Consider the following 57,671-nt stretch of genomic DNA (forward strand, 5'->3'; position numbering starts at 1 on the left):
TCGGTGACATCACGCCTTCTCGATCTTTGATAGGAGCCGCTGACTGTACTATACTAATACCCGCTAGGGAACCATTTTCATATGTCATGGTGCGAAAAATTAGCATGAACGTCTATGTTAAAGGTGGCGGTTAATGTTCATAAGAGAGTAATTGAACAGTAAAGAAGGATTGTAGAATACTCATATTCTAGATTGCCGTGTTTGGGAAGCTTCTCGCTTACCTGTAAAGACCTGTGGGTTCTCGCCTATCTCCTTCTCCCACCTCTCACATCAATCAAGTCGTTGGTTTGAATTAGAGTCGGTTTTAGTTGAGGAAGCTCACCGTACGCCCTTGGAAAGCGATTGATTTCCCGGACCTTCCACCTCTATTCCAAGTAATGGAAACTCCCTGAATGTATCGAAACTAAGTCTTGAAGAATACGGAGTTTATATATGAAAACATAAGAATCAACTTTCGCACTTCTTTCCAAACAAACATTTTCATTGACATGATATAAAGGTTTCGATATCATTTTGATAATGATAATCCTTATCATTTAAAAGTTGGCTTTGATTTTAATATACATATTGTAACGATCTGAAGTTGACTTAATCTAATACAGAAGGGTCGAGAGTTTAATGAAAAAGCTTTTGATGTTACTTTTAATTTTATCCATAATGATTTTAGCTGCGTGCAGCGGTGATAATGAGGAAGAAACGGAAAATGAAACATCTTCAGATGACGAAACTAGATCAGTGACAGTGGAGGACGCAACGGGGGAAAAAACAATTGAAGGTACACCAGAAAATGTTGTTGTACTAGAGTGGTCCTATGCAGAAGAACTGCAAGCTTTAGGCATGGAGCCCACCGGGGTAGCCGATCTTGATTCATATGGAGACTGGGTTGATGTGGGCATTCCTTTCAGCGATTCAGTTGAAGATGTAGGTACTAGACAGGAGCCTAACCTCGAAGCCATTTCCCGTCTTGAGCCGGATTTGATTATCGGAGTTGATTTCCGTCATGAGGAAATTGCTGAAGATTTAGAGGAGATTGCACCAACCCTTATGTTTGCTCCTTATTCTGAGGAGAGTGCCCAGAACCAATTTGATGCTATGCTTGAAGAGTTCAATACTGTAGCAACTGCCGTTGATAAAGAAGACGAGGCTGAGCAAGCTGTAAGTGAAATGGAGCAATCCTTTGAAGAGCAGAGAGCCCGTCTTGAAGAAGCTGGCCAGGATGATATGAATTACGTCATCAGCCAAGCCTTTACTGCGCAAAACACTCCAACACTTCGTCTATTTACAGACAATTCTATGGTAGCTAACGTGATGGGTGAGCTTGGAATGACAAACGACTATGAATCTGAAGAACTGGAAATTTACGGATATACTGAAACTACGGTAGAGACATTGCAAAACTATCAAGATTCTAATTTCTTCTACATCGTTCAAGACGAAGACAATATTTTTGATGAACAATTAGCTGGGAACCCCGTATGGGAAGAATTGGATTTCGTTAAAAACGACCGGCTGTATCAAATGCCGGGAAGTACATGGACATTTGGCGGCCCATTGTCTGCGGAAGTATTAGCTGAGCAAGTGGTCGATTCCGTATTAGAAAAAGAAGGAGAAAGTGAGTAAGCCACAGACATTTACTCCTGTTCGACTAAAATCCGTACCACGAACAAGTGATGACTTATACTGATAAAATATGGGCAGGAGATATTATTCTTCCTGCCCATTACTGCAAGTAAAAGGTAGTGATTGAAGATGAATCAATTATATAAAAAAGTAGTAGTAGGAGCTCTCACCTTTGGAGGTGGGAGCATCTTATTATGCTTATTGACTTTTATACATATTAATCAGGGCAATGTTTCCCTGCCCTTATCTACGGTAGTTCAAGCTATCGTGGATCCAGCTAATCTGATTGAACACCATACCGTCCGTGTCCTTAGACTCCCTCGTGCTGTCATTGGTATTCTTGCAGGTGGAGCTCTCGCCATTTCAGGTGTGGTTCTACAAACGGTTACGAAAAACCCTCTGGCCTCCGCCAGTACTTTGGGGATTCATTCGGGTACATACTTTGCTGTAATCGTGACAACTATTTATATGCCATTTGCATTGGCCGCCAATGGAATTATCACGGCTTTTATAGGGGGTATTCTCACATTCGGCTTTGTATATATACTTTCTGGCGGGAATGACGCTACTCCTGTTCGTATGGTATTAGCTGGTATGATCGTGACCTTTCTGTTCTCTTCTCTCACTTCTATGCTTCAGATTTTTTATGAAAACGAAACTCAAGGTCTATTTTTATGGGGATCTGGAACTTTAGTACAGAACGATTGGAACGGCGTTCAATTTTCCTTGCCTTTTGTGGCAGGTGCTTTTCTGTTATTGCTTTTCTATGCACCAAAGTTGGATACTTTAGCATTAGGTGATGATGTAGCTACGGCTCTTGGTCAAAATATACGTTCTGTAAAGCTCGTTTCCATTTTAGCAGCTGTGCTCCTTACTTCGGTAACTGTAAGTGTTGTTGGGCCTATCGGTTTTGTAGGACTTGTGGCGCCTCATTTGATTAAATTAATAGGATACCGTACGCATTTTCCATTAATGATCGGTTCTTTCCTCTGGGGAGCTAATGTCCTGTTATTAGCAGATGTTGCAGCGAGAATCATCGACCCATCCTTTTCTGAGCTGCCGGTCGGTGCAATTACTGCTCTCGTTGGTTCCCCATGGCTCATCTGGCTGGTCCTCAGGATGAAACAGGCTTCAAACACAAAAGAGACGGGATCAATTCTCGCAGGGAAAGTCGCAGTCAACCTGCCATTGAAGAAAATCATTCCGATTCTATCTGTGATAATTCTTGCTACGGTCGCTGTAAGCATGTCTTCAGGGAACTACGGTTTTGAACCTCTTGTAGCGTATGATGCATTGTTCGGTGGAACGAATGAATTTATGAGGGGTTTCATAATAGATTCCAGGTTGCCCCGCTCGCTTGTAGCTTTATTAAGCGGTGCTGTCCTTGCTGTAAGCGGGCTCATTTTTCAAGGAGTCTTAAGGAACCCTTTAGCAGACCCGTCAGTCATTGGGATAACATCTGGTGCAGGGGTTGGTGCACTTGCAACGATGTACTTCTTCAGTGTTTCGGCTTTTTGGGTTCCTATTGGGGCTATGACAGGGGCTTTTGTTTTTTTCTTGATTGTGATGGCTCTGGGTGCTAAAGCTGAATTTCATCCTACGACATTAGCTTTGTTAGGTATAGGGATTTCAGCCTTTGGTTCAGCATTAATACAAATCATGGTCGTACAATCCGAATTAGGAGTAGCCTCAGCATTAACTTGGTTATCAGGCACGACGTATGCTAGAGGATGGAGTGAAATATTGCAGTTTCTGCTTTGGCCGATTTTGATATTTATTCCACTACTAGCTTTTTATATTAAAAACTTGGATGTCCTTTCATTAGGGGATGAAGCTGCTAGAGGACTCGGGCTTCATGTAGTTTATGTGCGTTTTCAATTAGCTTTATTAGCAACTTTACTTGCAGCATGCAGTGTGGCTGCTGTGGGTTCAATTGGATTTGTTGGGCTGATCGCACCTCACTTTTCAAGATTACTTGTTGGCAGTGCGAATCAAAAGCTGCTTCCCGTGACGATGCTCATCGGAGGATTCCTTCTTGTTGTAGCTGATTTGTTCAGCCGCACACTTCTTGCACCTAATGAGATCCCCTCGGGGATTTTGGTAGCTTTAATAGGAGCTCCTTATTTCTTATGGCTCATGAAGCGACGGTCTGTATAATGCAGTAAAATATGCTATGATAATGATAAAAAAGGTAGAGGGAGTATAAGAATGATTAATTTTATTAAGTGTCATGGATCAGGAAATGATTTTATTTTGATTGATGAAGTTACAAATAGCTACACATTCTCTGAAGAAGAGCGAAGACAGCTTTCCGTATTGCTATGCGACAGAAAGAACGGGGTAGGCTCAGACGGAATCCTGTTTGTAATGAAAAGTGATGTTGCCGAAGCGAGAATGCGCATGTTTAATTCAGACGGTACCGAGGCTGAAATGTGTGGAAATGGTTTACGCTGTGTGGCGCGTCATATTATCCAGCGTGACGGCCGTGCGTCTATTCATATAGAAACTGAGAAGGCCGTGCTTGCTGTGGAGCAAGTAGAACCTATATATAAAGGAATAGACACTTTCTCTGTAGACATAGAACCGGTATCATTTGAAGTAGAAACGTTACCGATGAATTACGAGAAGGCAGAGGCGATGGATGTAGAAATTCCCGGCCTTTCACACGATTTCACTTTCACAGCGTTAAGTGTACCTAATCCGCATATCGTCACGATTGTGGATGAGGTTGTTCAACAGGACCTTATCGATATCGGCGAGAAAGCTAACAACTCTCCTTCTGTATTTCCTAAAGGAGTCAATGTAAGTTTCGTTCAAATCCTTGGGAAAAATAAGATCTTTGTACAAACCTTTGAACGAGGAGTCGGCTTGACGAACGCTTGTGGCACAGCGATGTCAGCTTCTACTCTAGTATCGACGATTCTTGGGCCTAACGATTTAGAAACACCGATAGTCGTTATAAACAAAGGTGGTCTTGTAAACTGTGTCGTTGAAAAAGCGGATAGACGTTACAAAATCCAATTAAGAGGGAATGCAACAAACGTGTACAGTGCGTCTATAGACGTGAATCTCTCAACTAGTGAATGGAATTGGATTGAAACCGAAACGCATCACTCCGAAATCGACAAGTATGAGAAACTTAAAGAATACGCTTCATCTCAAATTTAATGAGAGAAAGGTGATATTGTGTTAAAAACTTTTCCAGTTAAAACAGACCACCATGACCAGATGATTGATATAACAGGCAAAATTTCTGATTGGGTGCGCGAGCAAGGTGTAAAGGAAGGGACGGTCATAGTTTCTTCAGCGCATACAACCGCTGGAATTACAATTAATGAAAATGCCGACCCTGATGTAAAAACAGATATGCTGAGAAGATTCCGTGAAGTATACCCATGGGAGCAAGCGGAAGATAAGCATATGGAAGGCAATACGGCTGCGCACATGAAAACGAGTACAGTAGGCCATGCACAAACCATTATCATCACAGATGGAGAGCTTCTGCTCGGCACATGGCAGGGAATTTATTTCTGTGAGTTTGATGGTCCTAGATCACGAAAGGTCCATGTGAAAATAACATCATGAACGGGTGATGGCGGCAGGTATTGATTACCTGTCGTTTTTATCTTTGTCTATATTGAAGGTGGTTGTAGACTTTGGTAAGTGAGTTGTTCAACAATATGGAAGGTTAGTGGAAGACTTGATTTCGAGAGATTGGGTGAGTGGATCAGGGCGGTGAATGGCTCGCTTTCCGTGGGAGCGCGGTGAGCTTCGCACAGGAGTCTCACCATTCCCCGCCGCCCTTTACTATAGATGAGTTTCTCGTAATTCACATAATATGAAAATTCTTAGCTATTCTATTCCATGCTCAACTCGCAAATATCAACCGAGGAGACTTCCTCCACTTTTTTTGTTCGATAAGGAAATATCGAAATTCTTCGTTCTTCGTGTTTCCTATATCTCGAACAGCTCAGTCCGATCCATACGCCGCTGGTCAGAGCAATTATGCTTTTTAATAAGAATCTTACCGTTTTCTTCCGCTGCTTGAGTTATACATTTTCTTGAAATGGATCACAATTAAGCTTATCCGGGAAAACAAAAAGCGAAAAAGCGCTTGTCTATTAACACTAAACATGTAGCCATGAATAGAACAATTTGTTGTAATGGGGTATTGGAATTGGGGCGATTTTTCGTTGCCACTCAAAATAGCTGTACTTCTATCAAAGCACTGTCTCAGGTGTTTCCGTGAACCTAACAAGCGCAAGAAGGGCCGGGAAATTGCGAGACTCCTATGGGATGAAAGTACAGGGTGAGATCCCGGAGGGCGCTTAGCCCGAGGAAGCTCACCGTACGCCCATGGAAAGCGAGTGATTTCCCGGACCTTCAAGCACTATTAATAGTCACGGAAACAGTCCAAATTCCTCGAAACTGAGTCTCCACTAAAAGGAGCTTATTTACATATCAACACGGAGCTTTAACATAACATTATCTTTATATAATGGTAAAAAATAATCAGGATTTTGAAAAAAATAAAAATAAAGATTAACCTATAATTAAATAGGGAAAAGATTTATACGAATACATAAAGGAAGGTGACATTAATGGCTTCAAGCAAAAGAGATTGGAAAGTAGTGTTTCTTCTCATAAGCGGCCGAGTTGTAACTCATGACTTGGACTTAAGCGAAGAGATGACTGAGAGAGAAACGATGGAATTTATTTCGAAGCAGCTGGACAGAGGTGAGTGGTGGTTCCTGGAAGATGGAGTATCGATTCATACGTCCAGTGTTGAAAGTTATTATTTGAGTGAGTACACACAACGTACGAGTTTTTCAAAAGAATAATAAAAAGGCAGCTCTTAGTTACTAAGAGCTGCCTTTTTATTATTTAGGAAGATAAAACTTCCACTTCTATTTGCTGACGTCCATAATCCTTTGCTTCACTATTCTCTTCCATGAACAAATCTACACGGTTACCTTTAATCGCTCCGCCTGTATCACCCGCAATGGCTTCACCATAGCCAGGAACATGGACTTTAGAACCTAAAGGAATGACGTCAGGGTCTACAGCAATGACTTTTTGATCAGGATTATCTCTCAAGTCTATTCCCGTTCTCGTAACGCCGCTGCATCCTTCACAAAAAGCTGTATAGGCAGTAGCCTCAACATTCACAGTTTTTATAACTTCTTTTTCGTTTTCATTATCATCATTTATAAATCTCTGGTGTTTTTCTGATTTCTCAGAGAGGACTGTTTCTTTCATTTCTGCTTTTTCATCTGCTTGGATATGAGAAGGGTCAGGATTAAAGCCTAGTATTCCTAAAGTATAAAAGGACATAAAAGAAAACAATATAATGGCAAACTTCATGACTTTTTACCCCTTTCTCTTTGACACTCATTGAATTATATCAAGGTGATAGATTTATAACAAATACAAAAGCACTACAAAAACATTACGTTTTAATGACAAAGCTGTATATCAAAAGTAACCTCAAAAAGGTAAGCGCTTTTATTATTTTTTTGACTATTAAAGGCTATTCAAAGTAATTTTTCCCTTCACAAAATAGAATATGTACGTTAATGTGGATGAAGAAAAAAACTCTGCACTACTTTAATTGACTAAATTTTTTGAAAAGAGAGGGAAAATGTGATGAAGAAAGTACCATTACTTGCAAGAATTATTATTGCTATCATTCTAGGTATTGTTATTGGGTTAGTAGTGCCAGAAGGGGCGATTGAACTCTTTGCCACGTTTACAGGTCTGTTCGATAATTTTCTAGGATTTGTCATTCCGCTCATTATCATAGGCTTCATCGCTCCAGGCATAGCTTCTATAGGAAAAGGTGCTGGGAAAATGCTTGGCCTTACCGCAGGACTGGCTTACCTTTCTACTGTACTAGCAGGTGTGGCAGCTTATCTTGCTGCTTCCAACCTTTATCCAGCTATTTTGAACACCCAGGATTCGAGTGAAATGTCTAATCCAGAGGAATCATTGGTAGAAGCTTCCTTCACGGTGGAAATGACTCCTATGATCGATGTCATGGCTGCTTTAATATTCTCTTTTATCATAGGTGTCGGAATGACAGCAGTTAAAGGGAACACTCTTTATAAAACAATGGATGAATTCCGTTCCATCATATATAAAGTGATTGAGAAAATTATCATCCCATTATTGCCTTTCCATATATTCGGGATTTTTGCTAACATGAGTTATGCTGGTCAGGTAGCGACTATTTTAAGTGTGTTTGCTAAAGTGTTCGTCATGATCATTATTCTGCATCTTATTTATTTAGTCTCTGTATACGGGGTTGCTGGTGCTATGCATAGAGCTAATCCTTTCTATCTTCTTAAAAAAATGACGCCGGCATATTTTACAGCATTAGGGACTCAGTCTTCTGCCGCAACTATTCCGGTGACGTTGAAGCATACGAAACAAATTGGTGTAAGAGAAAGAGTAGCAGACTTTGCCGTACCTTTATTAGCAAATGTGCACTTGGCCGGCAGTACAGTAACAATTACGAGCTGTGCCATGGCTGTGATGTATATGCAAGGACAAGCTACTAGTTTTATGGATGTATTCCCCTTTATTCTTATGCTAGGGGTTACCATGGTAGCTGCACCAGGAGTTCCGGGTGGAGCCGTAATGGCTGCTGTAGGATTGCTGGAAAGTATGTTAGGTTTCAGTTCAGTAATGGTTTCCTTGATGATCGCTCTTTATTTAGCTCAGGACAGCTTTGGGACAGCAACAAATGTGACTGGCGACGGAGCGCTTACTACGATTGCGAATCGTTTAGCTGGTAAAAAAGCGAATTTGGATACAGTCCAGAAAAAGAAGTTCGGATAAACTAGAAGAAACTATATATTTCGGGTAAAGTCGAGTATGAAATCTCAATGATTTTATACTCGACTTTTTATATTGATTGGTGTGCTTTTTCTGTACTCACTCTACATTTAATATGTTTAATAGCTCGCCAATATCAATTCTCAGGAACAAAGCTGAGTCATCCGATAATATAGCTTTCATTGAATAAACATTATATGTTAAAAAGCTCGGAGCCTTAGATGACTTCCGAGCTTTTTTCCGTGTTGGCAGTGAAATTAGCATTCAGATCTGATGGTAATTCGTTTGTAATTTTAGGCTATCCTGAATATCTGAGCTATTTAGAATAATTTTGCTTTTTTTATCATTTTGTTCCTTTTCGCTTTTTTCCACAGCAGCTCTTCCTTGTTCTCGGTGAATCTTGGGCATCTTTTTTGTTTGGACGACCACTCATGATCAACACTCCTCTCAGGTGGTTTGATTATTTTATGCAGTAAGCCAAAAGGTGGTCGTGCGTTTACAACAGTATTAGAATGAAAAACTGAATTTTTACGATCTTAATGCAAAAGAGTCTTGAAAAGACGAACTATGGAGGTTTTCTCGGGGTTTAATTAAACATATTTTTAGAGTGTTGCTGCTGCCCCAATTGGGGTAAGGTTGGTGTAAGTGTAATTCTAACCATTAAGGCAGCGGTTGATGGTAAAGTGGAAAATCACTGTATATAAGTATGAATTAGTTAATGAAAGTGCTCAATTGATACTTCTTTACCGGATGGTCAAGAAGTCGGTGAATAAAGGGAGATTTTATATTGAAGAAATTCAAAATGAGGTCTTTTTTTAGTGTCAAAACTTACCCGCCTACATAAAATATACCTATAACTAAAAAAGTTGCACTAAGGAAAGTTTTGTACTAAACTAAATTTAGATAAACAGATATGGAGAAGGAGAGGTATTTTATGGAAAATGTGCTGCTCGCTTTTGGTTTTACATTAATGGCCGGATTGGCTACAGGTATCGGAAGTATTCTAGCTTTCTTTACTTCAACCACTAATACGAGGTTTTTATCTCTTGCTTTAGGATTTTCGGCTGGAGTCATGATTTATGTTTCATTTGTAGAAATTTTCTTCAAAGCTCAGGAATCACTTGTGAATGCACTTGGAGAAGTAACTGGAAACTGGGTGAATGTGGCCAGCTTCTTTGGAGGAATGCTAGTTATCGCACTCATTGATAAAGCAATTCCTAAGCAGGGTAATCCGCATGAAGTTAAGAAAGTAGAGGATATGTCTAAGTCGCCTGAGGAGATAAAAAATAAGCAGCTTCTAAAAATGGGAACATTTACTGCTCTGGCAATAGCTATTCATAACTTCCCTGAGGGTATTGCAACTTTCACTTCGACTCTCCAGGATCCGTCACTAGGGTTTGCGATTGCTGTAGCCATTGCTATTCATAACATTCCAGAAGGTATCGCTGTCTCAGTCCCTGTATACTTTGCTACAGGAGACAAGAAAAAAGCATTTAAGTTATCGTTTTTATCAGGCCTTGCTGAACCAGTAGGCGCACTTGCAGCTTATTTGTTATTAATGCCGTTTCTTAATGATTTGATGTTTGGTATTTTGTTTGCTGGTGTAGCTGGGATCATGGTCTTTATTTCTTTGGATGAATTGCTGCCTGCTTCCCGTAAATATGGAGAGGCACATCTTTCCATTTATGGTGTTGTGGCGGGAATGATGGTTATGTCATTAAGTTTATTATTATTCATTTAGCTAAGTTAAACGTAGCTGTTGGTTTTTATAATTGAATTATTTGAATGATACGGATGGAAGGTTGAAGGCTAGATTCCTAGAGATTAGAAAGTTTCTTGGCGGGGGGAATGGCTCTCTTTCCTTGAGAGCGTGGAGAGCCTTCTGTGGGATGAATACGGTGAGTAAGAGCCCGGAAGGCGAATTATGATAAATACTCACCACATGTCCACTAAAGCCGCTATTACTGCCATAGGAAAATCTCCAAAAGGAGCACTCAAGAAAAACGAGCTTATATGAAAATCAACACGGAAATTTAACAGAGTCACTCATTAAAAAAGTGTAGAGCTTCAGCTCTACACTTTTTTAGTAGGTTTTTTCTTGTTTTAAATCTTCAATGACTTTTGAAATCTCCTGTTTGGAACGTTTGACCAAGCGCCAATTTAAGTAGATGGCTGAATCTGTTTTTACGCCTAAGCGGTATAGATCGTTTTCCATGACTGCGCCTTTATGAAGCTGTGGAAATTTTTCTTCAGCTTTTTTCTGTAACCAATTTTCCATTAGCTGGGTGAAATTTTGTTCTCGGTTATTTTTTGAAAGTGAATGAGGACACGTAAATTTAAATTTACCTTTATGAAAAGTGAAACCAGGTTCTTTACTAGTCGTTTCCTCTATGTTCAATCTGTATTTTCTGCCTAAGTATGCGATTTTAGCATTCTCTTTCAGTTTATTCTCTGTATAAAGATCGAGGTGGAGCTTTTTCCACTTCTCATCAAGCCAATTTTTCTTTTTTCTCAGGAAGGCCTTGACATCTTCTTCTGATTTATCAGTATGAGCTGTAACCCTTACTCCATTGAGATTATCCAAATATATCTTTACAAATGATACATCGTCTTTCTTGTAATAAGAAAAATTGATTGTGTCTTCTTCAATTTTTAAAACGGGCATGGGAATCCCCTCTCTCTTTGCGTTAGTTTCAATTGTAATAAAAGGGGAGATCAGCGTCAAAACTTAAAACAAGGAACTAGATACCTTGTAAAAGAGGTGCCTCAGTAATTAATAGGAAACAATACTACTCTGATGGCGACGTCTCCCCCGTGATGCCGACCAGGGTAAATATCCAAATCTAAAATTGCTCACATAGCCCGACTTCAGTTTTCCCAATCGCTAATCTATAAATTTTAAAAAAAGGACAATCTTTAAAAGTGGATTATCTTTACAAAACGGATTTACATGAGAGCGAAAAAGGGTAAGAGATGATAGAACAGAAGATTTACCGAACGGAGGGTTAAGATGCAGCCTACGGTTCTGATTACTGGGGCAACGAGCGGTTTTGGATATCATACAGCGGTAAAATGTGCGGAAAGAGGAATGAAAGTAATCGCTACGATACGTAATCCTGAGAAACTGGATGTTTTCAAGAAATCTCAGCTTACTGATGAGGTTCTTGAAAATATCACGGTATGGAAATTAGATGTAACCGATGATTCCTCATTACAGCATTTTGGCTATCTTGTTGGAAAATTGGAGCGCATAGACGTATTGGTCAACAATGCAGGGTTTGCTTTAGGCGGCTTTCTAGAACAGGTTCCAATTGAAGATTACAGGCGTCAATTCGAAACAAATGTATTCGGAGTCATTCGAGTCACTAAAGCCGTACTTCCTAAAATGAGAAGTCAAGGATACGGTAAAATATTGAATATCAGTAGTATTAGTGGTCTGATCGGCTTTCCTGGTCTCTCAGCTTATGTGAGTTCAAAGCATGCGCTTGAAGGGGTGTCTGAGAGCCTGCGCTTTGAATTGAAACCCTTCGGCATAGATGTGGCGCTTATAGAACCAGGTTCTTACGAAACGAATATCTGGTCATCAGGTTTAGAACTGCCCCCGGCGGTTTATCATCCTGATTCTCCTTATTATCAGTATACTAAAGGGTTATGGAAAGCGTTGAATAGTGAAACCCATGAAGACCCCCGTAAGGTAGCCGTTCTCTTAACACAGTTGGCTGAGAAAAACACCTTGAAAAAACTCCGCTATCCTATCGGTCCGGGTGTTCGAATGAACATTCTGTTAAAAAGGTGTTTGCCATGGTCTTTTCTTGAAAAGACTGTGCTCAATAAAATACTCTATAAAAAGGAGAGGGATAAATGACAGTACATCAAGTTCAAAAAGGTGCAGAGGAAGTTTTTTACGAAGGAAACGAAATAGGTATATTAGTCTGTCATGGATTTACAGGAACAACCCAAAGTATGAAACCATTAGTAGAAGCATATGCAAGAGAAGGGTACAGCATTGCTGCTCCTCGCTTGAAAGGGCACGGGACGTCTCCCGAAGAAATGGAAGAAACTACTTACCATGATTGGATACATTCGGTCGAGGATGCTTTTCAGTGGCTTGAAAAGAGGTGTTCTAAAGTATTTGCTGTAGGCTTATCAATGGGTGGGACTCTGGCTCTAAGTATGGCTGCTCGTTATGATAAAATTGCCGGGGTAGTTCCCATTAACGCAGCAATCGACATACCAGCTATGGAAAACATAGTAGAACAGACAGATGATCGATATATTGCTGCCATTGGTTCGGATATAAAAAAAGAAGGAGTTGAAGAGCTCGCTTATCAAAGAACGCCTGTCCGTTCTATTCAAAACTTGCTGACTTTGATGACGGAAGTGCACGATCAATTAGCGAAAATTCACTGCCCGATTTTTATATTTGTATCGGAAGAAGATCATGTTGTGCCTCCTGAGAATTCAGAAATGGTATTTGAAACGGTCTTATCAGAACATAAGGAGCTGATTCACTTAGATAACAGCTACCATGTGGCTACATTGGATAACGATCAGGACATCATCATTGAAAGAAGCCTGGAATTTTTCGTGATGTATTCTAACGCAAAATAATTACGAGCTGATTACGTATTTCAGCTCTTTTGAGAATTCTTGGATGCCATGGCTCATTCTCACCATTTCAAGTATAATAGAAGTAAGGAGGGGGTAGAAATGAAAAAAATTCTGCTTGTACCTTTTGATGCTTCACCTAGTTCAGAGCGTGCATTGAGATATGCGGTGGATACAGCTAAGGAAGATGGCAGTAAACTGATCATTCTGAATGTCCAATTCGATTATAATACGAGAAATGTAAGACGCTTTGCAACGCAAGATCAAATTAAGTCTTACTTGGATGACGCTGCACGAGAGTCTTTTGATAGAGCAGAAGAGTTTTTGAAAGACAGTAATGTTGATTATACACTGCGAAAAAGAATGGGGATCCCTGATCAGGTGATTCTTGAAGAAGCAAGTGACTCAGACGCAGATATTATTGTAATGGGCACAAGAGGAGTCGGGCGCGTGAAAGGGGCCATTCTCGGCAGTGTCAGTTACGGTGTGCTGCAGTCAACCACAATTCCCGTTACGATCGTACCTTAGCTAACATTTGTCACAGTTATTCTCATCATATATAATATAATTATAGCAAGAAAAGCAAACGAAATATGAGCCTTCAGGGGGAGCCTTTGCGCTGAGAGTGAACGTGTAGTTCAGACCCTTCGAACCTGTCAGTTAGTACTGACGCAGGGATGGTGGCTTTTTTGATGGCGATGCACGGGATTCCTCCATCAGGAAGCTTTCCCCTTTGGCATTGCTTTTTTTGTGTCTTTAAAAAGGGGAGATACAAAATGAGGAACAAAAGAGTCTTGTTTCTAGTAGAAGTGGCAATTTTTTCTGCACTTGCTATTCTACTAGACGTTATACCATTTCTATCATTCAAACTATGGGCACAAGGAGGATCAGTTTCTTTTGCCATGGTTCCGGTATTTATTATGGCCTTCAGGTGGGGGCTCAGCGGTGGAGTTTTAACCGGTGTACTATTAGGTATTTATCAAATTCTATTTGGTGCTATAATGGTCACTCCTCTCCAGACCCTATTAGACTATATTGTAGCTTTCGGAGTGATAGGACTGGCTGGAGTATTTGCTAAGCCAGTATGGGATGCAGCGGCAGCTCATCGTAAAAAGAAATTGATGACATGGGTGATAGCCGGAGCCTTCATAGGTAGTCTATTCCGTTTTCTTGGTCATTTTGTGGCTGGAATTGTATTCTATGGTGAATTTGCTCCTGAAGGACAGCCAGTGTGGTTATACTCATTAATCTATAATGGAGGATATATGCTCCCGGCATTTATAGTAAGTACGATCGTTCTTGGTTTACTATTCCTAAAACGTCCTTCCATCTTAACCCAAAGTGCATAATTGATCATAAGCCTGTCTGATTACCGTATAATAATCAGACAGGCCCTTTTATTTCCACATATACTTTTATATGAAGGAGTGTTACCTTTAATTTAAGGATAGCTTGTACATAATGGAGTTAAGGATTGGGGCGGCTGGAGTTGAAAAAAATAAAGAATATTCATAAGAAAAAATGGTTTTGGATAATTGTTGGAATTATCCTTTTATTATCTGTAGTTACTGCGTACCATGTCTCGTGGAAAAGTTTACCTGAAGGGACGTCTTATGAAGGCGAATTCAGGAACATTGAAGACATAGAATTTTATAAAGACTTGACTTATGAGGACGAAAATGGTGAAGTCGTGCACGAACTCGAGATATTTGAAGAAATCAATCAAGTCATTTCAGAAGCTGAAGACTTTATTGTCATTGATATGTTCTTATTTAACAGCTATAGCGATGATGGCGAGAAATTCCCTAATATCGCTGGAAATCTAACAGACCATATTATAGAACAAAAGGAAAAACATCCAGATATGAAAGTGGTATTTATAACAGATGAAATTAATACGGTGTATGGATCCTACGAGTCAACAGAAATTGATCGTCTTAGAGACCATGAAGTAGATGTAGTATTGACAGATTTAAATAGGTTAAGGGATTCAAATCCTGTATATTCAAGTATTTGGAGAGTCTTTTTCAGCTGGATGGGTACGGGCGGCGATGGATGGATTGCTAATCCATTTTCAAAAGAGGCACCGGACGTAACCCTCAGATCCTACTTAAAACTTTTAAACGTAAAGGCGAACCACAGAAAAGTACTAGTAACAGAAGATGCTGCCATGGTGTCTACGGCGAATCCTCATGATGAGAGTGGACTTCATGAAAATGTCGCTTTTAAAATGACTGGACCTATTATTGGAGATATTCTCGAAGCAGAAGAGGCAGTCGTCAATTTTTCAGGAGAAGCTGATTATCCTGAGTATGAAAACCGAGACTTTGGAGAAGAAGCGGGTAATTTAGAGGCACAGTATATTACTGAAAGGAAAATATTAGACGCTGTAGTTGAGGAGCTGTCCAAAGCGGAATCAGGTGATACGGTATGGCTTGGCATGTATTACTTAGCTGAAAGAAATATTATCGATCAACTCGATAAAGCAGCTGACCGTGGTGCCGAAGTGAACATTGTCATGGACCCGAACAAGCAATCATTCGGACATGAAAAATCCGGGCTTCCGAATTTACCGGTAGCAGCTGAAATGAAGGAGCTTGGAAACGATAACATTAACCTTAAGTGGTACGACGTGAACATGGAGCAATATCATACAAAAATGCTATATATAAACAGGGATGCTGAAAGTGTGATTATCGCTGGTTCAGGTAACTATACAAGAAGAAATTTATCTAACTTGAATCTTGAAGCAGATGTAAGGATTAAAGGGCCTTCAGAGGAAGAGGTATTCCAACAAGTTGATGAATACTTTACGCGTATCTGGTCCAATGAAGACGGAAATTACACGGCTGACTATGAAGAATATCAAGATAATATGACGATAGGAAGATATATTACGTACTACCTTCAGAAGTGGACGTGGTTTACCACCTATTAAATAATCAGAGCTGTCGATAAATTTATCGACAGCTTTTTTACTGCTCTTACAAGTTTTTTCTGAGTCTTCTTTAAATATAATGAAGACTCAAATTCAAGGGTTTCATGATCCCTTTTTTAAGGATGGAGCTTGGAGGTCCGGGAAATTACTCGCTTTCCATGGGCATACGGTGATCTTCCTCGGGCTAACGCGTCGGGATCTCACGATTATATAAGGAAAAGAAATATCCTTGTCTTCATTCGCTAAGCTAACACGGTCTTTTTTTGAAGGTATTCTAATATGAAAGTCGAATAAATGTAGAAAAGGGGAGTGATTGTTTGAGGCATATTATTGCTACATATTCTATTGTCGCAGCAGATCCGAGTACAGGAGAGGTGGGTGTAGCCGTTCAATCAAAATTTCTTGGCGTAGGTGCTGTAGTACCTTATGCAAAAGCTGGTGTAGGCGCAGTAGCTACTCAGGCTTTTGCCAATCCTGCTTATGGACCGGATGGCTTGGAGCACTTAAGCTCAGGCTTGAATGCTGAACAGACCATTGATCAATTGATCAAATCTGATCCAGGAGCGAGTGAACGGCAAATTGGAGTAGTGGATTTTCAGGGAAATGCAGCTACTTACACAGGAGAAGACTGTTATGACTGGGCTGGCGGGATCACTGGCAAACATTTTGCTGCCCAGGGAAACATTTTAGTGAATGAGGAAACTGTAACTGAAATGGGGAAAGCTTTTGAAAATGCTAAAGGTAATTTAAGCGAAAGGTTGCTTGCAGCATTACAATCTGCACAAAAAGCTGGAGGAGATCGTCGAGGTAAACAATCTGCGGCTCTTTACGTTGTAAAGGAAAAAGGTGGATATGGCGGGTTAAGTGATGTTTTAGTAGATCTAAGAGTAGATGATCATCAAGAACCTATCAAAGAATTAGAAAGGATTTTTCTCCTTCATCAATTATATTTTTCAGAGTCTAAACCTGAACAAATCCAACAGCTTAAGGGGGGAGTGAAGGAAGAGGTTGGTTATCACTTGTATCGTGTCGGTTATTTAAAGGATTCTAATCCGAACGACAAGGATTTATATAAAGGGTTGACCACTTTCCTTCATACAGAAAATTTCGAAGAGAGAGAACAGAAGCAAGGATGGATTGATAGGGAAGTTGTGCATTTCTTAAAACAGATGGACGAATAAAGCTGCTTAAATAAGCAGCTTTTTTTATTGCGTAAAAAATCGAATTAGATTATCATTTAATTAGATATAAATCTAATTAGAGGGGAGATATGCTATGCAGCTGGATAAAATGATTTCTTTCTATAAAGCAATTGGTGACCCAACCAGGATCAGAATCGTTTCTCTTTTAAAGAATGGACCACTTCACGGCCAGGCCATCGCCCATAAATTGGGGTTAAGACCTCCTACTATCACTCATCATTTAAAGAAATTGAGAGACACAGGGGTACTTTATTCAAGAAGAGATAAGAACACGATTTATTTTTATTTAGATGCTAAACGCCTCGAGTTCATGGCTACAGCAATTCTAAGGTTAGGAGATGATCCATTGAAACAAGAAGAGATGTATATGTCAGAAACCGATCAGCTCAAGGTAATGAGAAGTTTCATTAGCAAGGAAGGGAAATTGACGAGAATTCCCAGTCAACTTAAGAAAAAGCTCGTTGTTCTTTCTTATTACGTTCAAGGTTTCGAGCACGGGAAGTTATATACTGAGCAAGAAGTGAATGAATACGTTTTGACATTCCATGAGGATTACGCAGCTATTAGAAGAGAATGGGTTATGCATCAATTCATGTACCGGGAACAGGGTAAATATGAATTGAACCCTAAAGAAATGTGGCCGCTCGTCGTGAAGCGCTGAAAAGTCAAAAATGAAATGGGTTTTTAAAAAAAGTTCTGACATAGGTCGGAACTTTTATTTCAGGAAACTAATTAGATGAATATCTAATTTGGGTGGGGTTATTATGTTTCATTTACAAAAAGTCATCAATATAAGTATTTATTTCAAGCTGGGGTTGTTAATGGGATTGGGGATCGCTTCAGTCAAGTGGCCGTGTTAGCACTAGTCTTGAATTTGACGGGATCAGGGTTGATGGTAGGTCTCGTGATGGGAGCACGCATCATACCGTATATCATTTTATCTCCATTAGGCGGCAGGTTAGCAGATCGATATGACCGACGAACACTCATGATACTAACGGATAGTATCCGTTTTCCTTTCGCTCTGTTATTTTTGTTCGTGGAAACTCAGGAAGACTTATGGGTTGTGTACACTGCAGTAATCGTGCTTGCTTGTGGAGAGGCCTTTTATCAGCCCATTAGAAAATCCACGATTAGTTCATTAGTTGAAAAGGAATCGCTTCTTAAAGTGAACGCATTGGAACAAGTCATGATAGGAGTCGTACTCATATTAGGGTCAGTGACAGGTGGTATTGTAGCATTTTTTCTCAGTCCAAAAGTGTCTTTTATCATTAACTCTCTAACATTTCTGGTTGCTGCTTTATGGATTAAGAAATTACCTGAATTGAAATCAAATAAAAAACAAATGGAAAAGACTAAGGGAGAATCAGATTGGTACCGTAACTTGAAACCGGTTATTTGGTTTGTCCTTTTCGTCCAATTCTTGGTGCCGATTACGGATGGGATATTTAACGTTTTAATTACTTATTACGGCGGCAGCACGTTTGGAACGGAGGCTCTAGGGATCGGCCTGTTGTATGGATCTCTTGGTATTGGTCTTGTCATCAGCTTTTATATTTCAGCACGTTTTAATAATAGGAAGTTCCTGAAAGCCAGTCTCTTTTTCATTATTGTAGAAGGGGTGATGCAAATGTTAGCCAGTCAGTCTGCCTCTATCGTTTCTATGTGTTTCTTTTTTATCATGATATCAGCAGCTGGCGGAGTGACAGCAGCCTGCTTAGACAGCTTAGTGATGGAAAAAACAGATCCTGGTCACTTGGGAAAAGTGTTTGGAGTTATAGAAGCTGTATCAAATATACAAATCGGTATATTTATGGTTGCAGGCGGAATATTAATCGACAGTTTCGAAGCCAGATTACTTGGCTTATATGGAGGGGCGTTGAATATAGCGCTGGCCGTACTATTTATGCTCATTCTTGTTGGCTCTAACGTTTTTTGCAAAAGGATCAGATAAGGTAATTAAAACAACAACGGAAGAGTTAATAATCTCTTGTACCATAATCTGATAATAATAGAACTGTATAGTATTACAAAAAGTAAGCAAATAAGAACGGTGATGCTAAACATGGAATTATTTTTTAAAATGCAGGAAATGATTTTAAACATTATTTGCGAAAAGTATACAGTGGGTAATTAACTAAGTCACATCTCTATAAAAATAATAAAGTAACAGCAGTGGTTTATGAAGGTGAGAATTTATTAAAACAGCGAATTTAAAGAAACTAGAAAAACTCTCTGATACTAAGTCTGCAGTTAATTAAAGTGCAGGTCTGATTAATATTGCAATATAAAAATTACGTTTAATCAAAGATAAAAAAGGTTAAATGTATATAACTGTCGATTTGAGGTGGGGACCAATGAAAAGAGAGACTCGTCATATTTCCATGATAAAATACGAAGATGGAAAAATTACACATACAGACGATGAAATTGCCGAAGAGTATCCTCTAACCATTATGGTGAATGATGAGGAGTTCGCTACTATGGTATGCACACCAGATCACCTCGAAGAATTAGTCATAGGATTTCTCGCTTCGGAAGGGGTAATAAGACACGTAGACGATATCCTATCTATGCATATCGATAAAGGTCGGGGCTATGCTTACATAACGACCCATAAACAGGTCAATTCCACATCTTCCAATAAACGGTGGATCGGGTCTTGCTGCGGAATGAGCAGAGCTTTTTATTTTCAAACAGATGCAAAACAGGCTAAAACAGTGATGGATGATTTTAAAGTTAAACCTGAAGATTGTCTTAATTTGATGAAAGCGTTTCAGGAGAGAGCCTCTATGTTTAAAAAGACAGGCGCAGTCCATCAGGCAGCCATTGCATCAAGAGAAGGTATTGAGTTGATTTTTCACGATATCGGCAGACATAATGCGCTGGATAAATTGAATGGCTTTATGATCAAAAATAAAATATCTAGAAAAGAAAAAATGGTAATCTTCAGTGGGAGGATTTCTTCAGAGATTTTAATAAAAGTATCAAAAATGAGATTGGGTTTCCTACTATCTAAATCAGCTCCAACAGATCTTGCTATTGAGCTTGCTGACGACCTGAATATTACGGCGATAGGTTTTGCCAGGGGAAACCGAATGAATATATATACACACTCCAATCGATTACTCATTGAAGAATCAACAGAGCTGGACTTAAATTAGGAGGGGTTAATTTGTTAGAAAGAGATCACACGGTGATAACGCTTAACGGGAAAGAGTACTTAGCAGATCCAGGGCAGAACTTGTTAGATTTTATTAATACGACAGAAGAGCAAGTGCCGCAAATTTGTTATAACGAATCGTTGGGACCAATTGAAACATGCGACACTTGCCTCGTCCAAATCAATGGGAAACTTCAACGTGCCTGCGGTATGAAAGTCGAAGCAGGTATGAAGGTACAGACACAGCTGCCACATGTTCACAAAGCACAAAAAGAATCCCTGGATCGGATATTAGAAAACCATGAGCTGTATTGCACAGTATGTGACTATAATAATGGCGATTGTGAAATACATAATACAATGGCCGAGTTCGGTTTAGAACACCAGTCGAGACCATTTGAAGAAAAGCCATATAATAGAGATGATTCCGGTCCTTTTTACCGATATGATCCTGATCAGTGCATTTTGTGCGGCAGGTGCGTGGAAGTCTGCCAGGATGTTCAAGTCAACGAAACATTGACCATCGATTGGGAAAGGCAGCAGCCGCGGGTCATATGGGACAACGATGTTCCCATGGATCAATCATCATGTGTAAACTGCGGACAGTGTTCTACAGTTTGTCCATGTAATGCAATGATGGAAAAAGGGATGGAGAGAGAGGCTGGTTTTCTTACTGATCAGGAGCCGGGCATTTTAAAGTCGATGATTGAAATGACTAAAAAAGTGGAAACAGGCTATGGTCCATTGTTTGCTGTTTCTGATAGTGAAGCAGCTATGCGAGAAGAGCGAATTAAGAAAACGAAAACGGTATGTACCTACTGTGGAGTTGGTTGTTCTTTTGATGTATGGACGAAGGACCGTAAGATCTTAAAAGTAGAGCCTAATGCTGAGTCGCCTGCCAATGGGATTTCCACTTGTATAAAAGGAAAATTCGGGTGGGACTATGTAAATAGCGAGGAGCGACTGACTAAACCGTTAATAAGACGCGGAGATGCTTTTGAAGAAGTTGAATGGGATGAAGCGATTTCATATGTAGCCAGCAGATTCAAAGAAATTAAAGAAAAACGTGGAGCCGATGATATCGGATTCATCTCCTCTTCAAAGGCTACCAATGAAGAGTCGTATTTGATGCAGAAGCTGTCTCGTCAAATTATCGGGACAAATAATGTCGATAACTGCTCCCGATATTGCCAGACCCCGGCAACTAAAGGTTTATTCCGCACTGTGGGTCATGGAGGAGATTCCGGATCCATTGAAGATATAGCTAAAGCTGACTTAGTAATTACTATAGGTTCAAACACAGCAGAGTCTCATCCAGTATTGGCTTCCCGCATCAAGCGATCGCAAAAATTGTTCGGGCAGAAGCTGTTTGTATTTGATATTAGAAAACATGAGATGGCTACGAGAGCTGATCGTTTTTATCAACCGAAATCAGGTACGGACCTCGTGTGGATTTCCGCAGTATCCAAGTATATCTTAGATCACGGTTTGGAGGATAGAACGTTCATCGACGAGTGGGTGAATGGGTTTGAAGAGTACCGCCAGAGCTTAGAACAATTTACGATGGAGTATGCTTCCAATTTGACTGGAATTCCTGAGGGTGAACTTATAGATGTTGCGGAAGAGATAGCCCGCTCAGGTAAGGTATCCGTATGCTGGGCTATGGGCGTCACTCAGCATATGCGCGGCAGTGATACGAGTACTGCAATTTCTAATTTACTGATCCTTACAGGAAACTACCGGAAGGAAGGCTGTGGAGCGTATCCATTGCGTGGCCATAATAATGTTCAGGGCTGCAGCGATTTTGGCAGTATTCCTAACTTTTTCCCAGGATATGAGGAAACCACTGATGATGAAGTTCGCAGCCGCTATGAGGAAGCCTGGAATTGTGAAATACCTAAAGAAGCAGGGAAAGATAACCATCAGATGATAGAAGCAATACATGACGGCAATTTAAGTTCGATGTTTGTCATCGGAGAAGATACAGGTATTGTCGACGCAAATATCAATTACGTTACTGCTGCTTTTGAAAAGTTGGATTTCTTCGTTGTTCAGGATCTATTTTTCACTAAAACTGCTGAATATGCAGACGTAGTCCTTCCAGCTTCTCCAAGTCTTGAGAAGGAAGGAACATTTACTAATACAGAACGGCGAATCCAGCGATTATATAAAGTTCTGGACCCTCTCCCTGGCTCTAAGCCCGATTGGGAAATTCTCCAGCTTATTGCTCAAGAACTGGGTGGTGACTGGAACTATGATCATCCTTCTGAGATTATGGACGAAGCCGCAAGCTTAGCACCACTATTTGCAGGTGTATCTTACGAACGTTTGGAAGGGTATGATTCTCTTCAGTGGCCAGTGGCTGCAGACGGCACGGATGAACCATTACTGTTCTTAGATGGCTTTCCTTTCGAAGACCGTAAAGCTAAATTTTTCCCGCTGGACTTTGAACTGGAGTACGATACTTCAGAGGAATATGACCTTCATGTAAATAATGGACGACTTCTTGAACATTTCCATGAAGGAAACATGACCTATAAAGTGGAAGGTATTGTTAAGAAAACACCTAACCCATTTATAGAAGTATCTGAAGAGTTAGCAAGAGAGCGGAAAATTCATGAAGGCGCTGAAATCAAACTGATTTCTGAAGCTGGAGAAGCTACGGGTGTGGTCACTGTCACCGACCGTGTTAGAGGAAATGAATTGTTCATTCCTATGAGTGCAAATGGGAAATCCGCCGTAAACTTCTTGACAGATAACCGTGTAGATAAGGATACGAACACTCCGGCCTATAAAGAAATAGCGGTTCGCATGGAAGTTGTTAAGAAAAAAGGGAAATCACCAATTCCGACGAATAATCACAGAAGAGGCCAACCCGTTCCGCAAGTTGGAGTTAAGGTGGAAGAGAAATGGGAAAGAGAAGATTATATATTCCCAGGAGATCAGGTGAATAAAGATGGCTAAATCTATAACTAATATTAAGAGGTTGGAAGTTCCTAAAGAGAAGCAGGTTGAAAGAGATCTAGATGAAGTCAGGGAAGCAGTCTCCGAAAATAAAGAAGCAATTTTAAAAGGTATTAAATTGTTAAAATCGCTTGATGAAGTAGGAACCCTGGATACGGCCAACGCTTTTTCTCATTCAAAGAAAAAAGCTTTGGAGCATCTTGTGAATGAAGTCAGTAAAGACCAATATACGCAGCTATTTGAGAATCTGCCTGAGCTTGTCTTCCTAATGGGTGATCTTGATATGAAAGCAATCAGAGAAACGACAGGACGGGTGAACCAAGGCATAAAAGAAATGAATGAACTTGAGCCTGAGCAAAAAACGACCATTTTCGATTTAGCTAAAGCTTTAAAGGACCCTGAAATCAATAAAAGCATCACAATGCTTATGCAACTCTTAAAAGGTATGGGTAGAGATTAAAAACAACGGCAGTGCCTATTCTCAGGCACTGCCGTTGTTTTTTAAATCCATACCTCTACAAAAAACCATATGATCATTATCAATTGAATGATGACCTTAGCAAAGCTTCCACTGAGAAAACCGAATAACGATCCAATGCCGGCCTTGAACGCTTCATCTGCTGATCTTTTTTGAGCCAATTCGACTACGAGCACAAGTAGGAATGGAACAACGATGATGCCAAAAGGAGGAACAATAAAGGAACCCGCAATTACCCCGATAGCGGCAGACCTTTCTCCCCATTTACTTCCCCCGTATTTTTTTACAAAGTAACTGTTGGCGATGATATCCGATACTATAAGTACAACAGTCAGCAGAATCATCGCTATCCAGAATAGGATACTTAATTCTCCGCCGTCTATAAAAAAATGAAAAGCAAGAAATCCGAGCCATAAGACGAGCGGTCCCGGAATGATTGGGAAAATTAAACTGGCAAAACTAGCCAGGAATAATAAACCTATAATTATCCATATTACAATATCCACTGCAGTGACCTCCTGTATGATTGCAAGTGATTATATCTTAAATGATCGACGATAAAAAATCGAGCTCAATTTTTTGAGCTCGATTTACCTTTTGATTTAAAGAACGTAATACTAAACTTCTTGTCTTGTAGGAGGAGCCATAAATTCTGGACCTACTGGGTCTTTGATATTTCTATTTAAGATCTCATCAATATCTTTCATGCTTTCATCATCAATTGAAAAATCGTTGACACCATCAACTGGGTCCAGCTGATCGGGGCGGCGGCCTCCCATCAAGGCAATTCCAGAGCCTGGCTGCTGAAGTACCCAGCGAATAGCGAGGTGGATGACGTCTTTGTCAAAACGTTCCTTGGCTAATTCGTCAAGTTCTTGTACTGCACTTAAATACTGGTTGAAACGAGGCTGTTGGAACTTGGGGTCGTTATTCCTTAAATCATCTCCATCAAATGAACGGTCTGCAGACATTTTCCCGGAAAGTAAACCGCGGCAAAGCGAGCCGTAGGTTATTGTGGTGATGTCGTGCTTTTGAGTGTAAGGTAAAATGTCTCCCTCAATATCTCTTTCAAACAAGTTATATGGAGGCTGCAACGTGTGTATAGGTGCAGCTTCTCTAAAAATGTCCATTTGTTCAGGTGAAAAATTACTTACACCAATTGCCCGGATTTTACCTTGTTTATGCAAATAGTGTAAAGCTTCCGCCGTTTCATGAATAGGCGTCAAAGGGTCAGGCCAGTGCACTTGGTATACATCAATATAATCAGTTTGAAGACGCTTCAATGAGTTTTCAATTTCTTGATGTATTCTTTCTTTAGTGCCGTTTCTAAATGGCTGCTCATCTTTCCAATCCAGAGCCACTTTAGTAGCCAAAGAGAATTGATCTCTGTTTCCAAATTCTTTAACGGCTTTACCGACTATTTCTTCTGATCGCCCAAACCCGTAAACAGGAGCCGTATCAATAAAGTCGATTCCTTTATCTAAAGCTGAATGGATAGTTTTTATGGACTCTTTTTCATCTGTTCCACCCCACATCCAGCCTCCAATAGCCCAGGTTCCTAACCCGATTCGACTGGATGTCATATCTGTGTTTGCAATATTTATCTTTTCCATCGGTACACCTCCAAAATCTTATAATGGAATGTACCCTTAATGTTCTTCTATTAACCTTCTACATTGGCATATATACACATTAATAGTGGTTGAGGTATAATTAATTCAGGCTTTTTTAAAAGGGGGAGTTCCAAATGGAACCTTTAAAAGAGATTGAACATGAGAAGAAAAAAATAAGGCGCTGGAAAAAGGTCACATTAGTGATTACGGGTGTAATTATGTTGCTAGTGGCTGCTGCGCTTATATTTGTAAACGTTTACATAAATCGTTCACTTCCCGAAACCGCCGGCCAAATTAAGTTCGAAGGTCTTAGTGAGGAAGTCAGCATTATTCGGGACGAGCAAGGAGTCCCTAATATTAAAGCTAAGTCTAATGAAGATCTATTCAGAGCGCAGGGTTATGTACAGGCACAAGACCGTATGTTCCAAATGGAGCTTGCGAGAAGGCAGGCATCGGGTACGCTAAGTGAAGTTGTGGGAAGTACGGCCATCGATCAAGATAAGTATTTTCGAACGCTGGGGTTAAGGAGGGCTGCGGAAAAGTCTATTCAAGAATATTCCGAAGAGGCTTTGAAAAGTTTGGAAGCATTTGCGGAAGGCGTGAATGAGTACATCGCGCAGGCTATAGATCAAAACAAATTACCTGCAGAATTCATTTTAATGGGAATTGAACCAGAGCCCTGGGAACCTGTCGATTCATTGACCATCGGGAAATATATGGCCTTTGATTTAGGAGGGCATTGGGAGAGACAGGCTTTTAACTATTATGCGATGCAAGAGTTTTCTCCCGAAGAAGCAGAAGAGCTTATGCCAGCCTATCCCGAAAATGCTCCGACGATTCTGGATGAAGAAACAATAGATATAGCATCCAGTTTTAAAGGTGCCGTCCTGCCACAAGAATTCAATGGAAGTAATAATTGGGTAATTGAGGGGAGCCTCACTTCATCAGGTTCCCCTTTGCTGGCGGATGATCCTCACCTTGGTTTAGCCACTCCGTCCATATGGTATCAAATGACTTTAAATTCTCCTGATTACAAAGTTTCCGGTGTTATTTTCGCCGGTGTTCCGGGAATTATTTTAGGTCATAACGAAGATGTGGCATGGGGAGTAACAAATGTAGGGCCGGACGTGCAGCAGCTGTATATGGAAAAAAGAAACGCTGAAAATGAGAATGAATTTCTCTATGAAGACAAGTGGGAAGAAGCGGAGGTTATTAACGAGCCGATACGAGTGAAAGGTGAGGATACGATAGACTATTCTGTTACAGAAACGAGACATGGACCTGTCATCAGTGAATTTGCAGAAAACACGGGTGAATCATCAGTCTTGTCATTAAGGTGGACGGCTCTTGATCCTACTACGGAACTTGAAGCTATTCTGGAAATCAATAAAGCAAGAAATTGGGAAGAATTCGAAAATGGTCTAGAGAAGTTCCTGGCACCCGCTCAGAATTTTGTATATGCAGATAAAGAAGGGAACATAGCCTACAAAGCAAATGGAAGAATTCCGATATATGAGAACCCTGATGATGCTCTTCTTCCATTAAGAGGATGGTCCTCTGAGGATGAATGGAACGGTTTTATTCCGTTTGACGAACTACCAGGTGCCTTCAATCCCGAAGACGGTTTTATCGCAACAGCTAATAATAAAATAACTACAGTAGAATACCCTTATCATATAAGTCATAATTGGGCACAACCTTACCGTTATCAACGTATTACCGACATGATTAATGCCAAAGATAACCACACCTTAAAAGATATGAAAGACATGCAGTTAGATGTATTGAACCTGCAGGCTGAAGAATTCTTAATTTATCTTCTGGACCAGCTCGAAGGTGCGAACGAGGAGACAATTCAATTAATGAACGACTGGAACTATAAAGATGAGGATACCTTGCCGCAGCCTCTCATTTTTCACAGGTGGATGCTGGCGATACAAGATCGAATATTTTCAGAGAAGATACCAAAAGATATGCTGGAGTTTTTTAAAGGGGCAGGGCAGACCACGGATGAAATACTACGTACGAGTATGAAAGGAGAAGAATCTATTTGGTTGGAAGAGGCTGGTGGTATAGAGAACGTCGTCCAGTTGGCTTTCGATGAAACCTTCATTGAATTGAAGGAAGAACAGGGGCAGGAACCTGCTGACTGGGAGTGGGGGAAATGGCATGCTGTAGAATTCACTCACCCGCTTTCGAGCATTGGGTATTTGGAAAGGTTTTATAATCCCGGTGCTCCTGTGCCTGTTAGTGGGAGCAGGGTAACCGTTAGAGCGGCAGGTTTTGATAATAGTGGAATCGTCGATCATGGAGCCTCATGGAGGTTTGTAACGGACCTTTCTGACTTAAGCAGGGCTGAGCACGTAGTAGGGCCGGGGCAGGCAGGCCATTTTCGTAGTGAGTGGTACCACGATCAGCTGGATGATTGGGTTTCAGGAAAGTATCACACTACATTTCTTAACGAATCTGATGGAAGCGAACTTACTTTGCACCCTTAAAAAGATGACTATGTTAAAGAGGGTTGTTGATATTGATAAGTGAGTTAATTAACAATATGGCAAGATAGCTTAAGACTTGAATTCTAGATAATTCGGGTTCGTTGCCGTAATGTGGGTAAGTTGTTAGGGAGCTACTCGCTTTCCTGTGGGGGAAGTCGCGAGCTTCCCAACAACCCCATTCGGCGAAGGTGAGAAACGAACCCTCACATAATGAAGCGTTTCTTTACGCATCCTGCGAGATGAACATAATGAGTTCTACCTCAAGTTTTTTTGAACAAGAGACCTCGGTTACGACCCTCAGTATTTGCTCAATGTTCCTATTTTCATGCAAAGACAGTGCCGTAAACAACTGGAGCATTCGTGGTAACCTTCCGACGTTTAGGTTCATTAATTAATGAGAGAAGCTGCATCTATTTGGGTATGACACACTATATGGTGGAGGTCCCTACCACTAGACACTAGACATGTTCTTATAAAAATACTTCATAATTAATTCATTCAGGGTTCTTAGGACTCCTGTGGGAAGAGAGTGCTTGGTGAGACCCCGGAGAGCGAAGCTTGAGGAGGCTCACTGCGCTCCCACGGAAAGGGAGTGATTTCCAGGAGCTCTTACCTCTGTTAAGCATAACGGAAACCGCCCAAACATCTCGAAACTGAGTCTTCCACTACGAGGGAGCTTAAATGAATATCAACATAGAACTATAACAAAGCCAAAAAGATACGTGACCTCTCTTATTTCGATGAGGACACGTTCTTAAGATATTTTTCTAGTTGGGGTATGGCCGTTTTCAAATCTTCAGTAATGACTTGATTGAACAAGTGATCTTTTATAGTTGGTTCTTTATTTATTAAAAGCGAAGGGATCCCCCTGCTTACTGCATATTCTGGTAAGAGACTGAACGGTGTAACTTGAAGGGACGTACCTAAAACCATCAGCAAATCAGCTTGATCGATGATGGCTTCGGCTTCATCGTGAGCGGTAATCAAATCTCCGAACAAAACAACATTTGGTTTGATGGGAGTATGACAAGCATCACATTCAGGTGTTTCATGAGCTAGGACATAATCGATGGTAAAAGCTTTTCCACATGATGGGCAGGATGCTTTATCCAATGAACCGTGGTACTCGACAACTCGCCGGCTGTCCGCGGCCGCATGCAGCCCATCAACATTTTGAGTGATGATTGTAACCTCTCGATATTCACTTTCTAAGTTTTTAATGAAGTGGTGTACTGGGTTGGGACGATACTCCTGTAATAACTTGATGCGGAAAATCTCTTTGTACTTCTTCCAAAAATCGATTGGATCATAAGCAAAATATTCACTGGACATGTAATCTTCTCTTCTTCGATCATAAGTCCAGATCCCTTTAGAGGACCGGAAGTCAGGAATACCACTTGCTGTAGACACACCTGCTCCCGTTAAAATAACGATGGAAGCTGCCGCGTCCATTTGACGGGCGGCAGCAGCTAGTTTCTCAGACATGTTTTCCATCCTTTCTTTCTACCGTTTATTGAAACCTTTTTTCTGGACAAGATCGGTCACATCCATGCGCATTGTCTTCATGAACCGCCTTTTCATCTGTTCCGTCCACGTATCTGTGCGGCTGTTAGAACTGCGGGATTCGTAGTATTCTGCGATTTCTTTATCGAATGCTCGTAAACTGTCATCGTGTTCTATATACTGGTTTTCAAAATATACGGCTTTCTTGGGGAGCCTCGGTTTGATATCAGGCTGGTGGTCCGGATGGCCAATGGCCATACCAAATAAAGGAATGACATGTTTAGGGAGGTCAAGCAGCTGGTCAACTTTACTTATATTATTCCTTAAGCTGCCAAGATAACAGATTCCCAAGCCAAGTGATTCTGCTGCTATCGCCGCGTTCTGAGCTGCCAGAGCCGCATCGATTGCGGAGACGAGAAAATGCTCGCTGTTCTCTAAATTTTCGATCATTTCACTGTATTCATCATTCGACGCTAAGTGAGTTTGACGGTGAAGATCGGCGCAAAACACAAGCAGATGCCCATTTTGTTTAACATAGGACTGACCGCTAATATCAGCTAGAGCTGATTTAAGTTCAGAATCCGTAACGCCGATAATCGAATACGCCATCATATAACTTGAGGTCGAAGCTTGCTGAGCTGCTCCTATAATGGTATCAATCTGTTCATCGGTAAGTGGTAGATCTTTGAATTTGCGAATGCTTCTATGATTTAGAAGAGTATGGATCGTAGAATTCATAATTTAAGCCTCCATTATTTATATGTTTTTTAATCTTGTTAACTAACATTTCCTAATCAGAAATATTTCTAAGCTGCCATTAAGGATGAATGGGTGCAGTGAGAAGCCAAGTATTCCCCAGTGTACGCTTGAATTATGAAAAGTCTACAACTACGTTTATCATAACTTTTTATTTAAGATAACATAAATTATTTAAAGAAATCTCGTTCGAGACTTACAGATATTTGTATCATACTGCACTGTAGTGTATAGAAACATCAACAAAGTCATATTTGAAAGAGGTATGAGTGTAAAAATAAAAGTTTACATAAAATTTTTATAGTAATTAGAGGGTTCTGTTGAATAAAGTAGAATTAATATTATATATTTACTTGCTTAAGCACGGGGAGGGGTTCTTATGGCAGAAGTATTTGACTTCGATTGCTATAAATCCAAAAAAGAGATGAAAAAGGCTACTCATGAAAATCTAATATACGAGATTTATTTGACAACAATTAAATATGTGAAGAAACATGGAGTTTTCCAATCTGGGCACCCTGGGGGCCACATCACGACAGATACTTCTCTAAAAGTAATTTTTAACGAGGAAGAAGAAATTTTTAATAAAACGTTTCATGAACTGATAAAGTACTGGGGAATCAATTTAGACGCTGTTCAAACGAGTTTATTTGATAATAATTTTGAAAATTTTGCTACCGTAGGGGATCTATGTGTATTTTTAGAAAAGGAAATCAACAATGATAGAGGCTAAATGGTAAAAATCTATAACACTTTAGATTATAATCTTATAATCTGATTTGATATAATTGTCTTATAATGCTTCAAAAATTTAGGGATAATGAAGCACAAGGAGGCAAAAATGAAACAGATTACAGCATTACTGTTGCTGGTGCTTGCTCTATTAGGCTGTTCTGAACAACCTGAACCCTCAGGCACGTTAGAAGCTTATATGCAAGCCTGGCAAGATGAGAATTTTGAGGAAATGTACGAGTTACTTAGTGAGCAATCGAAAGATAGAATTAATGAGCAAGAATTTGTTGAAAGATACTCTACTATTTATGATGGAATAAATATGAATAACCTTCTGATTACATATGATGAACCCGCAGAAGATGAAGATTTTGCTGAAGAAGATCAACCGTCCTTCAGTTATGAAGCAGAAATGGAAACACTAGCGGGTGCACTTAACTTTGCTAATGAGGTGCAGCTAACGTTTGAAGAAAATGAAGAAGAGGGTAAATGGCGTGTGAATTGGGATTCTTCTATGATTTTCCCTGGAATGGAGGAAGAAGATACGGTCAGTGCACAATCTACTTCACCTGAGAGGGGGGAAATCTTTGATGTTGAAGGTGATCCTTTGGCTGAAAATGGAGAGGTACAGCAAGTCGGATTTGTCCCTGGTGAGTTAGGTGAAAACGAAGAAGAAGCGAAGGAAGAAGCAGCTGATATTTTAGATATATCTGTAGAGGATATTGATGGACAGCTTAATCAATCCTGGGTTCAGGCTTCATCTTTCGTACCCGTTGGATCGATTGCTGCCGCCGATGAGGAAAGAATTGAGAATATAACCGGCATAGAAGGTATACAGCTTCAGGAAAAAAGTGCCCGCGTCTATCCTGAAGGAGAATCTGCAGCGCATTTAATTGGATACATATCCGATGTAACTGCAGAACAGCTTGAAGAGGTTGGTGATCAAGGTTATTCTGCTGGAGACCAAATCGGCCAGGCAGGTCTTGAATATGTACTAGAAGATGATTTACGAGGACAGGCTGGAGGAAAGGTTTCCATCCTTGATGAAAATGATGAAGAAAAAGAAGTATTAGCTGAGAATGAAGCGGTTGATGGTGAAGACTTCAATCTTACCATCGATAAAGAATTACAGCAGGCTGTATATGAGAGCATGGAAGAAAAACCGGGAGCTTCTTCAGCTATTGACCCAACTACAGGCGAAGTGAAAGCCTTGGTCAGTTCGCCCAGCTATGATCCTAATGACATAATTTTAGGTAGGAGCAGCGTGGAGACTACAGTTAACAGGTTCAATAAGACGTATTCTCCAGGTTCAACATTCAAGCCCATTACTGCAGCCATCGGACTTGAAACTGGCAACATCGATCCTGATGAGGAAATGTCGATCCCGGATAAAACATATACAGAAGACGGCTGGGGTGGGTACTCTGTCAGTAGAATTGATGGAGCAAATGTAGACGACAAGGTAGATCTAAGGGATGCTCTAGTGCGCTCCGATAATATTTATTTCGCTCGCTCCATATTAGAAATCGGTGCGGATTCATTTATGGATAAATCGAACGATTTTGGTTTCTCAGAAGAAGTCCCTTTCTCTTTCCCAATCGAGGATTCTCAAATTGCTAATGAAGAAGAAATCACGGAGGATGTTTTATTAGCCGATACAGGGTATGGGCAAGGACAAGTGCAAATGAGTACACTTCACCTTGCTTTGTCCTACACTCCGTTCATTACAAATGGAGATTTACTAGAACCTGCTCTTATTCAGAGTGATGATACCGAACAAGTCTGGAGAGAAGATGTAGTTAGTGAGGAGACTGCAGCTCGCATCCGTGAAGATCTTAAGGCCGTAGTCAGTGATCCAGAAGGTTCCGCTTATGAGCCTCAGCTAGAAAACGTAAGTCTGGCTGGCAAAACCGGGACTGCAGAATTAAAAGAGTCAATCGACGATGAAGATGGCCAGGAAAACGGATGGTTTATCGCATGGGATACAGATCAGGAAGATTTATTAGTATCCATGATGATCGAGAATGTCGAGAATGGAAGTTCGGAAGCTGTTTCCAAAGTTAAACAAGTTTTTGAAGAAATGAACTAAACAACAACAATAAGCCCTAAGCCACTTTGATTAAATTTGGCTTAGGGCTTTTTTGATAGGCTTTGTTAAAGTTCAATGTTGGTATTCATATATGCTCCCTTTATTGGAAGACTCAGGTTCGAGATGTTTGCACTGTTTCCGTTATGTTTACCAGCGGGAAGAGCTCCGGGAAATCACTCCCTTTCCGTGGGAGCGCAGTGAGCCTCCTCGAGCTTCGCTCTCCGGGGTCTCACCAGGCACTCTCTTCCCACAGGAGTCTCGCAATTTCCCGGAGCTCTTTGCCAGTCGTTAGTAGAACGGAAACTCTTATGACAGAACTTCAGTACCTTAGAACCCTTATGAAGTTTTTCACTCAGAACATGGCTAGCGGTAGACATAAACCCCCTCCACCCATGTAGTGTGTCATACCCAAATAGAAGCAGCTTCTCTCCTTAATTAATAAAACTAAACGTAGCAATTAATTACCACGAATGCTCCAGATGTTTACGGCGCAGGCTTTGCATGAAAATGTGAACATTGAGGTTAAATACTGAGGGTCGTATTTCGCTGGAATCGGGAAGACGCTCATTTTTATGTGAGGGTTCGTTTTTCACCTTCATCGAATGGGGTTGTTGGGAAGCTGCGAGACTCCCGTGGGAGAAGGATGTAGGCGAGATCCCACAGGGCTGAAAAGCCCGAGGAAGCTCGCCACTTCCCCCACAGGAAAGCGAGTAGCTTCCCAACAACGCCTGAATCTTAATAGGGCAACGAACCCTGAATATCTCGAAAGCAAGTCTTCAGCTATCCTGCCATATTGTTGAATATCTCACTTATCAATATCAACAACCACCTTTAACATAGCCTTTTGATAAAAGATTCATGTTAATCACTCGCAGCCATAGTCAACCGAAGTCTTGCTGTTTTGCTGCTTAGAATATCTCGTTTTTTAAAAAAGTCATGATGAATTTACAAATCGGAGCAACCCTGCAGAAAAGGGGCAAGTTGAAATTTTAGTAACTAATTTCTGAAAAGGGGGTCTATTGGGAGGATGATAAAAAGAAGAATCAATGACTAATCATTTATACTTATCAAAAACAACTGACCAAAACCTTGGATAGTAAGATATAATAAAAATAATTAATGTAGAGGAGCTGATGTTTTATGAGAAATTATTTTGATCTACCCCGTCTATATCAACATTTTAATAATGGAGGACTCATCAGCTGAATCGGTGTCCTCCTAAATTCAGGAGGAATAGAATGGAAAAAACCACAGTGCCCGTGTATGTTAAATCGCAGCGAGTGAGTGAGGAAAAGATTGGTCGAATTGCAAGAGTGAATGGTGAAAGTTTTGTCATATGGGATGAGCAAAAAAGCTATGTATCCCAGGTGTCAGGTAAATTTCGTTACGAATCTAATGAATGGCCGATCATCGGTGATTGGGTCGTTCATGAACCGCATTCGAATGACCAAGCTATTATTCACAAAGTATTGAATAGAAAGACAGTACTTTATCGAAAAGAACCCGGTACTCTGCATCAAAAGCAGATGATTGCAGCAAATATAGACAGTGTATTTATAGTGACAGCGTTAACGAATGACTTTAACTTGCAAAGGCTGGAAAGGTACGTACTGCAAGCCTATGAAAGTGGCGCTAAGCCAATTATCATTTGTACGAAAAGTGATCTAGTCGAGAATACTGCTGAGTATAGAGCGGAAATTGAAAATTATATTCCAGCAGTCCCTGTTTATGTGATAAGCAGTTTTGACGGAAATGGTATGGAAGATTTTATGTCTGAGCTGAAATCAGGGGAAACTTATGCGTTGATTGGATCGTCCGGAGTGGGTAAATCGACTCTCATCAACCAGTTATTAGGTCAAGACGTTTTATTAACGAATCAAGTTAGAGAACAGGATGGGAAAGGACGTCACACGACAACTCATCGAGAAATGTTCCTTCTTCCTAACGGCTCTTTCGTTATGGATACCCCCGGCATGAGGGAGATTCAAGTTTGGGGAGAGTCTGAATCTTTGGATTTAAGTTTTTCTGATATTGATCAGCTGGCTGGTAACTGTAAATTTCGTGATTGTGAACATAACGAGGAACCAGGATGTGCGGTGCAGGGCGCTATATCTAATGGGAGCATGACAATTGCTCGTCTGAAAAGCTATCACAAGCTCACTCGCGAGCTCGAAAGATTGGAACTTAAAGAAAAATATGGGGCTCATCGGACAAATCGATTGCTTCATAGTCCTAATTCCAAAAAATTCTGATATTGAAAAAGAGGGCTGGCCATAAAAATCTATTGATTAGACTTTTATGGCCAGCCCTCTTTTTTCTATACAACTCTTATTTATAGTTTTGATAAACGAAGAAAACTGTGGTCTTTCAGTTAATTTAAAATGAGGTGTTATTGTTTTCCAAAACTCATTTTTTCATAACGACCTCTTATGACTTCATATATACCGTAAAGTATTAAACCTACGGCAACGATTCCTAACATCCATTGGCCAAGAGGTTGTTGTGATATTTCGGCTAAAGCACCGTCTAAACCTTTTGCTTCATCTGGATTAGAGGACATGGCTGTCTGAATAAAAAAGAAACCAACAGTTGCTAAAACAATTCCCCTCGAAATAAGTCCCATTTTCCCAGACTTTTTGGCGATTTTCCGTTCATGGTCATCCATCTCACTAATATTGAATTTTTTCATGAATCTTTTAGTAATGCCGCTGTAAAATTCACTAACGCCGTAGCCGATTATAATTGCCCCGAGAAGTCCTACAAGCCACGCCCCAAACGGTTGGGACAGGAGTTGAGCTGAAATGGATTCTTCAGAATTACCGCCACCACTGCCAGCGTGCATGGCTATTTGAATAGCGTTTACGGCTAAAGCACCATAAATCACGCCCCCGATCAAGTAACAAAAACGGATAAATAGCCCTTTACTATCGCTTCCTTTACGTGATGTATCCTTAATCGATTTAATAACGAGCCAGGAAATATAACCAATCAGTCCGATTCCAATGATCCATAATAATATTTCACCAAACGGAATGCTCGCCAGGGACTGAAACATCCCGCCTGTACCTGTTGTTTTCCCACCGACTCCAACGGCAGCCATTAAGGATAATAAACCGACTAGAGCATATACAGTACCTTTCGCCATATGTCCAAATCGCCCAAATCTTCTTATCCAAGGTTTAATATCTTCGTTAGTATCCACACCCTTCATTTTGTTTTTTCCCTTAGATAAAGTAGTCGCCATGAGTCATTTCCCCTTCAATACAATTTTAATTACTACAATTTTATTCCCCAAAAAAAGACCTGCAAACCAATAAAAAAAGCGGCAACCGCAAAGTTCCCGCTTTACATTATATCTATCACTACACTGTTATTTGTAGAACCTTATAAAATTTATAATTATGGTTTTAAAATCACTTTAATGTTACCATCTTCTTTTTTATCGAAAATATCATAACCTTTGGCTGCATCTTCAAGACTGATGCTGTGTGTAATTATATCTGTCGGATCAAATTCATTATTTTCAACCATATCATAAAGTTTCGGCATTAGATGAATAACTGGTGCCTGTCCCATTTTTAAAGAAATGTTGCGGCTGAAAAAGTCACCTAATGGAAAAGCGTTGGCCTCTGTACCGTATACTCCAGTCAATTGTAAAGTTCCAAATTTTCTAATTGATTGTGAGGCTGTAATAATCGGACTGATTGTTCCAAATTGATTATCGTGGTCAGAACCGAATTCCTCACCAGGTGAGACGGTGCCGTCCATGCCTACACAATCAATGATCACGTCGGCACCGCCATTGGTCTCATTGTAAAGCAGCGCCCCGATTTCTGTTGTATCTTTAAAATTATAGGTTTCCACATTGTTCGTTTTCTTCGCGTGAGTCAAGCGATGATCCACTTGATCCACAGCAATTACTCGCTTAGCCCCTTTAAGCCAGGCGAACTTCTGAGTCATCAATCCTATAGGACCGCTCCCTAAGACAATTACTGTATCTCCATTCTTAACACCGCTGTTTTCCACACTCCAGTATGCCGTTGGAATGACGTCAGATAAAAACAGAACACTTTCGTCATCAAGGCTGCTTGATTCGGGAACTTTAAAAGAGGTGAAGTCAGCATACGGCACACGCAGAAACTCTGCTTGTCCCCCAGGATAGTTCCCGAATGGTTCTGTAAAACCAAATAGTCCGCCTGCATCACTGTGGGGGTTGGAATTGTCACATTGGCTTTCCATTTGGTTACTGCAGAAAAAGCATTCTCCACAACCAATATTGAATGGGATGATCACTCGATCACCTTTTTTAAGATTTTTTACGTCTGGTCCAACTTCTTCTACAATACCCATAGGTTCGTGCCCGATGACATAATCTTGCTCCGGTTCAATCCCACCTTTATATAAGTGGAGGTCAGAGCCGCAAATACCGCTTGCAGTTATTCGAACAATCATATCATCGCTTAATTCTATGGAAGGGTCTTTTACATCCTTTACGACCATTTTTTCTTTGCCTTGGTAAGTAACTGCTCTCATTCATTCCACTTCCTTATTAGTAAAGTTTACGATACTATAACCATTATTCTAGAATAGTAAACATAATGGTGAATCATACATTATGGCCCACTGATAGACGTATCAATGAATTTCCCTTATAATCGGAACTGGAGTTTAACTACATAACGAAAAGAAAAGGAGAGTGTCTTATGACAAAAAAATTAGTGTTCGGTCATAAAAATCCTGATACAGATACCATTTGTTCGGCTATTGTTTACGCTGAGCTGAAAAACAAAATCGGGGAAGAGGCAGAAGCTGTACGTTTAGGAGAAGTAAGCAGTGAAACCCAATATGCATTGGATTATTTCCGAGTGGACGCTCCACGTTTAGTTGAAACTGTGGCGAATGAGGTGGATAAAGTCATTCTAGTGGACCACAATGAACGCCAGCAAAGTGCTGCTGATATAGATGAGGTGGAAGTAGCTGAAGTAATCGATCATCACAGAATAGCGAACTTTGAAACCAAAGGTCCACTTTATTACCGTGCTGAGCCTGTTGGCTGTACGGCAACCATACTAACTAAAATGTTTAAAGAAAATGGAGAGGAAATCTCTAAGAGCCAAGCTGGTTTATTGCTTTCTTCCATTATATCGGATTCTTTACTTTTTAAATCCCCAACGTGCACTGATGAAGATGTGAAGGCAGCTAAAGAGCTTGAGACTATTGCAGGTGTGGACGCTGAATCATATGGACTGGAATTATTGAAAGCTGGTGCAGATATAAGCGGACTTAGCGCAGAAGAGCTTCTTTCTCTGGATGCTAAAGAGTTTTCAATGGGGAATTCTAAAGTCGAGATTGCTCAAGTTAACACAGTAGATACCGAAGAGGTGCTTCAACGTAAAAGTGAAATCTCAAAGGCGATTAAGAATACGATCTCAGATAAATCTTTAGGTTTGTTCGTATTTGTAATCACAGACATACTGACGAATGATTCGACAGTCATTGCTTTAGGAGATGAGGCTTCTTCTGTAAATCAAGCCTTCGGCGTCGAACTGAAAGACAATCAGGCCGTCCTTGAGGGTGTAGTTTCCCGCAAGAAGCAAATTGTCCCTCCTTTAAACGAACAGTTTGTTTAAGAAAGCGCTCATGACGAAGGGCTTACTCCGATTCAAGGAGTAAGCCCTTCGTTTTTTATATGCTCGTACCATTCTTTGCGTAAAATACCCATGCGTATGGAGTCGTAATGTTTCCCCTCATAAATTCTGCATTTTCTCATTCTTCCTTCCAATTTCATTCCCAGTTTCCGACCGACTTGCATCATCCTTTCATTCCTTGACCAAGTCGTCAGACCTGCTCTTGCAATAGGTAAGGTTTGAAACAGGTGGTCTATCCACAACGTTAAAGCAGAGGTGCCATACCCTCCATTCCAATACTCTTTCTTGTATATGCCGATCCCAACCTCCAGCCATAGAGACGGTTTATGCTCCCAGTAATATGTGACTGTACCGATAATTTCACCATCTACTTCAATCAGAAGTCTCGAATCCGGTTCTCCGTTTTTAATTCGTTCCTTGCGAGCGTTCTCGTGACTGCGATAACTTTCTAAAGTGTGGGGTTCTAAAGGATAGTACGGTGCATCCCATTCTTTCCATTCAGGATTTGGGCTGCTGTAAATCAGCTGCCATAATGTTTTGGTATCCGCTTCAGTGATACTTCTTAATTGTAGTTTGTTATTCAACAATCTAGTTTCAGTCGCAACCATGATTTTCCCTCCTAAAAGAGAAGCTTTAATAGTCATCGTATCACACGATTCATGAAAAGTATGTTTTAGAATCAATGAGCAGGGTAATTAATTTTCGTAAGCAGAAAAGGGTGATTATATGATAAGTGTTTACGGTTATTCAAAAGAAGAAGGTCTTCAAACTTTTCCTTCTTTAGAAAGCATGGATCAGGCTGTTGTAGAATGGTATTGGGTGGATCTTGATTCTCCGACTGAGGAAGAAGTGAAATGTTTAGATACATACTTTCAGTTTCATCCCTTAGCTATAGAAGACTGTTTGCATGACTTGCAAAGACCAAAGCTTGATTATTACGAGAACCATACTTTTTTTGTATTTCATGCCCTGCATCAAGAGTCAATGGATCGCCAGGAAATCAATTTGTTTCTCGGTGAGGGGTTTGTGGTTACATTTCACAAAGAGCCTTCTAAAGAAATAGAAGCTGTGAAAAGTATGCTGAACCGTCATAAAAATCATCAGGAGCTGGATGAGTATTATGTTCTTTATCAGCTGTTAGATAAAGTAGTGGACCGTTATTTTCCAATCGTGTATGAAATAGAAGATCACATCAACGAAATAGAAGATAATACACAGAATTTGTCAATGGAACAGTTATTAGAAGAATTATTCGACCGTAGAGGAGAGCTGCTGCGAATAAGGCAAACGGTGCATCCTATGAGAGACCTGCTATACCGGATGCTGAATACTCATCATCTAGATGGAGTGAGAGAGAGAAGAGAATACTTTGCCGACATTTATGACCATCTGATAAAGGTAGCTGAAATCGTCGGCTCGAATCGGGAAATGACTCAGGATATAAGAGACAGCTATTTATCTTTGAACTCTCATGAGACAAACCGGACAATGCAGATTCTTACAGTGATTTCAGTTATTTTCATGCCGTTGACTTTCGTTGTAGGAGTGTACGGGATGAATTTTATGAACATGCCGGAACTGAATACAGAGTATGGTTATTTCGTAGTGTGGGGACTGATGATCGTTATGGCAGTCGGAATGTTCTTTTGGTTCAAGAACAAAGGGTGGTTTGACTGATTGATGAAGCAAGTCGAATAAAACAGGCTTTTAAGTAGAATGTTTTCTGTTCAAATCAGTTTATTTCGTTATATATTAAATAAAAACAAAACAATGCCGATATTCCTCATCAAGAGGATATCGGCATTGTGGTTTATCTATCCAATTTAAACTAATAAGTAATTAGCAATGACCCAAAGTATTGAAAAAAATATAAGTAAATAAAAAATATACTTCAATCGTTCCAATGAACCAATGGTTTTACGGCTGGATTGATCTTCTTTTCGATTACTTGAAGGCTGGCTCATTTTTTACACCTCATTAAAGATGATTAAACGAATATAGATGTCTGACTATTCACTTGAGCCTCGCTGTATTTGGAACGAATACTGATATCATCAATACAGCCTTCCAGTTCATTGTGTATCGTATGATAGACTTCTTCAATGTTTTCACCATCAATGATCATTACCGCAGGCTGGTCTGTATTTACGAATAAAAAGAAAGATAACAGTTTAGTTAAGTGACCGGCATCTGCGATCAAATGGTCCTGGTGCAGGTAAATATTGCGCTCATTATTGGAAGAGTATTTATAAATATTTACGATCTGAGTAGTAGATAATGGCTGGTTGAAACGAATTTGATAAGAAGATAATTGACTCATACCTTTCACCCCCCTGATGCTTCATTTTCTTACAATAATGTTACCCGAGTCATCTTTTTTTAAACATGACAGTTATCAGTGTTCATAAATCATTTTTCTTGTCATTCCTCCATCTACCGTCAAGTCAGCTCCTGTTACGAAATCGTTCTCTTCATCTGTCAAATAAAAGCAGGCTTTCGCTACATCTTCAGGCTTTCCTACCCGGTTACTCATGTGTTGTTTATGATCGATCTCCCTTAGATCAGAATAGTTTTCTGTTTGGATCCATCCAGGACTGATCGAATTCACTCGAATTTGAAATTCAGATAGAGAAGCTGCAAGAGCGTGGGTGATACCTATAATTCCGCCTTTACTTGCTGCATATCCTTCAGAATTTGGTTCGGACATGTAAGCGCGAGTTGAAGCGAGATTTACGATTCTGCCTTTTACCCCGTTCTTTTTCCAAACTTGTGCCGCATGTTTTGAAAATAAAAAAACACTTCGTAAATTCGTATTGATGATCGAATCCCAGTTCTCTACTGACAGGTCTTCTAATGGTTGAAACTCACTAATTCCGGCATTATTAATCAATATAGTAAATGATCCCACTTCATCTAGTATTTTATTATATAGCTGATCAATCGACTGAGGATCGCTTACATCACAGTAGAAGAAAAAGCCATCTCCTCCATTTTCACGTATTTCACCTAACAATTGCCTTCCGTGCTCTGCGTCATGGTCAGCCATGATTACTGTTGCGCCATTTCTAGAGTAAGCGTGAGCAAGCTGTCTGCCAATCCCGTTACTTGCCCCTGTAATTAATACTGTATCGTTTGCAAATTTCATATTATATTTCCTCCTATACTTTGTTTCTATTTCCTTTTTCCATGAAAATATAAACCATTAAAGTAAACGGAGTGCTTGAGGATTCACCTAATAAAATGGTATATTCTTTTGAAAAGAGGTGATAGGATGGCCCGCGTAACTTTAGTAGACGTTTTTAAACATAGAATTACTCAGAAGTATTTGCAGCGCTCAGGAATACATCATGCGGTCACAGTGGCAGGCTATGCCTATGATTTAGCACTTGAAGCCTCAGTATCCCCCGACTTAGCCACAAAATCTGCTCTCCTGCATGACATGGGACATTACGAATGGTACCTTGATGGGAAATGGGATTATGAGGAGTATAGAAAACATGATATACATGCGATTAAAGGAGCTGAAAGAGCCCATAAATTGCTCATTCGTCTAGGGGAAGACCGCTTAGTAGCAAAAGAAGTTTCTTTAGCTGTATTGCTGCACACAGACAGTTACCTTCCTTTTTCATTGTCAGGGAAAAGAACTTCGTTACAGGATGTAGTGGCAGAGGCTGACCGCAAAGATGAACAGCCGAATGGGCTGCATCATTACAATAAGATGAGCCCAAGCAGCGCGATCAAAAACCTAAGTGTTCTCGATAAGAAAATAACAGACTATTATGAAAATAATATAGAAGCAAAATAGTACACATCCTCAAATTAGACCTCGCATAAGGTAATCTTGTGGCTTTTTTAACACGGATTATTCATCTGAGGAAGGAAGAGGTATGTTGGTCTTTAACATTTTTTTCTATAGAGTTTCAATTACAGTAAAAAAGAATAGTAATACGGTAAAGCAGGAGGAATATAAGAAAGCTAAGGAAAAACTATTGAATCGAAAAGCTCAATACTACAACTTGTACTAGATTTTAATCCTTACCTGAGTCAGGGAAGGGTTTTTTTATGCTTTAAAATTTTTGTATTTTATTATAATTTTCGTTATGGTCAATTAAAGACGTTATTAGAAAGTAGGAAAGAAAATGAATTTACATAGAGAGCCAATACCTGTTGCAGAAGCAGTGAAGCGGGTGCTTAGTTTAGAAGTGGAAAACTATATAGAGAAAGTAAACATTGAGAACAGTTACGATAGAATTCTGGCTGAAGATATAGTAGCCACTCATTCTATTCCTCCATTCAATAAATCTCCTTATGACGGTTTTGCAATCCATTCGGAAAGTACGAATGATGCTTCCAAAACATCTCCAGTCCATATTCACGTTATAGAAGAAATTGGTGCCGGACATAGAGCCAGCCGGGCTATTGCACCTGGAGAAGCTGTTCGTATTATGACAGGAGCAGAAATACCTGAAGGTGCTGATTGTGTAGCGATGTTCGAAATATGCCAAACTTATGAGGCAGAGGGCGAGTCTTATATGACAATTAAACGCTCAATGGAAAAAGGACAGAATATTATTGAGCAGGGCTCAGAAACAAAAAAGGGAACTTTATTAGTTGAAAAAGGCACGGCAATAAACCCTGGTGTCAAAGCTTTACTAGCCACATTCGGTTATTCAACCGTGCAAGTCTATCGAAAACCGGTAGTAGGAGTTTTTGCAACAGGGACAGAGCTTCTTGATGTAGATCAGGCATTAGAGCCAGGGAAAATCCGAAATTCCAATGCATATATGGTAACAGCTCAGATTGAACGGAGCGGTGCGGAACCTTTATATCTAGGAAAGCTGGCTGATGAATTTGATCGTTGTTATGAAGCAGTAAGTGAGGCTTTGAATAAGGTGGATATGCTCATTACTACTGGAGGAGTATCTGTAGGTGATTATGACTTGATGCCTGACGTATATGAAAAATTGGGAGCAGAGGTCCTTTTTAATAAAATCGCAATGAGACCGGGCAGTGTCACAACGGTTGCTCAAGTCAACGGACAGTTAATGTTCGGCCTATCTGGCAATCCCTCAGCCTGTTATGTAGGGTTCGAGTTATATGTATACCCTTATATTCAAAAATCATTAAACAAAACAGAGCCGTATCACTCAATCATTGAGGGTATTCTAGGAACTGATATAATGAAACCTAATCCATTTACCCGTTTTATAAGAGGGTCCGTAGCTTATGAAAAAGGAAAAGTTACAGTGTACCCCGCAGGAATTGATAAATCTGCCGTTGTAACTTCACTTGCGCACACAAACGCATTTATAGTTTTAAAAGGAGGCACTAGAGGTTACCAAAAAGGGGACAAGGTTCAAGTGCTTCTTTTGAGCCCAAATGAAGGATCACAGTTTTTTAAAATAGACGCTTAAATTAAGAAAGGGGATGTCGACTTTGGTTCAATACGTTTTGGATAAACACGAGAGACCGATGAAAGACTTACGCATCTCCGTAATTGATCAATGTAATTTCCGCTGTACTTATTGCATGCCTGCAGAAATTTTCGGTGATGATTATGCATTTATGCCCCAGTCAGAATTGTTAAGCTTTGATGAAATCGTTCGATTGGTTAAAATATTCGCCCAATTCGGCACTGAGAAAGTCCGTATTACCGGTGGGGAACCTTTGATGCGCAAAAACATGGATGAATTAATTACTCGAATTAAACAAGTTGAGGGAATACAAGATGTAGCGATCACAACCAATGCTGTGTTTCTCGTCAGACAGGCGAAAAAATTAAAAGCAGCAGGCCTGGATCGTGTCAATATTAGTTTGGACGCTATAGAAGATGATGTTTTCAAAAAAACGAACGGTCGCGGAATCAAGACGGCGCCCGTAATTAAAGGGATAGAAGCAGCCAGAGAGGCCGGTCTGCCGATAAAAATCAACATGGTGGTTAAAAAAGGGATGAATGAAGATCAAATTCTTCCCATGGCACGTTATTTCAAGGAGACAGGAGATACTTTAAGGTTCATTGAATTCATGGACGTAGGGAACCACAATGGGTGGAACATGGATACTGTCGTTTCAAAAAAAGAAATTATCGATGAAATTCATCAAGAACTCCCTTTAGAAACGTTGGAACCCAAGTATTATGGGGAAGTTGCCAATCGTTATCGATACAAGGATGGGTCTGCAGAGATAGGGGTCATTTCCTCTGTGACAGACGCATTTTGCAGCAGTTGCACAAGAGTACGCCTGTCTGCAGATGGGAAGCTATTCACTTGCTTGTTCGCTTCAGAAGGGTATGACATTAAGAAGATGCTGCGAAGTGATGAAGAGGATAAAGCCATCATTTCTAAACTAGTAAAAATATGGACAAGACGTGATGATCAATATTCTATCGATCGTAAAAATAAAAAACCGGTTAAAAATAAAATTGAGATGTCATATATAGGTGGATAAAAGAAGCGGACTCATCATGTAATGAGTCCGCTTTTCATTTTTTAGACTACTTATCAGTTTCTCAAGATTCCTTCCCTTAGAAGGGAGTTTCGATTACTTTCCAAACAAGGGAGTTTATATTGTCAACAAAGAAATTTAGCAGAGCCTTTTTTAAATGGCTACCCAGAAAATAAATACTATGTTAAAAGTGGTTGTTGATATTGATAAGTGAGTTATTCAACAATATGACAGGATAGTGGAAGACTTGGTTTCGAGATAATAGGTGTTCGTTGCCCTATTAAGAGTCAGGGGTAGTTGGGAAGCTGCTCGCTTTCCTGTGAGATTTCGCCTACCTTTTTCTCCCACCTCTTACACTTATATTAATCCAGGGAGCTCTTACCCTTGCTAAACATTACGGAAACCGTCCAAACAACTCGAAACTGAGTTTTCCACTAAATGGAGCATATATGAATATCAACACGGAACTTTAACAAAGCCAAAAATAAAATAAAATTGAAAGGATACTTTGCTCAATCCTTTATCCTCATCTATAATGATGATAGAATTCATACGGAGGTGCAGTCTGTGAAAACCTTTAAGCTTGTATCCCTTGATATTGTAGAAGAGAAAAACGACGACATAACTCAAAGAAGAATTAAGCTGAATGATGGCTTAATTATAAATCGCGAGGATGATCGAGGACGCTGGGTTATTGAAGCATACGTGGATAATATTTATGAAGAGTACTTCAGCAGCATTTTACAAACGGAAGAAGAATTATTCATACAAGTTAAAATTACTAAAAGCAGTAACCAGCCGGCAACATTTATAGCAAAAGTAATTGATATGAATGTAATCGGAAATGATATGAATGTGATATTCATTGGGACGATGATCGATCGACGAAGAGAAAACATTGAAAAAGTACTTAAAACATTATTGGATGAAGGATATCAAGGAGACGAGCTTCTTGACGAGTTCAGAAGAAGAGGCGAAGAAGCCGGGGCATAGGCGCTTCGTCTAGTACATAATGAATTAAAAGGGGCAAAAATTTATGTTATGGGTGAGAAAGCGCAGTTGGAGATGGATTAATGCATTGTCCCCATTCCAACTGATTGCGATGTTTTATTTGTTTGCTGTTACAATTTCATCCATTTTAATTGCCCTGCCAGTTGCTCACAATCCAGGGGTGGAATTGTCGTTCATTGACATATTATTTACGGCAGTAAGTGCTGTCAGCGTGACAGGGCTGACGACTGTTCCGACTGCTGAAACATTCAGTACCACAGGTTATTTCATTTTAGCCTTTGTCCTTCAGTTTGGCGGAATAGGTGTTATGACGGTTGGAACAATGATATGGCTGATCATGGGGAAAAAAATCGGTTTGAAAGAGCGCAGACTCATCATGACGGACCAGAACCAGACTTCTTTCCAAGGCATGGTTCGAATGGTGAAAGAAATTGTCATTGTCGTATTAATTATTGAATTTATAGGGTTTTTAACGTTAGGAACTTATTTTTTACAATATTATAATCCTGGCGAAGCCTATCTTCAAGGCTTTTTTGGGGCGATAAGTGCTATGACTAACGGAGGATTCGATATTACCGGACAGTCGCTTATTCCTTTCAGTGATGATTATTTTGTCCAATTCATCAATATGATTCTAATTGTAGCTGGTGCAATAGGTTTTCCTGTACTGATTGAAGTAAAGCAGTATCTTTTCAACAATTATGAAATTCGAACCATACAGTTTTCATTATTCGCTAAACTAACGTCATTCACATTTTTTGCGCTAATACTTTATGGTGTTGTTATGATTATCGCGCTTGAATTCAATAACTTCTTCGCTGATAAAAGCTGGCATGAGATGTTTTTCTATGCACTGTTCCAATCCGTTACTACGCGGAGCGGAGGACTTTCGACAATGGATATTAATGAATTCGCCGAACATACTCAACTTTTTATGTCATCGCTTATGTTCATTGGTGCTTCTCCCAGCAGTGTAGGAGGGGGTATTAGAACCACCACTTTTGCACTTGTTGTCATTTTCATTTTGACTTTTGCTCGTGGAGAAAAGAATATTCGCGTCTTTCGAAGAGAAATCCATCACGAGGATTTGAATAGAGCCGTAGTCGTAACGATTATGGCGCTGATTACAGTGTTTACAGCTGTAATCGCTCTTACCATCAGCGAGCCGTTCTCACTCAATGAAATTATTTTCGAAGTGTGTTCTGCATTTGGAACCGTGGGGCTTTCTTTAGGAATAACCCCTGGGATGAGTACGTTCGGAAAAGTAGTGATCATGATACTTATGTTTATTGGTAGGATTGGAATATTGACGTTCTTGTTCAGTTTGTCAAATGATAGGAAATCAACGAATTATCATTTTCCTAAAGAACGGATATTGATCGGGTAAGTATAAAGCTGCCCCGCTTGTCATAAGCGGGACAGCTTTTTTTATCAGCAATAGAATGCTGCACCTACAATGATCAGTAGGATGAACAACACGACAATTAAAGCGAAACTGCTGCCTGGTCTAGGGCACCTGCGCCCGTACTGGTATGGACTGTTTGCGTACATGATCTCACCTCCCAAGTGTCTACATTTCAGCCTATGCATATGTTGAAAGATCGTATGGGCGAAAAATAAAACAATCTTCATTACCTGTAAAGCATTTGCTGCAAGCTCGATCAAACATAACCTTGTTTACGATCGGTTTTTAGACGGCTCTGTCTCCATTTTAAAAATTAGCTTTGCCAAAGGTTCAAATAGAGTAGCCCCATTTTCAGTGCTTGTTTTTACCATTTTAGTTATTAACTGATGGTCACAATGAATAACCTTCTTCTAATTTTCACATTCTTGTAAAGAAACTAATAGAAAGTGAAGCATTATAAGGTAAACTTAGAGTATATAAGTTTATCGAAGGGTATCGTGGAATATAAAATATATTAAAATCCAAAATTTAGCATAAGCACATTAAACAAATGTAATCAATTGCAAGTTACATATTTCATTTGTATACTTTTTGTATAAGTTTTGTATTAGAGAGCGGGTGTAGTGACCATGAAGAAAATTGCAATAGTAGGTGCAGGGCCGGGTGGATTAGCAGCTGCAATGATTCTAGCAAGCGAAGGGCATGATGTTCATGTCTTTGAAAAGCAGGGGTATGTAGGTGGAAGGAACGGCCATTTTAATTTAGGCTCCTATACATTCGATATAGGGCCGACGTTCCTGAGTATGCCTCATATTGCAGAAGAGTTGTTTAATCAATCCCACAGAAATGTTCATGATTACTTAGACCTGGTAGAGTTAGCGCCTATGTACGAGCTGCAATTTTCGGATAAGCGTGTCCCTATGTATCGGGATTGTACAAAAATGTTAGCTGAGATTGCAAAGCATTTCCCGGGGAATGAACAAGGTTACTTGAATTTCATGGAAGATACGAGAAAAAAGATGAACGCCTTGCTTCCATTGCTGCAAACCCGACACCATCGTTTGAGGGATTATGTCAGTAAGAGAGCCTTAAAGGCGCTGCCAAGGCTTTCATTAGGAAAGTCTGTATACGATGTTTTATCGGACTATTTCACTGATGAGCATTTAAAAATCGCCTTTACCTTCCAGGCTAAGTATCTGGGAATGTCACCGTGGGAGTGCCCAGGAGCCTTTTCCATCTTATCCTATATGGAGCATGAATACGGCGTTTTTCATCCGATAGGCGGGGTGAACCAGCTTTCTAAAGCTATGGCTGAAGTAACGGAAGAACATGGCGGCTCTATTCATTTAAATCAGGGAGTCCGGGAATTTATACTGGATGGGAAAAGGATATCCAGTATAAAGCTCGATTCAGGAGAAACGTTTGAAGCGGATGAGGTTATTGTTAATGCCGATTTCGCTCAAGCTATGAGCCACTTGATAAAAGACGATACCCTTAAGAAATATTCAAAAGAAAAGATTGAAAAGAAAAAGTATTCCTGTTCGACTTTCATGATTTATGCCGGTGTCGATAAATTGTACGATATGCCACATCATACGATATTGTTTGCTGAAGATTATAAAAAAAATGTCGAAGAAATGACTAAGGATTTAGTGCTTTCTAAAGAGCCATCGATTTACATTCATAATGCCAGTGTTACAGATCCCACATTAGCACCAGAAGGTCACTCTGCAATCTATATATTAGCACCAGTGCCAAATAATTACGCAGAAATCGACTGGGCAGATAAAGAAGAGCAATTTAAAGAACTTGTCTTAAATGAAGTGGAACAGAAGACAGGTTTTAAAAACCTTCGTGCTCACATTGTTGAAGAGAAAGTTTTGACACCGATGCAGTGGGAAACGGACCATTTCGTGCATAAAGGAGCAACGTTCAGTATGGGTCATCAACTTTCTCAAATGATGTATTTCCGTCCTCACAATCGATTTCAGGAGTTTGATAACTGCTGGTTAGTAGGAGGAGGAACGCATCCCGGAAGCGGACTGCCGACCATTCTTGAATCTGCAAGAATTACAACGAACTGGATAAATGAAATGGAGGCGGCCCAATGATAAAGTCTCATACAGCTATTGTAGGAGGAGGGATTGGCGGACTAGTTACTGCTTTGCTCTTGTCTAATAAGGGAAATGACCGCATTTCAATTTTTGAGAAAAATGACTATCTTGGCGGGCGTCTCACTTACGAAAGGCATGGAGACTATAAAATCGATCAAGGACCAACCATTATTTTACTTCCTGATATGCTGTTAGATATATTAGAAGAAGGCGGAATGAGTCGTGAGGAAATTCCAATTGAGCTTTGTGACCCGCTTTATCACATTCATTTCAAGGACGGAACTACCTATACGAAATACGCAGATACAGAAAAACAAAAAGAAGAACTAAACAAAAAGTTCCCGGGGAATGAACAGGGTTATGATCGATTTCTCAAGGATATGAAGCTAAGGTTTATGCAAGGAAAAGAGCAGTTTCTAGAACAATCATTTGTAGACAAGAAAAGTTTTTTCACTCGTAAAAACCTTCAAACCCTGTTGAGGCTGAAAGCTTATCAAAATGTTAAGAAAATGATGAGAAGCTATTTCAACGATGAGCGTCTCGTTGAAGCTTATACACTTCAAACGTTATATATTGGCGGACATCCTGAACAATCACCTGCCATGTATTCATTGGTCTCTTACAGTGAGCATACCCACGGAATCTGGTATATGAAGGGTGGGTATGCACACCTTGTTGATCTGATTGTCCAGGAATTAGTAAAAAGAGGAGTGGAAATCCACACGAAAAGTGAAGTCGAGCAATTGCCGATAACGAATAAACGAATCAATAATATACAGGTCTCAGGTGTAACAACACCTGTCGATCGGGTGGTTTTAAACGGTGACTTCCCCGTGATGGACAAACTTTTTAATAAAAAAGATCGAATAAATCGTAAATATACTCCATCTTCAGGCTGTGTGCTCATTTATATGGGGGTTAATAGACATTTTGAAAATGATACTATTCACCAATTTTTCATGTCTGACAATTTCGACGCTCATATGAATCAAGTATTTACCCAAAAGATTTTGCCGGAAGATCCATCTTTTTATACCTTCCAGCCTTCATTGATTGATCCTTCTTTAGCACCTGAAGGGAAAGGTGTACTTTATACGCTGATACCGGTCCCTGCGGGGGAAATGGTAGATTGGAAAGATCGGGAAGTTCTCGTTCAAGCAGTTCTCGATGAAATGGAAAACAGGGGTTTTCCGAATTTACGAGAACATATCGAGTGGATGAAAGTGAGAACACCAGAAGACGCATCCAAAGAGGGGCTTTTTGCAGGAGGAAGTTTTGGAATTGCACCGACCTTATTTCAATCCGGTGTTTTTCGCCCTCAGCTTCAGCCTTATCCTGTAGATAATTTATATGCTGTAGGGGCGTCTATTCACCCTGGAGGAGGCATCCCTATCGTTATGCAGGGAGCGAAATTACTGGCTGATCATTTGCAGGAAAAGGGGACTTCGAGGCATAATTACAAGCGAGGTGGGTAAAATGACGGACTTGAACAAAGCTTACGATTATTGCAAAAATGTAATTGATAACCACTCTAAAACTTTCTCTAAAGCATTTTCTATGCTTCCGAAACAGCAGAAGAAGGCTGTATGGGCTATTTATACCTTCTGCAGACGAGTGGATGATATTGTAGATGAAGGACTGCATCCCGAAGAAGAGTTAAAAGCCTTTTCTCAAGAGTTTGACTTATTCATTGAGGGCAAACTGAAGACGGATCACCCAGGGTGGATCGCGTTAGCTGATGTGTTCGACCATTTCACAATTGATGTAGAACCGTTCCATCAAATGATCGAAGGACAGTGGATGGACTTAAGGCCGACGGATATCGAAGACAAGAATGATTTATTACATTATTGCTACCACGTAGCAAGTACAGTAGGATTAATGCTGCTACCAGTAATTGCTCCAGGCAAAGAAAGAGATTTGAAGCAAGGGGCGATCGAACTTGGATACGCCATGCAGATCACTAACATTCTACGTGACATAGGGGAGGACTTGGAGCGAGGACGAGTATATATTCCAAGACAAACTATGGAGCTTCATCAATATACACATTCAGACCTGATGAACGGCACGATTGACTCATCATTTATTGCACTTTGGGAAGATTTAGCGAAAGATGCAGAAAGCTATTATACTAGTGCTATCTCCACTTTACCGCAGTATCCTATCTATTCAAGGACTCCTGTTAAGGGTGCTGCGTACATGTACAGAGCTATTCTGACTTCTGTGAGAAATAATAACTATGACGTTTTTCAAAAAAGGAATTATGTTTCTGATCAACAAAAGAAGCAAATTATTGCTGAAATGCAATAATTTGCTTCTTTTATTCTATAGAAACAATTTTTCCTAAAATATGATGAGCAACATTTTGACCGCTCAGTACGACCATAGGGGAACCACCACCTGGGTGGGTGCTGCCGCCGCAGAAATAAAGGTTACTATAATCCTGCGATTTATTGAATGGACGGCGGAATGCCTGTAATCTGGTGTTGGAAGAAGGTCCGTATATGGAGCCGCGATAAGCTCTGAACGTCGATTGTATTTCTCCAGGATCAATCACTCTTTCGGCAGCTACGTAGTCTGAAAGCGGAAGGCCTGTCCTTTTCAACTTATTGTATATCAACTCCTTATATCCGTCAGGCGCTGATTCAGCCTTTTTTAAAGGAGGAGCATTTACGAGTATAAAGCAATTATCCCCTTGTGGTGATATGCTGGGATCGGTTTTTGAGGAAGTACATACATAGATAGTAGGGTCTTCGCTGTATTCTTGATTTTTCAACGTCTGAAATTCCTTTTTGTAATCTTTTGAAAAAACTACATGATGATGATGTAGCGGTTCGATTTTAGAGTTTAACCCTGCCAATATGACATAGGCGGAGGTAGAAGCGTCCATTTTGTGAATGATGCGGTCGCTGAAAGACGGTCTTTCTCCGTCTTTCAAGAGCATAGGAAGAGAAGACAGTAGATCTCCATTTAGAATCACATGATCTGCTTCAACTACTTGACCGTTCGCTAGTTTGACACCTGTAATTCTATTAGAATCCGTGATCAGCTTTACTACCTCCGTACGGTTATGAAGTGCAGCCCCCAATTTTTTTGCAGCTTTCACAAAGGACTCTGCGATTTTCGTATTTCCTCCAGGAAGGTAATATACGCCGTCTCCTAGTTCAAGGTGGGCAATCATAGCAAAGGTTGCGGGGGAGGTGTATGGGTTTGAACCTGTGTACGTAGCATAACGATTCAACGATTGGATGATATGAGAATTCTGAAAATATTTTTTGAAAAAATGATCCATAGACTCCAATGGTCTTACCTTGGCCATGCTGGCGAATAATTCAGCAGAAAGATAGTCCATGTAGCCTGTGAAGCTCCGATTCAAAAAGTGACGATTGGAAAGAGTGTATAAACGGTGAACTTCTGTTAAAAATTCATCATATAATGCCATACCTTTTGGATCAAGCCGGGATAATTGCTCTTTCATATAACTTCTGTCAGTAGAAAAATCAAAAAAGGTGCCGTCTTCGAATTGGTTCCTTGTATGATTTTCTAGTTGAATAAAGGGAAGTTCTTCTTCAGGTGCAAGACCTGCTTGCGAAACGATTTGCTTAAACACATGAGGCATCGTAATCGTATTCGGGCCGAAATCAAAATGATAGCCATCTTGTTCAACAGCCATCATTTTACCTCCAAAGTGCTCGTTTTTTTCAAATAATTCAACATCTACCCCGTGCTTGGCAAGCGTCACGGCTGAAGACAAGCCTCCAAGTCCTCCACCTATAATTATAGTTTTCATTTATAAGATCTTCCTTTCCAATGGTAAGATTGCCCTCTTATATGCACACTCATAGAAGCAAAAAGGATTGAGATTAAAAGGATGATAGATACTGGCAGCAACCAGGCTAACCATAGGGGATGTCCCGTTATAGTGTCTATATACATTTTAAAACAGACAGTGAGCAGAAAAGGGAGGACAAATATCCAATCTTGAATCAGCACTCCGTAAATACCTAAAGTAAAAGGCATCAGAAAAAGAATCAAGTAAGTAATCGTCAGAAAAATGACCATCAAAGGGGAGCGCCCGACTCCAGTATAAATATTCTTCTTGAAACCCTCCCACGTTTCTTTTGAGGAGTCATACATGAATGAAATTACTTCATCAGTGATATTACATAAAAGCATTTTATAGCCCTGTTTCTTTACCTCTCTTGCGATATGTACATCTTCTACTAAAGAATTTTTTACAGAAGCATGCCCGCCGATATTCTCATAAACCTCCCGCTTGATTACGATAAAAATACCGCAGGCTGCTGTGAAGGCAGGGCGTAATGTGAAATTGGCTACTGCCAATGGAAGGTGTAGAAGTACGACCATGTGCTGCAGAGGAACCAGCATATGTGCTAAAAAATGATAGTTAGGATATTTCGGGAATCCGCTCAACATAGAGGCGCCATGTTTTTCCATAGTCGCGATAGTCTTTTCAATGACAGAGGGTTGAACACGTGCGTCTGCATCTAGAAAAAAATAAAGGTCACCTTCTGCTTGTTCGGCAAGTTGATGACAAGCAAATACTTTTCCATTCCAACCTTCAGGCAACTTTTCTCCTGTAACAATATTGAATCTTGAATCTTCTTTAGTCTGCTCTTGTAAAAGATGGAGAGTGTCGTCTTCAGAATGATCATCTAATAAAACAAACTCGATATCAGTGTAAGTCAGTTTTTTTAGGGATCTCACCAGCCCTTCAACATTTTCTTCTTCATTACGTAAAGGTACGAGCAAGGATACCTTGTGATGTTTCGGTTGTGAACGCCCAAGCTTAAGTTTAGGAAGAAAAATCGAATTGATGATTGTCCATACGTTCAAGAGGAACGTGCAAATGACAGCGGTTGTTAACAATTTGCATCATTCCCTTCCGTAGTTAATAAAAGATTTGTGGTCCTCTGCAATAACGCATTGTTTCAACTGATCAAGCTGATTTGTAGCCTTGTCTTCAAACAGTTGAGTTCTCGCTTTTCTGCTGTGATTCGCGTATGCCTCTGGTTTTAAAGGAGGACCAATGTGAATATACAAATTTGGTTTTTTATGATGTTCCATCGAGTAATAAATGGATACTTGTACAATAGAAAGCTGCTCGACTTTTTGGGAAATATAAGAAGCGCCACTATAGAACCCTAATGGGCGTTTCTCCAGGTGCTGCTCTTCACCTTGAGGAAAGATCCAGACAGTTTTATCATGCTGCAATAAGTCTACACTATATCGTAAGGATTCAAGTAGATGTTTGCGGTCATCCGTGTTAATAGAATACACACCGATTTTTCTGAAAAAAGGAAATCGACGAATTCCTTCTTCATGCATCATTCCATAAGCATCAGACCTGATGATTTGTTCGTTCAAGAAGAATATGACCAGCGAATCCCACCAACTTGAATGGTTGACCATAAAGAGAGTACGTTTGTTCATTGGTTTTTTAGTTGAATTCTTTACATAAATGTTATGGAAATGATGTTTTAAAAACTTGCGGTTGAATCTCGTGAACCCCCATAAAATAAAATTGTTTTTATCTGCTTTCAGCATTTCGCAACCCCCAATAGTACAAAGCGTACCACAGCAAAGTAAGGAAAGTGACGAGGAAGGCTGCCCCTGGGACTCCTCCAGTGACTGCCAGTAAGCTGAACATAAATATGATCGCGCCGAACATAAAAGACATACGTTTTTTCCATGGAGAGTGAGCAGTTGATAAGTTGTTTTTAAATACGAAGTGAAGACTATGGAAGAACAAAGCCAATAAAAACCACCCGGTAAAATTGGAAAAGGGAATGTCATAATAGATACCTGGTTCCTGCCATAACCAATACTCCTGTACTTTAAAAGCTACAGGATCTAGAATTAAATCCATTGTTACTGAAATCAGAGCTCCGGAGAGGATGAAAGCTGCAGCTCTTTGCCATCCCTTAATACGTGCTGTTAAACCTCTGGCTATTTCATGAGAACACCCGATGATTAGCAGCCAAGCGAATCCAATGGTAATGGGAGTATTGTATATTTTCAGCCCGAAATTTTCGTTATAAAGATACTCACCGAATAGAAACCCAGTTTCAACTCCGAGGTGCTCTATATAAATACTTATAACGATAATGAGTATGCTGTATAGGAGGCCTTTAATCATTCCATACAATTGGGTGAAGTAAATACCGCCTATCGCTCCTGCTGTTATGAGAAATACACTATTGGCCCATTCCAGCCATGAAGGGAGCCAATCAAAAGTTAGTAAAAAGATACCGCATATGTACCAAAAAATAAAAAAGCGAAATATGATAGTCAGCATTCATGCACCTCTTAAGAAGAATATATTTCTATTGTAAATGATGATGGAAAGTGTTGTATAATGTAAAGCAACAGTTTATATAAAGATACCTCAGTTTTATTCAAATGAAACTAGGTGAATGTGCTATTTGGAAAGTAGGAATGACATGACACCATTTTTAAATGTCTTAAAAGAGGACGACCTCCTGCTTCTTAAAGAACTGGGAAGCTGTATGAGTGATTGTCTCTTTATCATGAAAGTTGAAGGCTCACAATTGATTTACGAGTACATGAACGATTCAGGGTATGAATTGGCGCGACTGAATCGTAAAGATTTAGGAAAAAGCCTTTACGAATGCTTACCGGAAAGTGAAGCTGCTTTTTTAACCAACCAATATGAAGAAGTATTGGAACTCCACCATAAGATCTCCTACAAAGACACCGTCGTGTTTCCAGATGTCCAGTATCTTGCAGAAACGACACTGTTTCCACTGAAAAACGCCCAATCCCATATTACATATATCCTTGCTGTTACGAAAAACATTTCCATGTACTCAATGAAATCACCTGAAATGCGCCATTTGAACAGGATTTTTTCATCTTATACTGAAAATACTGAAGAAGCCTTCGCATTATTTGATGTCGATTTGAACTTTTTAAGAATAAACGAATCTTTCTACCGCATCTTTGGATATCAGAAATCCGAGCTCTACGCCCAATCGTGGTTTGTGATAAATCCAAATACACAGGAAGACTTTTTAAAGTTAATAAAAAAACTGAAAACAGGGATGAAATTAAAACGTTTCGAATATCAGATGCAGCGTAAAAACGGGGAATGGATGACCGCTTCAATCGGTTTAACTGCGATTACTGATGAGAACGGGGAATATACGAGAATCGTCATGATTTTAGAAGACATTTCCGAAAAAGTGAATACTAAAAAACAACTGGTAGAATCAGAAAACAGATACCGGTTGATCGCAGATCATTCTCAAGACCTTATTAAAATCATTGATAGGGAGGGAATCGTTCAATACGCCTCCCCATCTCATTCGCATGTACTTGGCTATGAACCCTCAGATTTAGTTGGAAATAAGTATATAGAGCACATATACTCAGAGGATCATAAAGTGATTAAAGAGCATTCCTTATCTTTGTTAACGGACTTACAAGAGCTTCGTTATGAAGTAAGGATGATCAAGAATAATGGAGAGATACTATGGGTAGAAACACGGCTGACACCCGTCAAAAACGAAGAGGGGGGTTATACAAAGATTGTCTCCACTACTCGTGATATTACAAAGAGAAAAAGAGCTGAAGATAAACTGAGACAATTAGCGTATACGGACCATCTGACAGGGCTGACCAACCGAAGAGTCTTTGAAGACTATTTGAGTGATATTCATGCAGGAAGAACTGAAGTTCAAGTAAATAAATTTGCTTTAATCTATTTAGATGGCGATCAGTTCAAGTCTGTGAATGATGAATTCGGCCACAACATTGGTGATGAATTACTCATATACATCGGCGAAAGGCTGAGGCGAGCTGTCCGAAAAGAAGATATAGTTTCACGAGTAGGAGGGGACGAGTTTGCTATTCTTTTACCGAACATTTCTTCACCTAAAGAAGCAGAGTCAGTGGCACGCAGAATCATAGATAGTATCCGCGAATTGTTCTATATTCAAGACCATACTTTTACTTTTACATGCAGTTTAGGGATCAGTATATATCCTGATGACTCAAATGAA

General features: G+C 40.0%; 50 protein-coding genes and 1 riboswitch (1 of these 51 running past the window's edge). Of the genes, 33 read left to right on the top strand and 17 right to left on the bottom strand.

Features of this window, described 5'->3' with window-relative positions:
• Window positions 1-618 precede the first annotated feature (618 nt).
• The 5 genes from LF817_RS04405 (at window position 619) to LF817_RS04425 (ending at window position 6,461) form a co-directional block, all read left to right on the top strand.
• Window positions 619-1,620, top strand: a complete 1,002-nt coding sequence (locus LF817_RS04405) for an ABC transporter substrate-binding protein (protein ID WP_253934566.1) — start codon at window positions 619-621, stop codon at window positions 1,618-1,620.
• Window positions 1,621-1,749: 129 nt separating this feature from the next.
• Window positions 1,750-3,777 carry an iron ABC transporter permease gene (locus LF817_RS04410; protein ID WP_253934567.1) on the top strand — a complete coding sequence of 676 codons (2,028 nt, stop codon included), beginning with the start codon at window positions 1,750-1,752 and terminating at the stop codon, window positions 3,775-3,777.
• 51 nt (window positions 3,778-3,828) lie between these two features.
• On the top strand, window positions 3,829-4,788 hold the full coding sequence (gene dapF, locus LF817_RS04415; protein WP_253934568.1) for a diaminopimelate epimerase: 960 nt from the start codon (window positions 3,829-3,831) through the stop codon (window positions 4,786-4,788).
• An 18-nt stretch (window positions 4,789-4,806) separates the two neighbouring features.
• Window positions 4,807-5,205 carry a secondary thiamine-phosphate synthase enzyme YjbQ gene (locus LF817_RS04420; RefSeq protein WP_253934569.1) on the top strand — a complete coding sequence of 133 codons (399 nt, stop codon included), beginning with the start codon at window positions 4,807-4,809 and terminating at the stop codon, window positions 5,203-5,205.
• A 1,016-nt stretch (window positions 5,206-6,221) separates the two neighbouring features.
• Window positions 6,222-6,461 carry a hypothetical protein gene (locus tag LF817_RS04425; RefSeq protein WP_253934570.1) on the top strand — a complete coding sequence of 80 codons (240 nt, stop codon included), beginning with the start codon at window positions 6,222-6,224 and terminating at the stop codon, window positions 6,459-6,461.
• 43 nt (window positions 6,462-6,504) lie between these two features.
• Here the strand turns inward: LF817_RS04425 and LF817_RS20365 are convergent, their stop codons facing one another.
• Complete coding sequence (locus tag LF817_RS20365; protein WP_371924997.1) at window positions 6,505-6,984, bottom strand: 3D domain-containing protein; 480 nt, start codon at window positions 6,982-6,984, stop codon at window positions 6,505-6,507.
• A gap of 282 nt (window positions 6,985-7,266) precedes the next feature.
• On the opposite strand from LF817_RS20365, the gene LF817_RS04435 reads away from it, so the two are divergent.
• Together LF817_RS04435 and zupT are read left to right on the top strand one after the other, a co-directional pair.
• Window positions 7,267-8,460: a dicarboxylate/amino acid:cation symporter gene (locus LF817_RS04435; protein ID WP_253934571.1), complete on the top strand. Its 1,194-nt coding sequence runs from the start codon at window positions 7,267-7,269 to the stop codon at window positions 8,458-8,460.
• Window positions 8,461-9,391: 931 nt separating this feature from the next.
• A complete protein-coding gene (zupT, locus tag LF817_RS04440; protein ID WP_253934572.1) occupies window positions 9,392-10,198 on the top strand; it encodes a zinc transporter ZupT in 807 nt (268 codons plus the stop codon).
• Window positions 10,199-10,540: 342 nt separating this feature from the next.
• Here the strand turns inward: zupT and LF817_RS04445 are convergent, their stop codons facing one another.
• A complete protein-coding gene (locus LF817_RS04445) occupies window positions 10,541-11,122 on the bottom strand; it encodes a YgjP-like metallopeptidase domain-containing protein (RefSeq protein WP_253934573.1) in 582 nt (193 codons plus the stop codon).
• Window positions 11,123-11,467: 345 nt separating this feature from the next.
• Here LF817_RS04445 and LF817_RS04450 point away from each other — a divergent pair, with 345 nt between their 5' ends.
• The 11 genes from LF817_RS04450 (at window position 11,468) to LF817_RS04500 (ending at window position 23,792) form a co-directional block, all read left to right on the top strand.
• Window positions 11,468-12,322, top strand: a complete 855-nt coding sequence (locus LF817_RS04450) for an SDR family oxidoreductase (protein WP_253934574.1) — start codon at window positions 11,468-11,470, stop codon at window positions 12,320-12,322.
• On the top strand, window positions 12,319-13,068 hold the full coding sequence (locus LF817_RS04455; RefSeq protein ID WP_253934575.1) for an alpha/beta hydrolase: 750 nt from the start codon (window positions 12,319-12,321) through the stop codon (window positions 13,066-13,068). Before LF817_RS04450 ends, LF817_RS04455 begins: the two co-directional genes overlap by 4 nt.
• Before the next feature lie 99 nt (window positions 13,069-13,167).
• Window positions 13,168-13,593, top strand: a complete 426-nt coding sequence (locus LF817_RS04460; RefSeq protein WP_253934576.1) for a universal stress protein — start codon at window positions 13,168-13,170, stop codon at window positions 13,591-13,593.
• Between the two features lie 66 nt (window positions 13,594-13,659).
• A riboswitch (TPP riboswitch) is annotated at window positions 13,660-13,760 on the top strand.
• A gap of 81 nt (window positions 13,761-13,841) precedes the next feature.
• The gene (gene thiT, locus LF817_RS04465; RefSeq protein WP_253934577.1) at window positions 13,842-14,414 is read left to right on the top strand and encodes an energy-coupled thiamine transporter ThiT; all 573 of its coding nucleotides are present in this window, start codon (window positions 13,842-13,844) and stop codon (window positions 14,412-14,414) included.
• Between the two features lie 140 nt (window positions 14,415-14,554).
• Window positions 14,555-16,003, top strand: coding sequence for a phospholipase D family protein (locus LF817_RS04470; RefSeq protein WP_253934578.1), 1,449 nt, complete (start codon window positions 14,555-14,557; stop codon window positions 16,001-16,003).
• Between the two features lie 317 nt (window positions 16,004-16,320).
• On the top strand, window positions 16,321-17,184 hold the full coding sequence (locus LF817_RS04475) for a DUF1028 domain-containing protein (protein ID WP_253934579.1): 864 nt from the start codon (window positions 16,321-16,323) through the stop codon (window positions 17,182-17,184).
• Window positions 17,185-17,278: 94 nt separating this feature from the next.
• The gene (locus LF817_RS04480; RefSeq protein WP_253934580.1) at window positions 17,279-17,866 is read left to right on the top strand and encodes a DUF2087 domain-containing protein; all 588 of its coding nucleotides are present in this window, start codon (window positions 17,279-17,281) and stop codon (window positions 17,864-17,866) included.
• A gap of 165 nt (window positions 17,867-18,031) precedes the next feature.
• Window positions 18,032-19,159 carry an MFS transporter gene (locus LF817_RS04485; RefSeq protein WP_253934806.1) on the top strand — a complete coding sequence of 376 codons (1,128 nt, stop codon included), beginning with the start codon at window positions 18,032-18,034 and terminating at the stop codon, window positions 19,157-19,159.
• Between the two features lie 403 nt (window positions 19,160-19,562).
• Entirely contained in the window at window positions 19,563-20,369 is an 807-nt protein-coding gene (gene fdhD, locus LF817_RS04490) for a formate dehydrogenase accessory sulfurtransferase FdhD (RefSeq protein ID WP_253934581.1), read from the top strand.
• Window positions 20,370-20,380: 11 nt separating this feature from the next.
• Window positions 20,381-23,332, top strand: a complete 2,952-nt coding sequence (gene fdhF / locus LF817_RS04495; protein WP_253934582.1) for a formate dehydrogenase subunit alpha — start codon at window positions 20,381-20,383, stop codon at window positions 23,330-23,332.
• Window positions 23,325-23,792, top strand: coding sequence for a helical membrane plugin domain-containing protein (locus LF817_RS04500; RefSeq protein WP_253934583.1), 468 nt, complete (start codon window positions 23,325-23,327; stop codon window positions 23,790-23,792). Before fdhF ends, LF817_RS04500 begins: the two co-directional genes overlap by 8 nt.
• A 41-nt stretch (window positions 23,793-23,833) precedes the next feature.
• On the opposite strand, the gene LF817_RS04505 is transcribed toward LF817_RS04500, so the two are convergent.
• Both LF817_RS04505 and LF817_RS04510 read right to left on the bottom strand, forming a co-directional pair.
• Window positions 23,834-24,316, bottom strand: a complete 483-nt coding sequence (locus tag LF817_RS04505) for a DUF456 domain-containing protein (protein ID WP_253934584.1) — start codon at window positions 24,314-24,316, stop codon at window positions 23,834-23,836.
• A 111-nt stretch (window positions 24,317-24,427) separates the two neighbouring features.
• Window positions 24,428-25,423, bottom strand: coding sequence for an aldo/keto reductase (locus tag LF817_RS04510; RefSeq protein WP_253934585.1), 996 nt, complete (start codon window positions 25,421-25,423; stop codon window positions 24,428-24,430).
• 134 nt (window positions 25,424-25,557) lie between these two features.
• Here LF817_RS04510 and LF817_RS04515 point away from each other — a divergent pair, with 134 nt between their 5' ends.
• Window positions 25,558-27,921, top strand: coding sequence for a penicillin acylase family protein (locus tag LF817_RS04515; protein ID WP_253934586.1), 2,364 nt, complete (start codon window positions 25,558-25,560; stop codon window positions 27,919-27,921).
• A 732-nt stretch (window positions 27,922-28,653) separates the two neighbouring features.
• Here LF817_RS04515 and LF817_RS04520 read toward each other — a convergent pair.
• Together LF817_RS04520 and nfsA are read right to left on the bottom strand one after the other, a co-directional pair.
• Window positions 28,654-29,406: an NAD-dependent protein deacylase gene (locus tag LF817_RS04520; protein ID WP_253934587.1), complete on the bottom strand. Its 753-nt coding sequence runs from the start codon at window positions 29,404-29,406 to the stop codon at window positions 28,654-28,656.
• Window positions 29,407-29,424: 18 nt separating this feature from the next.
• Window positions 29,425-30,162 (bottom strand): oxygen-insensitive NADPH nitroreductase, encoded by a 738-nt coding sequence (nfsA, locus tag LF817_RS04525; RefSeq protein WP_253934588.1) that lies wholly within the window; start codon window positions 30,160-30,162, stop codon window positions 29,425-29,427.
• A gap of 397 nt (window positions 30,163-30,559) precedes the next feature.
• Between nfsA and LF817_RS04530 the strand changes: the two genes are divergently transcribed.
• From LF817_RS04530 to rsgA, 3 genes are all read left to right on the top strand, one after another.
• The gene (locus LF817_RS04530) at window positions 30,560-30,913 is read left to right on the top strand and encodes a hypothetical protein (RefSeq protein WP_253934589.1); all 354 of its coding nucleotides are present in this window, start codon (window positions 30,560-30,562) and stop codon (window positions 30,911-30,913) included.
• Between the two features lie 108 nt (window positions 30,914-31,021).
• Window positions 31,022-33,001, top strand: coding sequence for a penicillin-binding transpeptidase domain-containing protein (locus tag LF817_RS04535; RefSeq protein WP_253934590.1), 1,980 nt, complete (start codon window positions 31,022-31,024; stop codon window positions 32,999-33,001).
• Between the two features lie 1,238 nt (window positions 33,002-34,239).
• On the top strand, window positions 34,240-35,253 hold the full coding sequence (rsgA, locus tag LF817_RS04540; RefSeq protein ID WP_253934591.1) for a ribosome small subunit-dependent GTPase A: 1,014 nt from the start codon (window positions 34,240-34,242) through the stop codon (window positions 35,251-35,253).
• A gap of 137 nt (window positions 35,254-35,390) precedes the next feature.
• Here the strand turns inward: rsgA and LF817_RS04545 are convergent, their stop codons facing one another.
• Entirely contained in the window at window positions 35,391-36,245 is an 855-nt protein-coding gene (locus LF817_RS04545; RefSeq protein ID WP_253934592.1) for a DUF1206 domain-containing protein, read from the bottom strand.
• Between the two features lie 155 nt (window positions 36,246-36,400).
• On the bottom strand, window positions 36,401-37,534 hold the full coding sequence (locus LF817_RS04550) for an alcohol dehydrogenase catalytic domain-containing protein (protein WP_253934593.1): 1,134 nt from the start codon (window positions 37,532-37,534) through the stop codon (window positions 36,401-36,403).
• A gap of 170 nt (window positions 37,535-37,704) precedes the next feature.
• Here LF817_RS04550 and LF817_RS04555 point away from each other — a divergent pair, with 170 nt between their 5' ends.
• Entirely contained in the window at window positions 37,705-38,631 is a 927-nt protein-coding gene (locus LF817_RS04555) for a manganese-dependent inorganic pyrophosphatase (RefSeq protein ID WP_253934594.1), read from the top strand.
• A gap of 32 nt (window positions 38,632-38,663) precedes the next feature.
• On the opposite strand, the gene LF817_RS04560 is transcribed toward LF817_RS04555, so the two are convergent.
• Window positions 38,664-39,257, bottom strand: a complete 594-nt coding sequence (locus tag LF817_RS04560; RefSeq protein WP_253934595.1) for a GNAT family N-acetyltransferase — start codon at window positions 39,255-39,257, stop codon at window positions 38,664-38,666.
• Between the two features lie 118 nt (window positions 39,258-39,375).
• Here LF817_RS04560 and corA point away from each other — a divergent pair, with 118 nt between their 5' ends.
• Entirely contained in the window at window positions 39,376-40,326 is a 951-nt protein-coding gene (gene corA / locus LF817_RS04565; protein WP_253934596.1) for a magnesium/cobalt transporter CorA, read from the top strand.
• Between the two features lie 146 nt (window positions 40,327-40,472).
• On the opposite strand, the gene LF817_RS04570 is transcribed toward corA, so the two are convergent.
• The 3 genes from LF817_RS04570 to LF817_RS04580 form a co-directional block, all read right to left on the bottom strand.
• Window positions 40,473-40,613: a hypothetical protein gene (locus LF817_RS04570; RefSeq protein ID WP_253934597.1), complete on the bottom strand. Its 141-nt coding sequence runs from the start codon at window positions 40,611-40,613 to the stop codon at window positions 40,473-40,475.
• Window positions 40,614-40,636: 23 nt separating this feature from the next.
• Window positions 40,637-40,969 carry a hypothetical protein gene (locus LF817_RS04575; RefSeq protein WP_253934598.1) on the bottom strand — a complete coding sequence of 111 codons (333 nt, stop codon included), beginning with the start codon at window positions 40,967-40,969 and terminating at the stop codon, window positions 40,637-40,639.
• A gap of 75 nt (window positions 40,970-41,044) precedes the next feature.
• Entirely contained in the window at window positions 41,045-41,794 is a 750-nt protein-coding gene (locus tag LF817_RS04580; RefSeq protein WP_253934599.1) for an SDR family NAD(P)-dependent oxidoreductase, read from the bottom strand.
• 126 nt (window positions 41,795-41,920) lie between these two features.
• Between LF817_RS04580 and LF817_RS04585 the strand changes: the two genes are divergently transcribed.
• The 5 genes from LF817_RS04585 (at window position 41,921) to LF817_RS04605 (ending at window position 47,491) form a co-directional block, all read left to right on the top strand.
• Entirely contained in the window at window positions 41,921-42,454 is a 534-nt protein-coding gene (locus LF817_RS04585; RefSeq protein WP_253934600.1) for an HD domain-containing protein, read from the top strand.
• A 334-nt stretch (window positions 42,455-42,788) separates the two neighbouring features.
• Complete coding sequence (locus LF817_RS04590) at window positions 42,789-44,063, top strand: molybdopterin molybdotransferase MoeA (RefSeq protein ID WP_253934601.1); 1,275 nt, start codon at window positions 42,789-42,791, stop codon at window positions 44,061-44,063.
• Between the two features lie 13 nt (window positions 44,064-44,076).
• Window positions 44,077-45,096, top strand: a complete 1,020-nt coding sequence (moaA, locus tag LF817_RS04595) for a GTP 3',8-cyclase MoaA (RefSeq protein WP_253934602.1) — start codon at window positions 44,077-44,079, stop codon at window positions 45,094-45,096.
• Window positions 45,097-45,660: 564 nt separating this feature from the next.
• Window positions 45,661-46,086: a YwpF-like family protein gene (locus tag LF817_RS04600; RefSeq protein ID WP_253934603.1), complete on the top strand. Its 426-nt coding sequence runs from the start codon at window positions 45,661-45,663 to the stop codon at window positions 46,084-46,086.
• Between the two features lie 43 nt (window positions 46,087-46,129).
• Window positions 46,130-47,491 carry a TrkH family potassium uptake protein gene (locus tag LF817_RS04605; protein WP_256558190.1) on the top strand — a complete coding sequence of 454 codons (1,362 nt, stop codon included), beginning with the start codon at window positions 46,130-46,132 and terminating at the stop codon, window positions 47,489-47,491.
• A gap of 44 nt (window positions 47,492-47,535) precedes the next feature.
• Here the strand turns inward: LF817_RS04605 and LF817_RS04610 are convergent, their stop codons facing one another.
• On the bottom strand, window positions 47,536-47,655 hold the full coding sequence (locus LF817_RS04610) for a YjcZ family sporulation protein (RefSeq protein ID WP_253934604.1): 120 nt from the start codon (window positions 47,653-47,655) through the stop codon (window positions 47,536-47,538).
• Between the two features lie 483 nt (window positions 47,656-48,138).
• Here LF817_RS04610 and LF817_RS04615 point away from each other — a divergent pair, with 483 nt between their 5' ends.
• From LF817_RS04615 to LF817_RS04625, 3 genes are read left to right on the top strand one after another with little or no spacing between them, the layout of a single operon-like run.
• Window positions 48,139-49,620 (top strand): phytoene desaturase family protein, encoded by a 1,482-nt coding sequence (locus LF817_RS04615; protein WP_253934605.1) that lies wholly within the window; start codon window positions 48,139-48,141, stop codon window positions 49,618-49,620.
• Entirely contained in the window at window positions 49,617-51,098 is a 1,482-nt protein-coding gene (locus tag LF817_RS04620; protein WP_253934606.1) for a phytoene desaturase family protein, read from the top strand. The genes LF817_RS04615 and LF817_RS04620 overlap by 4 nt, the downstream gene beginning before the upstream one ends.
• 1 nt (window position 51,099) lies before the next feature.
• The gene (locus LF817_RS04625) at window positions 51,100-51,936 is read left to right on the top strand and encodes a phytoene/squalene synthase family protein (protein ID WP_253934607.1); all 837 of its coding nucleotides are present in this window, start codon (window positions 51,100-51,102) and stop codon (window positions 51,934-51,936) included.
• A 10-nt stretch (window positions 51,937-51,946) separates the two neighbouring features.
• Here LF817_RS04625 and LF817_RS04630 read toward each other — a convergent pair whose 3' ends face one another.
• The 4 genes from LF817_RS04630 to LF817_RS04645 are packed head-to-tail and all read right to left on the bottom strand — an operon-like array spanning window position 51,947 to window position 55,945.
• A complete protein-coding gene (locus tag LF817_RS04630) occupies window positions 51,947-53,416 on the bottom strand; it encodes a phytoene desaturase family protein (RefSeq protein WP_253934608.1) in 1,470 nt (489 codons plus the stop codon).
• Window positions 53,413-54,516: a glycosyltransferase family 2 protein gene (locus tag LF817_RS04635; protein ID WP_253934609.1), complete on the bottom strand. Its 1,104-nt coding sequence runs from the start codon at window positions 54,514-54,516 to the stop codon at window positions 53,413-53,415. The genes LF817_RS04630 and LF817_RS04635 overlap by 4 nt, the downstream gene beginning before the upstream one ends.
• A gap of 6 nt (window positions 54,517-54,522) precedes the next feature.
• Complete coding sequence (locus LF817_RS04640) at window positions 54,523-55,194, bottom strand: lysophospholipid acyltransferase family protein (protein ID WP_253934610.1); 672 nt, start codon at window positions 55,192-55,194, stop codon at window positions 54,523-54,525.
• Entirely contained in the window at window positions 55,178-55,945 is a 768-nt protein-coding gene (locus LF817_RS04645; protein ID WP_253934611.1) for a carotenoid biosynthesis protein, read from the bottom strand. The genes LF817_RS04640 and LF817_RS04645 overlap by 17 nt, the downstream gene beginning before the upstream one ends.
• A 145-nt stretch (window positions 55,946-56,090) precedes the next feature.
• Here LF817_RS04645 and LF817_RS04650 point away from each other — a divergent pair, with 145 nt between their 5' ends.
• On the top strand, window positions 56,091-57,671 hold the 5' portion of the coding sequence (locus LF817_RS04650) for a sensor domain-containing protein (RefSeq protein WP_253934612.1). 114 nt of this gene lie beyond the right edge of the window; 1,581 of the gene's 1,695 nt are visible here — the first part of the coding sequence; the start codon lies at window positions 56,091-56,093; its stop codon lies off the right edge, out of view.

Source organism: Halobacillus sp. A1, assembly GCF_024189295.1.
Taxonomy (GTDB): Bacteria; Bacillota; Bacilli; order Bacillales; family Halobacillaceae; genus Halobacillus_A.

Coding starts and splice junctions, on each gene's coding strand:
- LF817_RS04405 (WP_253934566.1), top strand. CDS start 619: ATGAAAAAGCTTTTGATGTTACTTTTAATTTTATCCATAATGATTTTA.
- LF817_RS04410 (WP_253934567.1), top strand. CDS start 1,750: ATGAATCAATTATATAAAAAAGTAGTAGTAGGAGCTCTCACCTTTGGA.
- dapF (WP_253934568.1), top strand. CDS start 3,829: ATGATTAATTTTATTAAGTGTCATGGATCAGGAAATGATTTTATTTTG.
- LF817_RS04425 (WP_253934570.1), top strand. CDS start 6,222: ATGGCTTCAAGCAAAAGAGATTGGAAAGTAGTGTTTCTTCTCATAAGC.
- LF817_RS20365 (WP_371924997.1), bottom strand. CDS start 6,984: ATGAAGTTTGCCATTATATTGTTTTCTTTTATGTCCTTTTATACTTTA.
- LF817_RS04435 (WP_253934571.1), top strand. CDS start 7,267: ATGAAGAAAGTACCATTACTTGCAAGAATTATTATTGCTATCATTCTA.
- zupT (WP_253934572.1), top strand. CDS start 9,392: ATGGAAAATGTGCTGCTCGCTTTTGGTTTTACATTAATGGCCGGATTG.
- LF817_RS04445 (WP_253934573.1), bottom strand. CDS start 11,122: ATGCCCGTTTTAAAAATTGAAGAAGACACAATCAATTTTTCTTATTAC.
- LF817_RS04450 (WP_253934574.1), top strand. CDS start 11,468: ATGCAGCCTACGGTTCTGATTACTGGGGCAACGAGCGGTTTTGGATAT.
- LF817_RS04455 (WP_253934575.1), top strand. CDS start 12,319: ATGACAGTACATCAAGTTCAAAAAGGTGCAGAGGAAGTTTTTTACGAA.
- LF817_RS04460 (WP_253934576.1), top strand. CDS start 13,168: ATGAAAAAAATTCTGCTTGTACCTTTTGATGCTTCACCTAGTTCAGAG.
- thiT (WP_253934577.1), top strand. CDS start 13,842: ATGAGGAACAAAAGAGTCTTGTTTCTAGTAGAAGTGGCAATTTTTTCT.
- LF817_RS04480 (WP_253934580.1), top strand. CDS start 17,279: ATGCAGCTGGATAAAATGATTTCTTTCTATAAAGCAATTGGTGACCCA.
- fdhD (WP_253934581.1), top strand. CDS start 19,563: ATGAAAAGAGAGACTCGTCATATTTCCATGATAAAATACGAAGATGGA.
- LF817_RS04500 (WP_253934583.1), top strand. CDS start 23,325: ATGGCTAAATCTATAACTAATATTAAGAGGTTGGAAGTTCCTAAAGAG.
- LF817_RS04510 (WP_253934585.1), bottom strand. CDS start 25,423: ATGGAAAAGATAAATATTGCAAACACAGATATGACATCCAGTCGAATC.
- LF817_RS04515 (WP_253934586.1), top strand. CDS start 25,558: ATGGAACCTTTAAAAGAGATTGAACATGAGAAGAAAAAAATAAGGCGC.
- LF817_RS04520 (WP_253934587.1), bottom strand. CDS start 29,406: ATGTCTGAGAAACTAGCTGCTGCCGCCCGTCAAATGGACGCGGCAGCT.
- nfsA (WP_253934588.1), bottom strand. CDS start 30,162: ATGAATTCTACGATCCATACTCTTCTAAATCATAGAAGCATTCGCAAA.
- LF817_RS04530 (WP_253934589.1), top strand. CDS start 30,560: ATGGCAGAAGTATTTGACTTCGATTGCTATAAATCCAAAAAAGAGATG.
- LF817_RS04535 (WP_253934590.1), top strand. CDS start 31,022: ATGAAACAGATTACAGCATTACTGTTGCTGGTGCTTGCTCTATTAGGC.
- rsgA (WP_253934591.1), top strand. CDS start 34,240: ATGGAAAAAACCACAGTGCCCGTGTATGTTAAATCGCAGCGAGTGAGT.
- LF817_RS04545 (WP_253934592.1), bottom strand. CDS start 36,245: ATGGCGACTACTTTATCTAAGGGAAAAAACAAAATGAAGGGTGTGGAT.
- LF817_RS04550 (WP_253934593.1), bottom strand. CDS start 37,534: ATGAGAGCAGTTACTTACCAAGGCAAAGAAAAAATGGTCGTAAAGGAT.
- LF817_RS04555 (WP_253934594.1), top strand. CDS start 37,705: ATGACAAAAAAATTAGTGTTCGGTCATAAAAATCCTGATACAGATACC.
- LF817_RS04560 (WP_253934595.1), bottom strand. CDS start 39,257: ATGGTTGCGACTGAAACTAGATTGTTGAATAACAAACTACAATTAAGA.
- corA (WP_253934596.1), top strand. CDS start 39,376: ATGATAAGTGTTTACGGTTATTCAAAAGAAGAAGGTCTTCAAACTTTT.
- LF817_RS04570 (WP_253934597.1), bottom strand. CDS start 40,613: ATGAGCCAGCCTTCAAGTAATCGAAAAGAAGATCAATCCAGCCGTAAA.
- LF817_RS04575 (WP_253934598.1), bottom strand. CDS start 40,969: ATGAGTCAATTATCTTCTTATCAAATTCGTTTCAACCAGCCATTATCT.
- LF817_RS04580 (WP_253934599.1), bottom strand. CDS start 41,794: ATGAAATTTGCAAACGATACAGTATTAATTACAGGGGCAAGTAACGGG.
- LF817_RS04585 (WP_253934600.1), top strand. CDS start 41,921: ATGGCCCGCGTAACTTTAGTAGACGTTTTTAAACATAGAATTACTCAG.
- LF817_RS04590 (WP_253934601.1), top strand. CDS start 42,789: ATGAATTTACATAGAGAGCCAATACCTGTTGCAGAAGCAGTGAAGCGG.
- moaA (WP_253934602.1), top strand. CDS start 44,077: ATGTCGACTTTGGTTCAATACGTTTTGGATAAACACGAGAGACCGATG.
- LF817_RS04605 (WP_256558190.1), top strand. CDS start 46,130: ATGTTATGGGTGAGAAAGCGCAGTTGGAGATGGATTAATGCATTGTCC.
- LF817_RS04610 (WP_253934604.1), bottom strand. CDS start 47,655: ATGTACGCAAACAGTCCATACCAGTACGGGCGCAGGTGCCCTAGACCA.
- LF817_RS04615 (WP_253934605.1), top strand. CDS start 48,139: ATGAAGAAAATTGCAATAGTAGGTGCAGGGCCGGGTGGATTAGCAGCT.
- LF817_RS04620 (WP_253934606.1), top strand. CDS start 49,617: ATGATAAAGTCTCATACAGCTATTGTAGGAGGAGGGATTGGCGGACTA.
- LF817_RS04625 (WP_253934607.1), top strand. CDS start 51,100: ATGACGGACTTGAACAAAGCTTACGATTATTGCAAAAATGTAATTGAT.
- LF817_RS04630 (WP_253934608.1), bottom strand. CDS start 53,416: ATGAAAACTATAATTATAGGTGGAGGACTTGGAGGCTTGTCTTCAGCC.
- LF817_RS04640 (WP_253934610.1), bottom strand. CDS start 55,194: ATGCTGAAAGCAGATAAAAACAATTTTATTTTATGGGGGTTCACGAGA.
- LF817_RS04645 (WP_253934611.1), bottom strand. CDS start 55,945: ATGCTGACTATCATATTTCGCTTTTTTATTTTTTGGTACATATGCGGT.